The organism is Paenibacillus sp. GSMTC-2017 (assembly GCF_016019935.1).
Classification (GTDB): Bacteria; Bacillota; Bacilli; order Paenibacillales; family Paenibacillaceae; genus Pristimantibacillus.
In genome coordinates, this window is sequence record NZ_JAECMT010000002.1 from 288,358 (window position 1) to 346,028 (window position 57,671).

52 protein-coding genes (2 of these 52 only partly in view) are annotated in these 57,671 nt (G+C 40.8%); 20 read left to right on the top strand and 32 right to left on the bottom strand.

Going from position 1 to position 57,671, the window contains the following annotated elements; genetic code table 11:
• From I6N90_RS25245 to I6N90_RS08615, 3 genes are all read right to left on the bottom strand, one after another.
• Nucleotides 1-335, bottom strand: the beginning of a protein-coding gene (locus I6N90_RS25245) for a beta strand repeat-containing protein (protein WP_197935116.1). Its footprint begins 1,615 nt before the window's first position; only the first 335 of its 1,950 coding nucleotides appear in the window; its start codon is at nucleotides 333-335; its stop codon lies off the left edge, out of view.
• A 275-nt stretch (nucleotides 336-610) separates the two neighbouring features.
• Nucleotides 611-1,225, bottom strand: a complete 615-nt coding sequence (locus I6N90_RS08610; RefSeq protein WP_197935117.1) for a nitrite reductase — start codon at nucleotides 1,223-1,225, stop codon at nucleotides 611-613.
• 43 nt (nucleotides 1,226-1,268) lie between these two features.
• Nucleotides 1,269-3,698 (bottom strand): heavy metal translocating P-type ATPase, encoded by a 2,430-nt coding sequence (locus I6N90_RS08615; RefSeq protein WP_197935118.1) that lies wholly within the window; start codon nucleotides 3,696-3,698, stop codon nucleotides 1,269-1,271.
• Nucleotides 3,699-3,883: 185 nt separating this feature from the next.
• Between I6N90_RS08615 and I6N90_RS08620 the strand changes: the two genes are divergently transcribed.
• The gene (locus I6N90_RS08620; protein WP_197935119.1) at nucleotides 3,884-4,123 is read left to right on the top strand and encodes a glutaredoxin family protein; all 240 of its coding nucleotides are present in this window, start codon (nucleotides 3,884-3,886) and stop codon (nucleotides 4,121-4,123) included.
• 72 nt (nucleotides 4,124-4,195) lie between these two features.
• Here I6N90_RS08620 and I6N90_RS08625 read toward each other — a convergent pair whose 3' ends face one another.
• The 4 genes from I6N90_RS08625 to I6N90_RS08640 form a co-directional block, all read right to left on the bottom strand.
• Nucleotides 4,196-4,642 carry a hypothetical protein gene (locus I6N90_RS08625; protein WP_197935120.1) on the bottom strand — a complete coding sequence of 149 codons (447 nt, stop codon included), beginning with the start codon at nucleotides 4,640-4,642 and terminating at the stop codon, nucleotides 4,196-4,198.
• A 131-nt stretch (nucleotides 4,643-4,773) separates the two neighbouring features.
• Complete coding sequence (locus I6N90_RS08630; protein ID WP_197935121.1) at nucleotides 4,774-5,121, bottom strand: DMT family transporter; 348 nt, start codon at nucleotides 5,119-5,121, stop codon at nucleotides 4,774-4,776.
• 14 nt (nucleotides 5,122-5,135) lie between these two features.
• Nucleotides 5,136-5,465, bottom strand: a complete 330-nt coding sequence (locus I6N90_RS08635) for a DMT family transporter (RefSeq protein ID WP_197935122.1) — start codon at nucleotides 5,463-5,465, stop codon at nucleotides 5,136-5,138.
• A complete protein-coding gene (locus I6N90_RS08640) occupies nucleotides 5,462-6,019 on the bottom strand; it encodes a TetR/AcrR family transcriptional regulator (protein ID WP_197935123.1) in 558 nt (185 codons plus the stop codon). Before I6N90_RS08640 ends, I6N90_RS08635 begins: the two co-directional genes overlap by 4 nt.
• A 172-nt stretch (nucleotides 6,020-6,191) precedes the next feature.
• Between I6N90_RS08640 and I6N90_RS08645 the strand changes: the two genes are divergently transcribed.
• The 5 genes from I6N90_RS08645 (at nucleotide 6,192) to I6N90_RS08665 (ending at nucleotide 13,373) form a co-directional block, all read left to right on the top strand.
• Complete coding sequence (locus I6N90_RS08645) at nucleotides 6,192-7,445, top strand: serine hydrolase domain-containing protein (RefSeq protein WP_197935124.1); 1,254 nt, start codon at nucleotides 6,192-6,194, stop codon at nucleotides 7,443-7,445.
• A 93-nt stretch (nucleotides 7,446-7,538) separates the two neighbouring features.
• Nucleotides 7,539-8,639, top strand: coding sequence for a nitric oxide synthase oxygenase (locus tag I6N90_RS08650; protein ID WP_197935125.1), 1,101 nt, complete (start codon nucleotides 7,539-7,541; stop codon nucleotides 8,637-8,639).
• Nucleotides 8,640-8,836: 197 nt separating this feature from the next.
• Nucleotides 8,837-10,840 (top strand): serine hydrolase domain-containing protein, encoded by a 2,004-nt coding sequence (locus I6N90_RS08655; protein WP_197935126.1) that lies wholly within the window; start codon nucleotides 8,837-8,839, stop codon nucleotides 10,838-10,840.
• A 612-nt stretch (nucleotides 10,841-11,452) separates the two neighbouring features.
• Nucleotides 11,453-12,796, top strand: a complete 1,344-nt coding sequence (locus I6N90_RS08660; RefSeq protein ID WP_197935127.1) for a lytic polysaccharide monooxygenase — start codon at nucleotides 11,453-11,455, stop codon at nucleotides 12,794-12,796.
• Nucleotides 12,797-12,950: 154 nt separating this feature from the next.
• Entirely contained in the window at nucleotides 12,951-13,373 is a 423-nt protein-coding gene (locus tag I6N90_RS08665; protein WP_197935128.1) for a hypothetical protein, read from the top strand.
• A gap of 118 nt (nucleotides 13,374-13,491) precedes the next feature.
• Here I6N90_RS08665 and I6N90_RS08670 read toward each other — a convergent pair whose 3' ends face one another.
• A complete protein-coding gene (locus tag I6N90_RS08670) occupies nucleotides 13,492-13,821 on the bottom strand; it encodes an antibiotic biosynthesis monooxygenase family protein (RefSeq protein WP_197935129.1) in 330 nt (109 codons plus the stop codon).
• Nucleotides 13,822-13,934: 113 nt separating this feature from the next.
• On the bottom strand, nucleotides 13,935-14,123 hold the full coding sequence (locus tag I6N90_RS08675) for a hypothetical protein (protein WP_197935130.1): 189 nt from the start codon (nucleotides 14,121-14,123) through the stop codon (nucleotides 13,935-13,937).
• Between the two features lie 153 nt (nucleotides 14,124-14,276).
• On the opposite strand from I6N90_RS08675, the gene I6N90_RS08680 reads away from it, so the two are divergent.
• From I6N90_RS08680 to I6N90_RS08690, 3 genes are all read left to right on the top strand, one after another.
• Nucleotides 14,277-15,143: a class I SAM-dependent methyltransferase gene (locus I6N90_RS08680; RefSeq protein ID WP_197935805.1), complete on the top strand. Its 867-nt coding sequence runs from the start codon at nucleotides 14,277-14,279 to the stop codon at nucleotides 15,141-15,143.
• On the top strand, nucleotides 15,143-15,850 hold the full coding sequence (locus I6N90_RS08685) for an RluA family pseudouridine synthase (protein ID WP_197935131.1): 708 nt from the start codon (nucleotides 15,143-15,145) through the stop codon (nucleotides 15,848-15,850). The genes I6N90_RS08680 and I6N90_RS08685 overlap by 1 nt, the downstream gene beginning before the upstream one ends.
• 92 nt (nucleotides 15,851-15,942) lie before the next feature.
• Nucleotides 15,943-17,166 carry a CapA family protein gene (locus I6N90_RS08690; RefSeq protein ID WP_232242800.1) on the top strand — a complete coding sequence of 408 codons (1,224 nt, stop codon included), beginning with the start codon at nucleotides 15,943-15,945 and terminating at the stop codon, nucleotides 17,164-17,166.
• Nucleotides 17,167-17,218: 52 nt separating this feature from the next.
• Here I6N90_RS08690 and I6N90_RS08695 read toward each other — a convergent pair whose 3' ends face one another.
• Nucleotides 17,219-17,623: a MarR family winged helix-turn-helix transcriptional regulator gene (locus tag I6N90_RS08695; RefSeq protein ID WP_197935807.1), complete on the bottom strand. Its 405-nt coding sequence runs from the start codon at nucleotides 17,621-17,623 to the stop codon at nucleotides 17,219-17,221.
• A gap of 203 nt (nucleotides 17,624-17,826) precedes the next feature.
• On the opposite strand from I6N90_RS08695, the gene I6N90_RS08700 reads away from it, so the two are divergent.
• Complete coding sequence (locus I6N90_RS08700) at nucleotides 17,827-18,003, top strand: hypothetical protein (RefSeq protein ID WP_232242956.1); 177 nt, start codon at nucleotides 17,827-17,829, stop codon at nucleotides 18,001-18,003.
• Here I6N90_RS08700 and gyrA read toward each other — a convergent pair.
• The 17 genes from gyrA to leuC form a co-directional block, all read right to left on the bottom strand.
• A complete protein-coding gene (gyrA, locus tag I6N90_RS08705) occupies nucleotides 17,984-20,446 on the bottom strand; it encodes a DNA gyrase subunit A (RefSeq protein ID WP_197935133.1) in 2,463 nt (820 codons plus the stop codon). The genes I6N90_RS08700 and gyrA overlap by 20 nt on opposite strands.
• Nucleotides 20,447-20,458: 12 nt before the next feature.
• Entirely contained in the window at nucleotides 20,459-22,429 is a 1,971-nt protein-coding gene (gene parE, locus I6N90_RS08710) for a DNA topoisomerase IV subunit B (RefSeq protein WP_197935134.1), read from the bottom strand.
• Nucleotides 22,430-22,482: 53 nt separating this feature from the next.
• On the bottom strand, nucleotides 22,483-23,469 hold the full coding sequence (locus I6N90_RS08715; protein ID WP_197935135.1) for an ABC transporter permease: 987 nt from the start codon (nucleotides 23,467-23,469) through the stop codon (nucleotides 22,483-22,485).
• Complete coding sequence (locus I6N90_RS08720) at nucleotides 23,462-24,421, bottom strand: ABC transporter ATP-binding protein (protein ID WP_232242801.1); 960 nt, start codon at nucleotides 24,419-24,421, stop codon at nucleotides 23,462-23,464. The genes I6N90_RS08715 and I6N90_RS08720 overlap by 8 nt, the downstream gene beginning before the upstream one ends.
• Nucleotides 24,422-24,442: 21 nt before the next feature.
• Nucleotides 24,443-25,258, bottom strand: coding sequence for a GDSL-type esterase/lipase family protein (locus I6N90_RS08725; RefSeq protein ID WP_197935137.1), 816 nt, complete (start codon nucleotides 25,256-25,258; stop codon nucleotides 24,443-24,445).
• A gap of 189 nt (nucleotides 25,259-25,447) precedes the next feature.
• Nucleotides 25,448-25,720, bottom strand: coding sequence for a YqkE family protein (locus I6N90_RS08730; protein WP_197935138.1), 273 nt, complete (start codon nucleotides 25,718-25,720; stop codon nucleotides 25,448-25,450).
• Between the two features lie 10 nt (nucleotides 25,721-25,730).
• Nucleotides 25,731-26,915: a formate-dependent phosphoribosylglycinamide formyltransferase gene (gene purT, locus I6N90_RS08735; protein ID WP_197935139.1), complete on the bottom strand. Its 1,185-nt coding sequence runs from the start codon at nucleotides 26,913-26,915 to the stop codon at nucleotides 25,731-25,733.
• Nucleotides 26,916-27,022: 107 nt separating this feature from the next.
• Nucleotides 27,023-28,846 (bottom strand): ABC transporter ATP-binding protein, encoded by a 1,824-nt coding sequence (locus I6N90_RS08740; RefSeq protein ID WP_197935140.1) that lies wholly within the window; start codon nucleotides 28,844-28,846, stop codon nucleotides 27,023-27,025.
• A complete protein-coding gene (locus I6N90_RS08745; RefSeq protein WP_197935141.1) occupies nucleotides 28,836-30,638 on the bottom strand; it encodes an ABC transporter ATP-binding protein in 1,803 nt (600 codons plus the stop codon). The genes I6N90_RS08740 and I6N90_RS08745 overlap by 11 nt, the downstream gene beginning before the upstream one ends.
• A gap of 291 nt (nucleotides 30,639-30,929) precedes the next feature.
• Nucleotides 30,930-34,622, bottom strand: coding sequence for a dynamin family protein (locus I6N90_RS08750; protein WP_197935142.1), 3,693 nt, complete (start codon nucleotides 34,620-34,622; stop codon nucleotides 30,930-30,932).
• 13 nt (nucleotides 34,623-34,635) lie between these two features.
• A complete protein-coding gene (locus I6N90_RS08755) occupies nucleotides 34,636-34,908 on the bottom strand; it encodes an NAD/NADP transhydrogenase alpha subunit (RefSeq protein WP_197935143.1) in 273 nt (90 codons plus the stop codon).
• Between the two features lie 5 nt (nucleotides 34,909-34,913).
• A complete protein-coding gene (gene nth / locus I6N90_RS08760; RefSeq protein ID WP_197935144.1) occupies nucleotides 34,914-35,609 on the bottom strand; it encodes an endonuclease III in 696 nt (231 codons plus the stop codon).
• Between the two features lie 164 nt (nucleotides 35,610-35,773).
• Nucleotides 35,774-37,861, bottom strand: coding sequence for an S-layer homology domain-containing protein (locus I6N90_RS08765; RefSeq protein WP_197935145.1), 2,088 nt, complete (start codon nucleotides 37,859-37,861; stop codon nucleotides 35,774-35,776).
• A gap of 28 nt (nucleotides 37,862-37,889) precedes the next feature.
• Nucleotides 37,890-38,498, bottom strand: coding sequence for a GerMN domain-containing protein (locus I6N90_RS08770; RefSeq protein WP_197935146.1), 609 nt, complete (start codon nucleotides 38,496-38,498; stop codon nucleotides 37,890-37,892).
• Nucleotides 38,499-38,517: 19 nt separating this feature from the next.
• The gene (locus I6N90_RS08775; RefSeq protein WP_197935147.1) at nucleotides 38,518-40,101 is read right to left on the bottom strand and encodes an N-acetylmuramoyl-L-alanine amidase; all 1,584 of its coding nucleotides are present in this window, start codon (nucleotides 40,099-40,101) and stop codon (nucleotides 38,518-38,520) included.
• Between the two features lie 154 nt (nucleotides 40,102-40,255).
• Entirely contained in the window at nucleotides 40,256-40,855 is a 600-nt protein-coding gene (leuD, locus tag I6N90_RS08780; protein ID WP_197935148.1) for a 3-isopropylmalate dehydratase small subunit, read from the bottom strand.
• Between the two features lie 32 nt (nucleotides 40,856-40,887).
• On the bottom strand, nucleotides 40,888-42,303 hold the full coding sequence (gene leuC / locus I6N90_RS08785; protein ID WP_197935149.1) for a 3-isopropylmalate dehydratase large subunit: 1,416 nt from the start codon (nucleotides 42,301-42,303) through the stop codon (nucleotides 40,888-40,890).
• A 179-nt stretch (nucleotides 42,304-42,482) separates the two neighbouring features.
• Between leuC and I6N90_RS08790 the strand changes: the two genes are divergently transcribed.
• Nucleotides 42,483-43,376 (top strand): LysR family transcriptional regulator, encoded by an 894-nt coding sequence (locus I6N90_RS08790; protein WP_197935150.1) that lies wholly within the window; start codon nucleotides 42,483-42,485, stop codon nucleotides 43,374-43,376.
• 15 nt (nucleotides 43,377-43,391) lie between these two features.
• Here I6N90_RS08790 and I6N90_RS08795 read toward each other — a convergent pair whose 3' ends face one another.
• Nucleotides 43,392-44,195 carry a carbon-nitrogen family hydrolase gene (locus I6N90_RS08795; RefSeq protein WP_197935151.1) on the bottom strand — a complete coding sequence of 268 codons (804 nt, stop codon included), beginning with the start codon at nucleotides 44,193-44,195 and terminating at the stop codon, nucleotides 43,392-43,394.
• A 117-nt stretch (nucleotides 44,196-44,312) separates the two neighbouring features.
• On the opposite strand from I6N90_RS08795, the gene I6N90_RS08800 reads away from it, so the two are divergent.
• The 9 genes from I6N90_RS08800 (at nucleotide 44,313) to I6N90_RS08840 (ending at nucleotide 53,452) form a co-directional block, all read left to right on the top strand.
• The gene (locus I6N90_RS08800) at nucleotides 44,313-44,801 is read left to right on the top strand and encodes a hypothetical protein (RefSeq protein ID WP_232242804.1); all 489 of its coding nucleotides are present in this window, start codon (nucleotides 44,313-44,315) and stop codon (nucleotides 44,799-44,801) included.
• 111 nt (nucleotides 44,802-44,912) lie between these two features.
• Nucleotides 44,913-46,118 (top strand): pyridoxal phosphate-dependent aminotransferase, encoded by a 1,206-nt coding sequence (locus tag I6N90_RS08805; RefSeq protein WP_197935152.1) that lies wholly within the window; start codon nucleotides 44,913-44,915, stop codon nucleotides 46,116-46,118.
• 339 nt (nucleotides 46,119-46,457) lie between these two features.
• Complete coding sequence (gene proB, locus I6N90_RS08810) at nucleotides 46,458-47,564, top strand: glutamate 5-kinase (protein WP_197935153.1); 1,107 nt, start codon at nucleotides 46,458-46,460, stop codon at nucleotides 47,562-47,564.
• A 38-nt stretch (nucleotides 47,565-47,602) separates the two neighbouring features.
• Nucleotides 47,603-48,853, top strand: coding sequence for a glutamate-5-semialdehyde dehydrogenase (locus tag I6N90_RS08815; RefSeq protein WP_197935154.1), 1,251 nt, complete (start codon nucleotides 47,603-47,605; stop codon nucleotides 48,851-48,853).
• Between the two features lie 23 nt (nucleotides 48,854-48,876).
• Nucleotides 48,877-49,746 carry a pyrroline-5-carboxylate reductase gene (gene proC, locus I6N90_RS08820; RefSeq protein ID WP_197935155.1) on the top strand — a complete coding sequence of 290 codons (870 nt, stop codon included), beginning with the start codon at nucleotides 48,877-48,879 and terminating at the stop codon, nucleotides 49,744-49,746.
• Nucleotides 49,743-50,975, top strand: coding sequence for a 2,3-diketo-5-methylthiopentyl-1-phosphate enolase (locus I6N90_RS08825; protein WP_197935156.1), 1,233 nt, complete (start codon nucleotides 49,743-49,745; stop codon nucleotides 50,973-50,975). Before proC ends, I6N90_RS08825 begins: the two co-directional genes overlap by 4 nt.
• Entirely contained in the window at nucleotides 50,972-51,652 is a 681-nt protein-coding gene (locus tag I6N90_RS08830; RefSeq protein WP_197935157.1) for a 2-hydroxy-3-keto-5-methylthiopentenyl-1-phosphate phosphatase, read from the top strand. Before I6N90_RS08825 ends, I6N90_RS08830 begins: the two co-directional genes overlap by 4 nt.
• A complete protein-coding gene (mtnB, locus tag I6N90_RS08835) occupies nucleotides 51,652-52,305 on the top strand; it encodes a methylthioribulose 1-phosphate dehydratase (protein WP_197935158.1) in 654 nt (217 codons plus the stop codon). The genes I6N90_RS08830 and mtnB overlap by 1 nt, the downstream gene beginning before the upstream one ends.
• Before the next feature lie 145 nt (nucleotides 52,306-52,450).
• The gene (locus I6N90_RS08840) at nucleotides 52,451-53,452 is read left to right on the top strand and encodes a MerR family transcriptional regulator (RefSeq protein ID WP_197935159.1); all 1,002 of its coding nucleotides are present in this window, start codon (nucleotides 52,451-52,453) and stop codon (nucleotides 53,450-53,452) included.
• A 38-nt stretch (nucleotides 53,453-53,490) separates the two neighbouring features.
• Here the strand turns inward: I6N90_RS08840 and I6N90_RS08845 are convergent, their stop codons facing one another.
• From I6N90_RS08845 to I6N90_RS08860, 4 genes are all read right to left on the bottom strand, one after another.
• Nucleotides 53,491-54,171 carry a DnaD domain protein gene (locus I6N90_RS08845; protein ID WP_197935160.1) on the bottom strand — a complete coding sequence of 227 codons (681 nt, stop codon included), beginning with the start codon at nucleotides 54,169-54,171 and terminating at the stop codon, nucleotides 53,491-53,493.
• Nucleotides 54,172-54,259: 88 nt separating this feature from the next.
• Nucleotides 54,260-55,459 (bottom strand): acetate/propionate family kinase, encoded by a 1,200-nt coding sequence (locus I6N90_RS08850; protein ID WP_197935161.1) that lies wholly within the window; start codon nucleotides 55,457-55,459, stop codon nucleotides 54,260-54,262.
• Nucleotides 55,459-56,328 carry a 3-hydroxyacyl-CoA dehydrogenase family protein gene (locus I6N90_RS08855; protein ID WP_197935162.1) on the bottom strand — a complete coding sequence of 290 codons (870 nt, stop codon included), beginning with the start codon at nucleotides 56,326-56,328 and terminating at the stop codon, nucleotides 55,459-55,461. The genes I6N90_RS08850 and I6N90_RS08855 overlap by 1 nt, the downstream gene beginning before the upstream one ends.
• Nucleotides 56,329-56,439: 111 nt before the next feature.
• On the bottom strand, nucleotides 56,440-57,671 hold the 3' portion of the coding sequence (locus I6N90_RS08860; protein WP_197935163.1) for an AAA family ATPase. Its footprint extends 262 nt past the window's final position; 1,232 of the gene's 1,494 nt are visible here — the last part of the coding sequence; the start codon falls outside the window, past its right edge — the gene reads right to left on this strand; it ends in the stop codon at nucleotides 56,440-56,442.

Here is a 57,671-nt window from a genome sequence, read left to right on the forward strand (position 1 = left end):
GCTCCCGTCACACCCGTCGCTCCAGTCGCTCCCGTCACACCCGTCACTCCAGTCGCTCCCGTCACACCCGTCGCTCCAGTCACACCCGTCGCTCCAGTCGCACTCGTAACTCCCGTTGCTCCCGTCACTCCCGTTGCTCCAGTCGCACCAGTAGCTCCCGTCACACCCGTCGCTCCAGTCACACCCGTCGCTCCAGTCGCTCCCGTAACTCCCGTCGCTCCCGTAGCTCCAGTTGGACCAGTAACTCCCTTGTCACAACCGTTACAACTCAAACTATTAACGCAATAACACTTTTTATATGAGCCGGAGCCTGTTATACCTTCTAAAAAAGCCATCAAAGTAACCCCTTCCCAAAAAATCAGTACAACGTCGAGTTACTAATCTACTAAAAATTAATCCTGCTCAAAAATGCGATTATAACTATTACATGTTCAGAACTCAAAAATCGCTTGTACTTATGCCGCTCTTATGTAATACATTTTTAGAAAACAAAATAGAGTATCCGTCTCCTTCTACAATAACTAGTAGAATGACAACGAATACTCTATCAATAAAGAGATAATTGCAATCCATAATATAAAAACATTAACTAGTCTACAATTTTAACAACTCACACACTCGCTCTTAACTCCTCAAGCGTCATCCGATCAACAAATTTTGAAAACTTCTCTTTTTTCTTCCCATTCGTTTGAAAAATATTGATTAACTTCATAGTGATAGGAATCAGTTGTTCCTTTTGTAAATTTGACACTAGCAACTTCGCAAAACTTGGTTTCAATCCCTTTGCTTCTCCGCCAACATAGAGATCGAACGAATCTCTCATTTTGACGACAGCTATATCTTTTAATAAAGGTTCACTCGTTCCAAGTGCACAACCTGCATATCCGATTTTCAAGGGACTTGGCACTTCATGATTAGCTATTGCTAAATCCAAAGCTTTTGCAACATCTAACCCTGCTTCCACCGCCCCCTTGCAAAAGTTGCACGTGATTAAACTTTTTGAAACAAATCCGGCTTGATGAATTTCTAAATCTACTTCTTCCAATTGTAATTGCACATCAGGAATACGATCTTCTTCTATGGTCACATATAATTGTTTAAATGTAGTCATCTCTACTTTAGCTTCATCTCCAATAACTGACCCAATAAGGGCTAATTGTTTCGAAGTAAAAATCGCTCCTCCAACACTAAATCCTGGAGTAACAGCAAATGTTTTTACTGCCATTTCATTCACTCTCCTGTACTAAAAGTATGTTACTTCTCCACAATTACACTTTCATACGTTGTAAACGAAGAGCATTCAGTACAACGGATACTGAGCTTAAAGCCATTGCTGCTCCAGCTACCCATGGCGCAAGTAGTCCAATCGCTGCTATTGGAATTCCAATCGAGTTATAGGCAAGCGCCCAAAATAAGTTTTGTCTAATGTTGCTCATCGTCTTACGACTCATATAAATTGCATCAGGAATACTATTTAAATCACCGCGCATAAGTGTCACATCAGCTGCTTCCATCGCTACATCTGTACCAGTACCAACTGCCATTCCGATATCGGCCATAGCAAGTGCAGGTGCGTCATTTATACCATCGCCAACCATCGCCACTTTTTTCCCTTGTGCTTGCAGCTTTTTCACTTCTGCTGCTTTTCCTTCCGGTAGAACTTCAGCAAGCACATGTTCAATACCAACTTGCTTCGCTATTGCTGCTGCAGTCCGTTCATTGTCTCCTGTAATCATAATAACTTGGATGCCCATGCCTTTTAGACGTGCTACCGCATCTTTCGATGTTTCTTTAATCGTATCAGCAACCGCTACAAGACCAGCATATTTCCCATCAATTGCGAACAACATAGCCGTTTTACCTGCGAGTTCCAATTGAGACATTTGATCGAATGCATGATCAGCTTTTACATTATATTTATTCATAAGTTTACGAGTTCCGGCCAGTACTTCCTTGCCATTAACGACTGCCCGTATACCGTAACCGGGTATAGCTTCAAACTGTTCCGTATTCGGTAAATGAATACCTTTAGCTTCAATACCAGCTACAATTGCTTCTGCTAGAGGATGCTCAGAGTTTTTTTCAGCTGCTCCAATAAGAGTTAGGAACATCTCTTCATCCATGGATTCAATAACGACATCCGTTAGTTCAGGTTTTCCTTTCGTTACTGTGCCTGTTTTATCCAAAATAATCGCATCAATTTTGTGCGTCGATTCCAAATGTTCCCCGCCTTTGAACAAAACACCAAGCTCTGCAGCGCGGCCAGAACCAGCCATAATCGATGTTGGTGTAGCAAGACCAAGCGCACATGGGCATGCAATAACGAGAATTGCAATTGCAATTTCTAATGCTGTCGCAAAGTTGCCTGGAGATACCCAGAAGTACCAAACGATAAATGCAACTATGGCAAGCCCTACAACGATCGGTACAAAAATACCAGAAATAACATCAGCAACACGTTGGATCGGTGCTTTAGAGCCCTGTGCTTCTTCTACGACCTTAATAATTTGCGCTAAAGCCGTATCTCTACCAACCTTAGTCGCTTTTACTTTCAACAAACCGTTTTTGTTAATTGTAGCGCCAATAACGCTGTCTCCAACTTTTTTCTCAACCGGAATACTTTCTCCAGTCAACATCGATTCATCAATTGCAGAAGTACCTTCAATAACTTCGCCGTCTACTGGAACTTTACCACCAGGTTTTACGACAACAATATCGCCTAAAAGAACTTGTTCTATTGGAATCGTTAACTCTTGACCATTACGAATTACAAAGGCCGTTTTCGCTTGTAGCCCCATTAATGTTTTAATGGCTTCGGACGTACGACCTTTAGCCAATGATTCAAACAATTTACCAAGAATAACAAGTGTAATGAGTACTGCACTGGTTTCATAATACATTGCTGGTCCATGATGAACACTTCCCGAATTAATCGCCCATTCGATGGTCAAATACAAACTGTAGAAGTAAGCTGCTGACGTTCCAAGAGCTACTAAAACGTCCATATTCGCACTTTTATTACGAAGTGCTTTGTAAGCTCCCACATAAAAGTGTTTACCTACGTAAAACTGGACAGGTGTCGCAAGCGCTAGCTGGAACCATGGATTCATAAATAGATCCGGCATCCAGATCCATGATGTAAATGAAAAATGTGTAACCATCGCCCATAACAATGGGAATGATAGTATAGCTGATAGTAGCAATTTGCGTTTTTGCTGCTTTAATTCTTTTTGACGAAGTTCGGCTGGATTACCTGCCTCTTCCTTCAATACTGCATTGTATCCGAGCTTTTCAATTCTCTGAATCATCTCGGCAGGTGATACTTCCGATCCTAAGTATTCAACATGTGCTGATTCCATAGCGAAGTTTACTGTAGCTGTCGTAACACCTGCCATTTTGTTTAACGTCTTTTCAATTTTGAGTGCACATGCCGCACATGTCATTCCAACTAGCTGAAGATCAACTGACTCTTTGGCAGTGCTGAATCCAAGCTTTTCAATACTCATTTCTATATTCGAAATGTTCGTTACATTAGGGTCAAAAGTAACCGCAGCACGTTCCATTGCAAAATTTACAGTTGCTTCTGTAACCCCGTCAAGTTTATTTAACCCTTTTTCAATTCGGGCTGCACAAGCTGCACAGGTCATTCCTACAAGTTGCAGATTAGCTTGCTTCAAAGCATTGCTATTCGTTTCCATTGTCATTACCCCTTCCTTGAATATAATATACCCCCGTACCGTATATTTGTCAAACCTATTTTTACCTTTTGTAATTTAAAGCTCAATTATTTTGCACTTGTATATAATGTGCTCCAGTACTATTATGATTACACGCTACCATTAGTGGGTACATTGAATTACACAATAACAAGGAGGAATTCCATATGAAGAAGATAGAAGTATACACAACTCCAACATGCGAGGATTGCAAAAATTTCAAAAAATTTTTAAATGACCATAATATCTCGTATACGGATTACGACATCGCTGATCATCCTCAGCATGCAGACACTCTACGCAAACGATCGGGCAAAAATTTAGTTCCAACCATCTTTATCGACGACAAAATCTATTTCGGCTTTGTTTTCAATCGCCAAGAAATCGAAGGACTTTTATTAACTTAACAAAATAATAAAAACAAGAAGATCCCTATTTGTGTATTAGGGTTCTTCTTGCTTATATTTTTATAATGACTTTTATTTATCAGTTTGCTCCCATTCTAAACTATTGATCGTATCTAAAAATCCATCTCCACTTAATACTTTGTAACTATTACTAATTGATTGAGTAGAAAGCGATATATATTTTCCTTCCTGATCAACACTAAAGCCAAGGTAAGTTCCCATCGTGTTATTTTTGTAATAAATATGTATGACGTAATCTCCGATTGTTGGAGTACCGCTCACTTTTTTAAGTTTTGTTCCTTTGAAATCTTCAAAAATTTTATTTATCGTCTCTTTATCTTCTATCGATATACGCGCGCTGTCGGAATGTCTACTCAATTCAATTCTGACCGTATGAGTTTCATTTATTACACTAAGTATTTGTTTATCTAATGAAGTATACCTCATTATTCCTACTACAATTACGAGTACAAAACAAACAACTAATGTAGCAATCAATGCTATTTTCGTCTTCTTCAAGTTATACCTCCATAATCATATTCATTATCGTGCAGAGTGTTTCTCATCTTCTTTATTTTAACACGCTACGAAAAGATTATGGAGGTTTTTTCCTTTTTAAATCGTTGTTTACACAAGTTTGGAAAGTTGCTTTACGATGATGGAGCTGTTTCAACTGACTTATTTGAAGCATTAAGTAACGCTACTCCACCTATAATTAGGGCAAAACCCGAAAGTGTAATCAAGTTAAACGGATCATCCCATAATAGTACTCCTATTACTGCAGTAAGCGCTGTACCTACACCTGACCATATGGCGTATGCCAAACTTAGCGGAATCGTTCTAAGACAAATCGATAAACTATAAAATGCTGTACCCATCCCTATTATAAAAGCGATCGAAGGCAATACGTTTGAAAATCCATCTGACAATTTAAGCATCGTAGTCCCGAATACTTCAAATGCAATCGAGCAAGTTAACGCGATATATCCTTTTTTCATCATAAACTTCCCCTCTATGTTGAACTACCCGTTGATAGCTTCATCACAATTACTCCCCCGATAATAAGCGCCAGCCCCAGTGCTTTTTTTACATTAAAGTTTTCCTTCCAAACTAAAACGCCTATCATCGCTGTTAAAGCTGTTCCCACTCCCGACCAAATGGCATAAGCAACACCAAGCGGCAATTCCTTTAGTGACAGAGATAAGAAATAAAAGGCTGTGCCCATACCAACAACTACACCTAATGACGGCAACCATTTCGAAAATCCTTTTGATACTTTCAACATGGAGCTACCAAACACTTCACTTACGATTGCAAAAGCTAACAAAAGATATGCATTCAATTTTCGTTCATCCCCTTGCGCGTCATATTCATTAATCGTGTCATTACTTCATCAAGCAACTCTTTTTGAAGAGGTTCAATTTTATACAAAACGGAATAATACATGCCATCAATCGTCAGTCTTATAATGCTTACAATTGATGGATCGATCCCATCCTCCTCCATCTTTCTCAGCATATAGGAGTAACTATATGACATGCTTTGGATATAAACGGGTTGTAACAAAGTAGCAGACATGACTCCAACATTCAAAGCAGCATTGTGCTCCAAATCCTCTCTCGATGCTTGTATATATGCTCGACACCACTTCCCATACTCGTCATCATCCTTAGCTGCATAAGAATCAAACAATTCGATAAATTGCTCAAATATATGCAGGGCAAGCCCCTTCAAAAGCTCTTCTTTATTCGGAAAATGATACAATAAACCGCCTTTACTCACACCAGCCTCTTTAGCTACAGCATCTAAAGTAAGCGATTGGAAATCGACTGTTAAAATAAACGTTGTTGCAGATTGTAAAATGTGTTTTCGTTTCAATTTTGCTTTTGAATCCAACAATGCTCGCTCCTTTTATGTACCGTCTGGACGGTTTTTTTGTTTATTGTACTACTTGGACGGTTTTGATGTCAAACTACCTACTCAAACAAAAGTCTACAAATTGATGACTATCGATACGATCCATTTTGAAACTATGTTAAAATAGCCTTTTGAAGGAGGCGTGTCAAAAATGGCAGCAGTATTTGAAAAAATTCAATCGTATATGGAGCAATATATGAAGAGCTGGCCTTTCAGCGGGACTATCTTAATTGCTCAAAATAATAACATAGTGTTCAAATCAGCATATGGTTTTGCGAATCACGAACATCAGATACGTAACCAGTTACATACGAAATTCGGCATATGGTCCATCACCAAATCATTTACTGCAATGGCAATTATGCAATTAGTTGAACAAAAGATGCTTCGCCTTGATGATTCGTTAGATGATTATTTGCCACAATTTAAAAAGTTCGAAAAGATAACAATCAAGCATCTGCTTCAACACGAATCAGGACTTGCAAACTTTACGAATCTACCTGAATTTAATGCCAATCTAAACAAATGGCCAATTAACCGTGAAAAGTGGATTCCGATGATAATAGACCTTCCACTTGATTTCTCACCAGGCACTTCGTTTTCCTATAACAACACTGGTTACTTTTTACTCGGGATCATAATCGAAAAAGTTTCTGGCATTACCTACGAACAATATGTAACTACCCATTTCTTAGAGCCACTTGACATGTTAAATACTGGACTAAATGACGGACGGCGAGTTATTTCAGGACTTGCTTCCTCCTATGATGGAACTGAACAATCACTTTCTCCATCGGAATTTATTGATATGAGTACTTGCTTCTCTGCTGGCTCCATGTACTCTACAGTCGAAGACTTGTACAAATGGGATCAAGCACTTTATACAGGAAAGTTCATATCGCAGGAAACGATTCAAAACGTATTCTATAAAGATGATGCAAAGTATGGTTTAGGCTGGTTTCTGGATAACCTCTATGATCGAAAAAGAGTCTTTCATGGGGGAGCCTACCGAGGATACCGGAGCGAACTACACAGATACCCAGAAGATAAGACAACGGTTATTCTTCTTACGAATTTTGATTTTGTACCTGCAACCTCGCTTGCGGATTCGCTTGCTGGTCTAGTTTTTGATAAAGAAATTACTGTACCTGAAATTCCACTAGCTATTTCATTAGATGAGGAAAAGTATAACAACTATATGGGAACGTATGAAGGATTTGGATGTAAAGCTGTCGTTCAACGTGATGGGGACCAATTATTTTTCGTTTGGAATGATCGCGAGCTAGTTCCATTCTACCCTATTTCGGAATCGACTTTTCATCACAAAACGAATAATAAAACCTATATGTTTAAACAAAGAGCTGATGGAACACTTTCTTTTTTGGGAATGAAAAAAGTGAAGTAACGATATTTTAATTTTGTTCACAAGTAATAGGATAGAACGTGGGTTAGAGTTGATATAATAAAGCCATCGACTTACGAAACCAGGTGACATCCTATGCAAAGTATAGTTCAACAATCAACGTTATTCAGCGCTGCATCCGATTTTATCACGAGATGTTATACCGAAATGGGAAAAACACAGCTCGATATCGATGAACGTTTATTACAAATAAACAACGATATTCATTTATTTGGTCATTATGTCCATACTTATGATGAGTTAAGTTATGGTGCCAAGATGGCTTGGCGGAATAGTAATCGCTGTATCGGCAGACTATTTTGGGATAGCTTAACTGTCATAGACGCTAGGCATATTAACAAAGTGGATGAGATGGCTAAAGTTCTATTTGAACATATTGAACATGCAACTAATGATGGCAAAATACGTCCATGTATTACTGTATTTTCACCAGTTAACGGCGACGACATTTCATCCGGTCCACGTATTTGGAATCATCAATTAATCCGTTATGCAGGTTATACTTTGGAAGACGGAACAATTATCGGAGATTCTGCTTCTTTAGCTTTTACGGAACAATGTACAACGTTAGGTTGGAAGAGTGCCGGAACAGCCTTTGATATTTTACCACTAGTTCTTAGTATGAACGACGATGAACCTACTTATTTTGATATCCCAAAAGAAATCATCATGGAAGTGCCGATCACACATCCTGAAATAGCGGAATTTCAATCTCTTAATTTGAAATGGTACGCTGTCCCTCTTGTCTCTGATATGTTGCTTGAGATAGGAGGCATTCAATATTCGGCCGCACCATTTAATGGCTGGTATATGGGTACAGAAATCGGTGCTCGCAATCTTGCGGACGACAATCGGTACAATCAACTTCCTGCTGTAGCACAACTTATGGGGTTAGATACAACCAAAGCTTCGACACTTTGGAAGGATAAAGCACTTGTTGAACTTAACATTGCAGTGTTACATTCTTTCAAATCCCAAGGAGTTACGATTGTTGATCACCATACGGCTGCCCAGCAGTTTATGAGATTCGAGAAAAATGAGGCTATGAGTAACCGAGAAGTTACGGGGAGATGGTCTTGGCTTGTTCCTCCACTTTCACCTGCAACAACTTCTATTTTCCACAATAGCTATAGTGATCACATTATTTCACCTAAATTTTATTATCGTTCAAAATAGAGGTTCAATAGAGCCTCTCTAATCAACCTGAAACCCACGTCTTTTTTTGAGACGGAGGGTTCTTTTTTTGTTTTCCACCTCTCAGGTCATGAAAATATTTACATATTCATCGTCGTAAGGGGCTTGTAGGTGACGTAACGTAACGTTTTATACTTGGATTCATCTTCTAACAAATATTAAAGGAGTGTGTCTCAATCATGCTTTTACCGAATTTCAAATCATTTTGTTCAAAGCTTATTAGTCTAACGGTACTATGTGCATTAGTTGGCTTAACTGTCATTATTCCGATATTCGCACAGTCACAGTCATCCACAACGTCCTCAGTAAAAACTGACCCCATACCTAGCGAAGTCTTCAGATTGGAACATACGAACGATTTAGAGCCTTTTCTCGATCAATTCATGGAAAAGAAAATGGCTGAGAAACATATTCCTGGGGCGGTATTATCGATCGTGAAAGACGGAAAATTATTATTTGCTAAGGGGTATGGCTATTCTGATCTAGAGCATCAGATTCCAGTGCAAGCGGATCGCACCTTGTTTCGCGTCGCCTCGGTATCTAAGTTATTCGCTTCAACCGCTGCCATGCAGCTCGTCGAGCGTGGAATGTTGGACCTGAACGCCGATATCCGTCAGGTACTTGATCTGTTCCCTGTGCCAAGTGACTTCACAGAACCTATCACCCTTCATCATCTTCTCACGCATACGGCAGGATACGATGAGACGGCGTTCCGTGCTCGGGCAAATAACGCAGAAGAAGTTACCACTCTGCGAACAGCCAAAAATCCTTTCGTACAATCGCCTGTTCGTGCCCCCGGTGAACGATTAAGCTACTCCAATTATGGGATGGAATTGGTCGGGTTCATGGTGGAGAAGCAAACCGGACAGACATTCGAACAATATGTCCGCCAAAATATATTCGAGCCGCTTGGCATGGAGAGTAGTACATTCTCACAATCTTTGCCGAAGGATATGACCGATCGGTTAGCGATTGGTTATCGGTGGAAGCAAGGGACAAATCTCCCGCAAAGCTTTAATTATTTCCACGGTGGATCGTCAGGATCGTTAATAACAAATGCCATCGATGTATCGAAATTTATGATTGCCCATTTGCAGAACGAAGTCGGGGATAAGTCTCGCATTTTGCAACCGAAGACAGTCGAGCTAATGCACCGTCAGCATTATACCATTCATCCGCAAGCGGAGGGTATGGCGTATGGCTTTTTCGAAGATTTCAACAATGGACGACGGGCTCTATCCCATCATGGCAGACTTTCCGAAGCTCAAAGTATCCTATACCTGTTGCCTGAAGAAGAGATTGGATTGTTTGTAAGCTACAATCTTCATTTTTTAGATGAGAGAGGAAATAGTTTGGGACAACAAATAATAGATGCTTTTATGGACCGATATTTCCCTGCTTCCGCCCCAGATCAACCACACCCTACATTCACTTTGTCGAAACAAGAGCAAACACGATTGGCGGGAACGTATCGCTGGGTGTTTCATTCATACAACACAGCTGAAAAAATATTGTCACTCTTATGGGATATGAATATCCGCTTCGACAAGAATGGGAAAATGATTAGTGATAGCTTCCTTCAGGGTCATTCTGTCTTAGAAGCAACAGGCAAAGACGTGTTCGTATCGGCGGACGGAAAGAAGAAACTATCATTTCTTTTGATAGATAATCAAGGCAAGGCGGATTATGTTCATATAGATGGCGATATTGCCGCTTACGAGCGAGTATCCTGGTTCGAAACCAGTAACGTACAGTTTGTTTTGTTCGGGTGGTTTCTGTTCCTATTCGCAACTGTTGCTATCGCAGGCTTTGTTACATGGCTCAAGAACCTTTTCGGCGGTAAGCGTAGCAAGAACATATCGATTCTATATGGATATGCTGTGATTGGTGCAGGCAATCTCATTTATGCAGGTCTTATTGTGTTACTAGTCCTCATTCCACTATCCGATAATTATTGGGGTCCTCTCGGATTCGGCGTTTCTTGGAAGCTGCAAGCGACTGGATTCATCCCTTGGATTACCGCAGCCAGTACTTTCGTTATCCTGTATCGAACTTGGAAAATGTTCAAGCAACATTCGATCGGCATACCGACATTAGTCTATAGCCTGCTGATCGCCACACATACTTGCAGCTTTGCCGCACTTGTCTGGTACTGGAACTTAGTTGCCGGCTTGCTGTCCTAAAGATAACTTTGTTCTTATAGATAAACTTTATATGGCGGATGGTTTCGTGATGTTGCGTTCTAATCAAAATGTATTTTTACTCTCTCCCGTTATGTTACCGAGGAAATTGCAACTCGAATGTTTGCTGAATTTGTAGAAATATAAGATATTTTATTGTTTTAGGTAAGGGAGGGGATAAATTTCGATTATTTTTATAAAAACTCTCCCCTTTTCTATCAATTTCCTCTATAATAAGCTCATATTTGATTTACTAGACTACTTTCCTTAGATTACTCGTATTCTGCTCCCAAATCATACTCAAATTTTACTTCTTAGACATACTCAATACTACATCCTAGAAATTCATAATATTCACTCCTAGTTTTTACCCGAACTTACACCTATCACATCTTAGATGCAACTTAATTTCACCTTCATTTTTTCTTACACTTCTACTAGTGTATAAGCTCAATAGAGTTTATATAAAACCTTTTACGAAAGGAGTCCTTTCATCCAACTTATTCTCGCCTAGACTCTTTCATTATCAAAAGAAGGGAGATTATGCTGCAACTGTATTTGACGTCTTTATTATGAAAGCGTAAACATTAAACCACTATTAGGAGGTTATTATTTATGACAGTCGTATCATCTCGTCAATTTATTGTTAAAGCATTAATTGCAAGCGGTTTCTTTATAGCATTGTTAGCATGTATGACCGTTCTAGCTGATCGTGTTTCTGCTCACGGTTATGTAGACTCTCCAGGAAGCCGTTCCATTCTATGTAAGCAAGGACTCAATACAGATTGTGGAAACATCATATATGAGCCACAAAGTCTAGAAACACTTAAAGGCTTCCCTGCAGCTGGACCTGCCGATGGTCAAATAGCAAGTGCGGGTGGACTATACCCTAAACTTGATGAGCAATCCAGCACTCGTTGGAGCAAAGTTGCTATGACTGGTGGCCAACAAACATTTACTTGGAAGTTTACAGCAAACCATGCTACGTCTAAATTCCATTATTATATTACGAAAACTAATTGGGATCCAAATGCTCCACTAACTCGTAATCAGTTTGATTTGACACCATTTTGTACAGTAAATTATGGCGGTGTACAACCTCCAATGACTTATTCCCACAATTGTAATGTTCCTACCGATCGTACTGGATATCATGTTATTTTAGCAGTATGGGACGTTTCCAACACAGTTAACGCGTTCTACAACGCTATTGATGTTAACTTCCCAAGCGGGCCTGCTGATACACAAGCTCCAACTGCTCCAACTAGTTTAAGCGCTTCCAATGTTGGATCAACTACAGCTACGTTGGCATGGTCAGCTGCCACTGATAATAATGCTGTAGCTAGCTACAAAATATATAACGGTACTACTCTTTTAGCAACAGTGCCAGCATCACCAACTAATCGAGCATTAACTGGACTTACCTCAAGCACCAGCTATTCATTTAGAGTAACCGCTGTTGATGCCGCAGGTAACGAGTCAGCTGCTAGTAATATCGTAAATGTAACAACAACAGCTGTTGCAGTAGATACGGCAGCTCCTTCTGCACCTCCTGGATTGCATATTATGAATACACCAACTTCAACAAGCGTTTGGTTAATGTGGAGTGCTTCTACAGATAATGTTGGCGTTACTGGCTACCGCATCTATCGCGGAACTACATTATTAGCTACTGTCTCTGGTTCAACTTTAGATTATGTCGTAAATGGACTTACTCCATCTACTGCATATGCGTTCTCTGTTAGAGCGATTGATGCTGCCGGCAACCAATCTGCTGCGAGCAATGTAAACGCTACAACAGCTGCTGCTCCGACACAACCAGCATGGGCAGCTGGTGTTGCTTATACAACTGGTACTAAAGTAACGTATAACGGTGTAGTGTATGAGTGCAGACAAAATCATACATCAATCGCAGGCTGGGAGCCAGCTAACGTAGCTTCACTTTGGAAGGTAGTATAATTAGGAAATTAATATCCAAAAGCCCTTGACACAGCAATGTGATTCAAGGGCTTTTTTCCTATACTTTTTATTTACAAGTATTTACTTATATTGTATAGTTCTTAATAAAGAACTTATCTGTTCTTTTAAAATGTCATATTGGGAGTGCATCCTGATGAAAATGTTGAAAAGAGTCATCAGTATAACGGTGTTAATCGCTATACTCGTTTTTCCAACATCAGCTTTTGCATCTAGTCAGACAAGCTATTCTAGTGAAAGCAAGAACAAGGGGTTTTTCTCTTCACTATTTACCTTTTTCGGTGGATCATCTAAATCCGATGATCGTATTGACTACGGTAAATACAACAAAGATCGAGACGATGAGAAAGAAGACAAAAAAGGTAAAGACCAGAAAGACAACTTCTGGGACTGGTTTGACAAAAAGGATCGTTGGGATGATGATGACGACGATGATGACCGGTGGGACGATGAAGATGACCGGTGGGACGATGAAGATGACGATGATGACGATGATGACTGCTGGGATGACGATCCAACTGATTCCTTCAAGCTCTGGAAAAATTACTACGGCTATTAATAGAGCAGTCTAGTAAACCAGTACTAGTGGAATCCACCATGTCATACTAACAGGAAAAAGGCTGTCTCTGGTCAAATTGACCTAGGAGACAGCCTTTCGTTTTCCATTTAACTTCGTCTTAAGCGAGGTTTAATTGACTTGTATCTACTTTCGTTGCATCATACATTTTTACCGATGAGCTTATAATATAACTTGGAGATTCTTCATTACGCTTTTCACGATGACCAGCCAAATGAACAGGATCCTTCTCCCAATTTTTCCATGCATCTTCTGATTCCCAACGTATCATCGCAATAACTTCTTCAGATTCTTTATTTTTTCTACTGACTAGTACAGTCCGATCTATTAAACCTGGCATCGTATCAATATGACCAGCTTGTACGAACCATCCGGCCACTTGTTCAGCATTTCCGGGTTCTACTACTATCGTTCTTAATTGAATAAACATATTTATTCCCCCGATATCAAAAAATTCACACTACAATATCATATCGATAACGATTATCAATGTCAAATAATTTATTGGGAAATATAGGTGGGTACTGCTCGAGGAAATGTTGATTATTCGTACTTTTTCAAGCGATATCGATAACCACAGAACGAACATTTAAATACGATGCTATCTTCCCCTATCATAAAGGTAAATCGATCATCGTCTTCCATTTCAATGTATTCTCTTCCATGTTCATCACGATCACCCGTTCCAAAGATCCCTGTTTTATTACCGCATTCACATTCCAAGTGCATCATCGGTTTATCCACCTTTTTCCTTAATATTCTTATCGTTACGAAATAATACCCGATCATTCGGCATGTTTCGTTGATTACTTACCCTTGCTTCGTTATAATAAGCGATGACATTATTACATGACAAGACTTACGTCGAGGAAGGATTTTTTGAATATGTACTTAGCAGATAAATGGAACGACTACGAGGTTATTGATACTGGTGAAGGCGATAAGCTGGAGCGTTGGGGAAAATATATTTTACGCAGACCAGATCCACAAATTATTTGGCCAATTGCTAATGAAGCAGAACATTGGAACAAAGTAGATGGACATTACCATCGTAGCAATTCTGGTGGTGGGCAATGGAATATGTCTTCAAATCTTCCTGAGAGATGGACAATTGGTTATGGCGATTTAAGATTCCACATTAAACCGACAAACTTCAAACATACTGGACTATTTCCTGAGCAAGCGGTTAACTGGAGCTGGATGATGGACAAAATTCGCAATGCGGGTCGTCCAATACGTGTACTAAATCTATTTGCTTATTCCGGCGGAGCTACTGTCGCAGCTGCTTCTGCTGGTGCAGATGTTTGCCATGTGGACGCTGCTAAAGGTATGGTGCAATGGGCTAAAGATAATGCTCAACTATCTGGCCTTGAATCCGCCCCTATTCGTTATATAACAGACGATGTATTTAAGTTTGTACAACGTGAGCAACGCCGTGGCCGTCAGTATGACGCTATTATTATGGACCCTCCTTCCTATGGACGTGGACCTAATGGAGAAACGTGGAAGCTTGAAGAAAACTTGTATCCTTTCCTTCAATCTTGCACATCCATACTTTCTGATAATCCTTTATTCCTACTTATTAACTCGTATACGACAGGATTATCACCTTCCGTTCTCCATAATCTACTTCATATGACAATGAAGTCGAAATATGGCGGACAAATTAATTGTGGAGAAATTGGTTTGCCAATTACGAAATCCGGCCTTAATTTGCCGTGCGGCATCCTTGGACGCTGGGAGTCAAATTAATGCGAATCAAAGTCTTATTTGAGGATAATCATCTGCTTGCTGTCGTTAAACCTCCAGGCATACCTTCTCAAGAGGATGAAACCGGCGATCCTGACATGCTAACTCTGCTCAAAGCAGATTTGAAAGAACGACATCAAAAACCAGGCAACGTTTTTTTGGGACTGGTGCATCGATTAGATCGTCCTGTCGGAGGCGTTATGATTTTTGCCAAAACTTCTAAGGCGGCCTCCAGGCTGTCTGAGGCGGTTCGAAGCCGTAACTTCGGTAAAACGTACATGTGTGTCGTTCAAGGGGCTCCTGCGAAGCAGGAAGCCCGTCTGACGCACTATATACGTAAAGACCAGAAGAAGAATCAAGTTACTGTTTTTGAGAAACCTACTGAAGAAGCTAAAGAAGCGATACTAACGTACTCTGTCATCGCAAGCTCAGATCGCTTCAGCTTAATAGCTGTAAAACTGCATACTGGCAGGTCACATCAAATTAGAGCTCAAATGGCATACATCGGTTGCCCATTACTTGGTGATCTTAAGTACGGAGCAACGAAACGAAACGATGTAACCGATGTTGCTTTATGGTCTACTTCTGTTTCTGTGCCACATCCTGTAACGAAAGAAGCTTCAACTTTTTGCTCAACTCCAGAGAATGAATATCCATGGAGCATATGGCAACAGGATCAAATCCAGGATGCAGCCAAACATTTTACTTAAATCTTACAGGGCAATTTTAATTGCCTACTGTTCGATTAGGAGAGGACGATCGTGTTGAGATGCGACATAATAAAACATTAGTATTCTTGACTATGGGATTAGGTTTAGCTTCTATTGCTTTAGTTTTATTGCTGGTTTTGTCCAACTTTAGTGAAGACTTCTCGCCATGGAGCTCAAAAGCAACAGATAAGAATAATATTATATCTGAAACTTCTGATTCTAATGAAAAACAAGAAATTGCTAAACCAGCAACACCACAACCGACCCCTGCTCCTCCTCAATTTGTAGATGCAGTATGGTTAGGTGTAGGCGATATTATGAGTCATTCTCCGCAATTACCAGGATCTTATAATGCCACCGAAAAAAAGTATAACTTTGATCCTTTTTTTGAAGAGGTAAAACCAATTTTAAAACAAGGCGATTGGGTTATGGCAAATCTAGAAACACCAATTGCAGGGAAAGAGTATGGCTATACTGGCTACCCTTCCTTTAATGCTCCGCTTGAGCTAGCAGAAGCTCTCAAAAACGCTGGTTTTAATCTTTTTTCTACGGCAAACAACCATTCCCTCGACAAAGGTGAAAAAGGTTTGCTACGTACATTAGAGCATTTAAAAGGGCTGGAGCTTCAAGCAGTCGGTACCGCTTCGTCACAAGAAGAAGCAGATGCACTAATCATTTCTGAGAAAAACGGCATTAAGATGGGATTGTTATCCTACACCTATGGAACGAATGGTATTCCGATTCCAGAGGGTAAACCTTATCTTGTTAATTTAATTGATGAAGAAAAAATTAAAAAGGATATTACGCGGCTAAAAGAAGGCGGTGCTGATCTTGTTACAGTAGCGTTGCACTTTGGAGCAGAATATCAGACGACTCCTAATGAAGAGCAAAAGCAGTTAGCGCGAGCATTAGTAGCTGCTGGTGCAGATATTATTGCTGGATCTCATCCGCATGTTTTGCAACCATACGAAGTCATTGAAACACTCGATGCTAAAGGAAATAAAAAATCGGCACTAATTATTTATTCTATGGGTAACTTTATTTCTAACCAACGTGGTGGATCTAAAGACTACGGGGTTATATTCAAAGTTAATATTCGCAAAAATGTTACCGAAGGTACGATCAACCTTACCGAAGTAGAAGCAATTCCTACTTGGGTTCACCGGTATAAACCCGATAAGTCTTATCGTTATCGCATTCTTCCAATTGAAGAAACATTAGCTGAAGCAAATGACAAGCTGCTCCGTGCTAGTGATTATGAAACGATGAAAAAGGATTTTGAAATGCTTAAAACAAGATTAGATTCAATGAAATAATTGCAGAGCACATCAACGGCCGCTACCCAATTGGGTAGCGGCCGTTATCGTTTTATGTATTTGCTACTTTACCTAACAGATAAACCAAAAGCTGTTGATTATGCGAGGAAATACGATCGAGCGAATGCTCGATCAAATTACCCCGAATAGCTCTGCCCCGCTCCGTCTCAGCTCTACCTTTTGCTGATACTGATATCCACACGATTCTACGATCATTCACATCTCTCGTTCGTTCTATTAATTCATTTCTTTCCATCCGGTCTAACAACGTCGTTATGGCTGCGGGTGTCGTAGATAAATATTGGATCAAATCAGATGGTTTCTTAGGTTCAGAGTCAAGTAACAGTTCAAGAACATTTAGTTGTCCTTCAGTAAGTGGGGCAAGCGATTGCTCCAAACTTATCTTCCAATCGCGTGTTAGTTTTGTCCACAACCTAGTAAAATCTTCAGAAATCAAACTCTCCACCCGCTTCCTGTCAATTTTGGATTCTATAAGTCTATTATAGCAATTCATAATGTCGAATAAAAGATTAATGCAATTAATAGTTTGCGCTATTAATCGCTATTATCTCGAACAGTTTGACAGCTTTAGACATATACTGAGGCGACTGCCCATATTGGCAGGCAGTGCGGATTAACAAAGTGACATGCCCAAGGAGCGTGATTCCTCTGGACGACAGAAAAGAAGAAATGATCAAACGTATTCGATCGTACGGAATAATAAAAGACCCACAATGGCTTGAACGCCCAGACGGGCTTGTTCCATTGTGGGTCATGCTTGAACTTTTAGTCGAGATTATAGATCGTTTCGATCCGCCTAATCAACCTTTTGATTAAGATCTGGAACAACCCGTACGAACGAAGACGTTATTACATCGTTTTTATCGACTGGGAATAACAGTTTTCCAATCGATTTACGCTCTTCAATTGGTGATTTCTCTGAACTCGCGATTAATTTGCCGCCTGTAGATGTAAGCGCAACAACTTCTATCTCTTTTCTGCAATAATAGCCAGCAACTAGCTTGTCGCCATTAGAGCGTACACGTTTGCCTTCTTTAAACTCAAACGTCTGAACACCTCTACCGCCTCTGCCTTGTATCGGATAATCCAGTAGTAACGAACGTTTTGCATAGCCAATATCGGAAATGACTAGCACTTCACCTTCATCATCCGATACCCAAATTGCAGATACGATCTCGTCATCTTCACGAAGTTGCATACCACGAACACCCGCAGCAACTCTGCCCATCGGATTAACTTCCGCTTCAGCGAAACGAATACTCATCCCGTTTGATGAAATAAGAACAATATGTTTCGTGCCATCACTAGGAGTAACGCTGATGATCTCGTCCCCGTCAGCTACTTTACAAGCTGTGACTGCTGTTGAACGAGTCGTCGCATATTCTTTAAGCTCTGTACGTTTCACTTGTCCTCGCTTCGTTATAAATACGAGTGACAAGTTAGGCGTATTCATATCTTTTATCGGTAATACACTTATAATGGAATCGTCTTTAGGCAGCGGTACAATATTAACAATTGCTGTTCCTGTATCTTTCCATTTAAAATCTGGTATTTGATGCACAGGCAACAAATAATATTGACCTTTTCGAGTAAAGAGCAGCAAGTTGTCTATCGTATTGACCTGTAGCAGATCTCGAATGACATCACCTTCTTTCACTCCAGCAGTGTCAAGTTCTCCACCAGATCGAGTGAAAGATAACATACTTGTACGCTTTACATAGCCATCTTGGCTAAGTGTAACAAGAACATCTTCTGGCGTGACAAGCACTTCCAGATTAACTTTCAACTCCTCAACTTCACCTTGAATACCAGAACGGCGATCGATGCCGAACTTATCACGAATTTCAGTAAGTTCGTCCTTAATGACACCGATTAACTTCTTTTCACTATCTAAAATCGAACGTAAGTAAGCAATTTTTTTCAGTGCTTCTTTCAGTTCTTTTTCTAGTGCTGTAATTTCTAAGTTCGTCAATCTATATAGTTGTAAAGTTAAAATGGCATCAGCTTGACGTTCCGAAAATCCAAATTTCGATACTAAATTATTTTGAGCATCCGATCTGTTTTTGGAAGCTTTAATCGTTGCGATAACTTCATCCAAAATGTTAAGTGCTTTAGCAAGTCCTTCTACGACATGTGCACGATCTTCTGCTTTCTCAAGCTCGTACTTCGTACGCTCCGTTACAACTTCCTTTTGATGCGCAATATAGGCTTCAAGCATCGGTTTAATACCAAGTTGCTGAGGTGCTTTATTGACGATAGCGACCATATTGAAGTTATAAGTTACTTGTAGATCAGTCTTCTTGAGTAAATAAGCTAATATTCCACTCGCGTCTGCATCCTTTTTCAGCTCAACAACGATGCGCAAACCGTTACGTCCACTCTCGTCTCTTACTTCTGCGATTCCTTCAACCTTTTTCTCTAGACGAATCGTTTCCATTGCAGTTACTAGTCGTGACTTTACGACCTGATATGGGATTTCTGTTATAACAAGCTGCTGTTTGCCGCCCCTCATATCTTCAATTGCTGTTTTGGAACGAATGTATATACGACCTTTGCCAGTTGTATAAGCGTCTCGAATACCATCTTCACCCATTATAAGTCCGCCAGTTGGGAAATCGGGACCTTTAACAATGCTCATAATATCGTCAAGTGGTAATTCAGGCTTCAACATCAATGCAATACAAGCATCAATGACTTCACGCAAATTATGTGGCGGTATTTCAGTTGCGAATCCAGAAGAAATACCACTTACTCCGTTCACAAGCAAGTTCGGATAACGTGAAGGTAATACAACTGGCTCTTTCGTTGTATTATCGAAGTTATCTTTAAACAATACTGTACGTTTATCAATATCACGTAGCAATTCAAGCGCAATCTTGGACAAGCGAGCTTCCGTATAACGCATTGCTGCAGCTGGATCATCATCTTGCGAACCCCAGTTGCCATGTCCATCAACAAGTGGATGCCCCATCTTCCAAGGTTGTGCCATCCTTACCATACCTTCATAAATGGATGAGTCTCCGTGTGGATGGTAATTACCCATTACGTCCCCAACCGTTTTAGCGGATTTCCGGTATGGCTTGTCCGGTGTATTGCCAGCGTCATACATCGCATATAAAATACGGCGCTGTACGGGCTTTAAGCCATCACGTACATCGGGGATCGCACGATCCTGTATGATGTATTTCGAATAACGTCCGAATCGATCACCAACGACCTCTTCCAGAAACGCCGGTAAAAATTGTTCTAGAATACTCATGTTTGCTCACCCCTATTCCACATATTCCGTAAAGTCCACGTTTTCAATAATCCAACGTTTACGTGGATCTACTTTATCTCCCATTAACGTAGAAACGCGGCGTTCTGCTTTTGCAGCATCTTCGATCTGAACTTGAAGAAGCGTTCGGGATTCTGGATTCATTGTCGTTTCCCAAAGTTGATCCGGATTCATCTCACCTAATCCCTTATAACGCTGTAGCTCATAGCCTTTACCGTATTCCTTTAAATAATTTTGTAGTTGTTCATCCGTCCATGCATATCGAATCGTTTCCAGCTTGCCTGATTTTCTAGTGATCTTATATAGAGGCGGCTGTGCAATATAGATTCGCCCAGTATCAATTAGCGGTTTCATGTACCTGTAGAAGAAAGTTAAAAGAAGTACTTGAATATGAGCGCCATCCGTATCTGCATCTGTCATTATAATAATTTTGTTGTAATTGCTTTCATCAGCTTCGAACTCTGATCCTACACCTGCACCAATCGCAGCTATGATGGCTTTATACTCGTCGTTTTTCAATATATCAACAAGCTTAGCCTTCTCCGGATTCATCGGTTTACCTTTAAGTGGGAGAATGGCTTGATGTTTTGAATCTCTACCTTGCTTTGCAGAACCACCAGCAGAATCTCCTTCAACGATAAACAATTCGTTTCGAGTGTGATCCTTCGATTGAGCGGGCGTTAACTTACCGCCGAGATTAGAACTTTCACTCTTTTTCTTACCGCTTCGAATTTCTTCACGAGCTTTTCTTGCTGCTTCACGTGCCTTTGAAGCTTGTACAGCTTTTTTAAGCAACGATTGTGCTACTTGCGGGTTCTCTTCTAGGAATACCTGCATTTTTTCTGTCACAACAGCATCAACAGCACTTCTTGCTGAAGCGCTTCCGAGTTGATCTTTTGTTTGTCCGACAAATTCTACTTCAGACATCTTAATGTTGATGACAGCCATCATGCCTTCACGAAGATCATTACCTTCAAGGTTTTTGTCTTTTTCTTTCAAAAGTGCTGCTTTCCTCGCATAATCGTTCATCACACGTGTATAAGCCGTTTTAAAGCCCGTCTCATGCGTACCCCCGCCACGTGTAGGTATCGAGTTTACGAAAGATGCAATCGTCTCTGTATACCCATCGTTGTATTGCATAGCGACTTCTACTTCAATATCGTCACGTTCACCTGCAAAATGAATGACTTCATGAAGTACGGATTTGCTTTCATTCAAATATTCAACAAACTGACTTGCTCCGCCCTCATAGTGAAATTGATCATTTTTGCCGTTGCGATCATCTTTAATGACGACTCTTAATCCTGAGTTTAAAAAGGCTATTTCTTGAAGACGTTCCGCAAGTGTATCGTAATTAAACGAAGTTCCGTTTTGGAACACACGAACATCCGGCTTAAAGGTTACCCTAGTTCCCGTACGATTTGTATTTCCTATTATCTCCAAACCAGCAACAGGCTCTCCGACATGTTCCTTGCCTTTGTCATCAACCCAATATTCAAACCGCATCTTATGTATTTTGCCGTCGCGGAATATTTCTACTTCCAACCATTCTGACAAAGCATTCGTCACCGATGCGCCTACACCGTGCAATCCTCCAGATTTCTTATATCCTCCACCACCAAATTTGCCACCAGCATGAAGAATCGTAAACACAACTTGAGGTGTTGGAATTCCGGTCTTGTGCATACCAGTCGGTATTCCCCGACCATTATCATGTATCGTAATTGAACCGTTCTTATGCAACGTAACTTCAATAGCAGAGCAATATTTTGCTAGATGCTCATCCACTGCATTATCGACGATTTCCCATACTAAGTGATGAAGTCCTGATGTGCTAGTGCTACCGATGTACATACCCGGACGTTTACGTACAGCAGTCAAACCTTCTAGTACTTGTATATCATCGGCATCATAGTTCCGGTCTGTGGCCGCTGGACTTGTAAAAAGATCTATTTGCTCAGTCATGAGCTTCCCCCAATCCATCTCCATAAATCTCATTGTCATATCTTCAAGCTATTTTAATTCAAGATGTCCCCTTTCGTAAAGACACGAAACGAAACGATTAATGCGGCTACCGCCCAAACGGCTAACAAAATAAGGGAAAAATGAAGCGACATCCCTTCAATTGGTGGTGGTGATCCGTCTAAATACCCAGTCAACTTCAAGTTGACGGAAAATAAATATTTGGCACTTGTCCACGATGAACTCATTGATGATAAAATGGTTCCTGCAATAATTCCTGCCATCATCGTTACCATACTTGCAGCGGTGCTTCTAATTAAAATGCTAACCATCAATCCTAACATAGCAACAGTCATCGCTGAAAACCAGCATAGCCCCGCTTGCATAAGCAAGTATCGCCATTGCGGTATAATGTATACAGCATCCAGGCTCACCTTAGATCCTTGGACTTCGAAACCAGTAAATACTGGAGCTGTCCAACCTCCATAACCAAAAACAAAGCCGGATATAAGGTAACATAATAATACGGTTATCGCAATGGTAAGTGAAACGTATAGCATCAATGCCAGTAATTTACTTAGCAGTATTTTCCAGCGTCTGACCGGTCTAGTTAGTAGCATCTTGATTGTTCCACTTGTTCGCTCACCAGAAACGATATCTGAGCCCAGTGACAATATAAGCATCGGGATAAAAAGAGTGATTGAGTTGTCCAAAAATTCTCTCGTGAACGTTACCCCACTAGGTACACTTGGATTAACATCATGATCCAAATAATATTGGAGCTGCTGGACAGCAATACGTCTGCTCCGCTTCCATTCTTCTGGAATACGATCACTGGAAAGCGTATTTTCAATATCAGCTATTTGTTGCAATACGCGATTACGCCAATCGGAAAAGTGATCAGCATGATTTTCGACTACTTTATATTCGGCATAAGTAAATATAGGTATAAGAACAAGCAAAATGAGAATAACGACGAAAAATCGTTTTTTCAGCCATAACTTTAACGTTTCATTTTGAACTAAAGCAACAAGTCTATTCAATGGACTCACCCTCCGTCAAATGAAGAAATAAATCCTCTAATGTTGGCTCTTTACGATAGACTGCTTTAATACCAATTCCTTGTCCAACCAAGCGCTCAACTGTTCCCGGAATGTGGTCATCGTGCATGATTGTCATAATTGTCTCCCCTGATACCATCGAGTCAGATGCCAGTTCGCGCTCAACAGCATCATTTTTACCATATTCAACGACATTTGAATCTTGCAACAGGATTCTTTTCCCTTCTACCCAAGGTGTTAGCTCCCAGTTAACATGCCCTTTAGCTTGCTCAATTAGCTCTTCAACTTTTCCTGTTGCTATTATTTTCCCTTTGTCAATAATAACGACGCGACTACACAGCATTTGAATTTCGCTTAATAAATGGCTGGAAATTACTAAACTAAGACCTTCACTAGCTAATTGATGTACGAACGCTCTTAGCTCTTTTATCCCTTTTGGATCTAGTCCATTCGTAGGTTCGTCGAGTATGAGTAACTTCGGACGACCGAGTAGCGCTTGAGCAATCCCCAGTCGTTGACGCATTCCCAGAGAATATGTTTTTACTTTGTCATGAATTCGATCCTTCAACTTAACGATATCAGTCACCTCATGAATACGATCAGCATCTACATTTTCGAGCATACGAGCAAATTGCTCTAAGTTTTGCCATCCTGTGAGGTAACTGTATACTTCAGGATTTTCGACGATACAACCAACATATTGGAGCGCTTGTTCTGGCTGTCGCTGTACATCATACCCACAAATTCGGATTTGCCCCGCAGTTGGTTTAATGAGATCCACCAACATTCGAATCGTTGTTGTCTTCCCAGCACCATTCGGTCCAAGAAATCCAAATATTTCACCTTCGCCAATGTCAAAGTTGATATCTTCTACTATTGTCTTTCCTCGAATCTTTTTTTGTAATCCATTTACTGAAAGAATTGGTTCTTTCATAAGCAACGTAACCCCCATTACTCATTTCAATGATTCCAACATACGTGATGCTATTACTTCATAACCACGATCGTTTGGATGAAAGTGATCGGAAGACAAATAATCCATTATTCGTCCCTCGAAAAGATCAAAAGTAGGGACCATTAGCATGTTTGGATACTCATAAATCGTTTCGTAAACATCATTGTTCCACCCCTGCATTTTTAAGCTAGCATCCCTTAGCCCTGGTATATCATAAAAAGGATTATACAGTCCCATATATACGATTGTTGCTGTAGGATTTAGATCATGCAGCTTTTTTGCAACTTCACGATAATGGCCAATCGCCTTATCAAAGTCTTCTGTCAATTCGTCTACATTTACATCAGATAATTTACGATTTGCAAACTTAGTTCTAGCTGATAAAAACAAGTCGTTACCACCGATGCTAAAAACGATCAAATTTGCTTGTCTAATCGCATATTGGTAGCCTGAATCAGATGTAAGCCGTTCGCTTAACTCACTCGCCTTCATTCCGTTTACAGCTAAATTATTTATTAATTTAACTGGTTTATCTGATTTAGTTTTAAGACCATCGACTAAACGAAGTACATACCCTTTACCCGAAGGATCACCTGTCCCTTTTGTTAAGGAATCACCTAATGCAACAATATTGATCTCAGATGCTTTTTCTAAAATAGTTTCATTCGTAACTTCCTTAGGAACTTTATTTACCTCTGCATGAGTAGACGCTGGCATCATCATATCTTTGACAACCCATCCAAATCCAACGATTAAAATAACGGTAACGCACAAAGAAGTAATGGCGATAATAGGCCACAAATACTGATTTTTCATACCTTTCCCCCGCTTCAAATATGTAAAAAGAACTATGTTATGAGAAAAAAACTGTATTGGCGAAGGTATCCTTTCTTGTTCAGTTGTTACCATGGTGTACATTTCTGTCCAAGCTTATGCCATCTAAACAAAAAAAAGAGACGCCATAACGGCATCTCTGTATTGCAATTATTTATAATAACCTACTTGTTACTTGTATTTGTTCCATCCAGCATTACTATTTTCGAGCAAATAAGCAAAATCATTTTCTTTCAATTTTTGCTCCTTTTTCTTCACTTCTTCTTCTTGTTTAAGCACTAATTCCTTTTGATCTTGCTCTGCTTTTTTGAGCTCATCGGCTTGCGCCTTTAATTTGCTCAGTACGTCAGCTCCAAGCAGCTCTTTTAAAGTAACTCCCTTTTCTTGATCAGAGCCTGAATCTGATTTTTTAGGGGGCTTTGCAACTTTCCGTTTTTTAGCCAAAAAATCTCACCTACTTGTTAAAATATTCGATATGCAAAGCTTCCGCCGCAGTTCGAGCGGTTGCTCTAGCTGATTCAGTATCTGCAGCTGTACTAAGCGCTACAGCCATCCTTCTGCCAACCTTCGTTTCTGGTTTTCCAAATAGACGAACTTGTGTATTTGGCACTGACATAGCTTCTTCTAAGCCGCCGATTCGGAAATCAGTTGACTCTCTATCTGCTTTAAGCGTATGCGATGCGCCAGGAGAAAGCAAACGAATGGTTGGTATAGGATAGCCAAGAATAGCTCTTACATGTAGTGCGAACTCAGATAGATCCTGTGTTGCCATCGTCACCATACCTGTATCATGCGGACGTGGTGATACTTCACTGAATAAGACGCCATCTTCTGTAATAAACAATTCTACGCCATACAATCCGTACCCGCCAAGTTCATCTGTAATTTTTAAAGCAATTGCTTCAGCTTCATTAATGTGTTCCTCCGTCATTTCGTGCGGCTGCCAAGATTCAATATAATCGCCGTCCTTCTGAACATGACCAATTGGTGCACAGTAACTAGTACCTGATACAGAACGAATTGTAAGTAGCGTAATTTCTGATTGGAACGTGACGAATCCTTCCACAATAATCCGTTGCTTCTTCGCACGTCCACCTTCCATCGCATAGTTCCAACAACTTTCAAGTTCTGCTTCGGAACGACATACACTTTGACCCTTACCCGAAGAACTCATAATAGGTTTAATCACACATGGATATCCTAGCGTTTCTGCCCCTGCTCTAAGCTCTTCTAGTGATTCAGCAAACTGATATGGCGCTGTTGGAAGCCCAAGTGTTTCGGCAGCAAGTCGACGAATCCCTTCACGATCCATCGTAAGTCTAGCGGCACGTGCTGTAGGAATGACTCTATGACCTTCGCTTTCAAGTTCAACTAACGTTTCAGTTGCGATAGCTTCTATCTCTGGCACGATAAGATCAGGACGTTCTTGTTCAATAATGCGGCGAATCGCTTTACCATCAAGCATGTCTGTCACATAGCTGCGATGAGCTACTTGCATAGCAGGAGCATTAGCATAACGATCTACAGCTATCGTTTCAACACCGAGACGTTGTGCCTCAAGAACAACTTCCTTACCTAGCTCACCTGAGCCAAGCATTAATATTTTACGCGATTGTGTCGTTAATGGTGATCCATACATAGTAGAAAGAACCTCCTGGACATTTGAACTTTTCTTCCATTGTGGAGGTTCATTCTGTAAAAATCAATACTTTAACCGTGATGATTGCGTGACTATTTCAATAATTGCTACAAATAACGAAATTGTGCTTCAATTAATCCGTTATATACACCTTTATTTGCGATGAGAGCTTCATGACTGCCTTGTTCAACAATTTTTCCGTGATCAAGCACAATAATTTCATCTGCATGTCGGATCGTCGACAATCGATGTGCGATCATAAAGGATGTTCTACCTGCTAACAACGTTTTTAAAGCTTCTTGGATTTTTAACTCCGTTTCGGTATCAATGCTAGCTGTAGCCTCATCCAAAATAAGAATATGTGGATCAGCAAGTAAAGCTCGTGCAAAGGACAAAAGTTGACGTTGCCCCATAGAAAGCACATTTCCTCGTTCCTCTACTTGTGTATCGTAACCATCAGGTAATTCCATTATAAAATCATGTGCATGTACAGCTTGAGCAGCTTTCACAATGTCATCGTCACTTGCATTTAGTCGCCCGTATCTAATATTATCTCGAATCGAACCGGCGAAAATAAAGGTGTCTTGCATGACTAAACCGACTTGAGTACGTAAACTTTCGATCGTAATCTCTTTTATATCGTAGCCATCGATTAAAATTCGTCCTTTAGTTGGATCATAGAAACGACATAACAAATTAATAATCGTACTTTTACCAGATCCAGTATGACCTACTAATGCGATGGATTGACCTGCTTTAACGTTCAAACTAATTCCCTTTAAAGCTGGTCTATTCGTCTCATATTCAAACACAATATTATCAAATGATACATCACCACGAATGATAGGCAGATCTTTTGCTTGTTTGGACTCAGCTACTGTCGGTTTTTCATCAATAAACTCAAATATTCGTTCCGATGAAGCCATTGCGATTAGAAGCTGAGAATACATTTGTCCAAGACGATTAATTGGTTCCCAAAAATTGCCGATGTAATTAGCAAAAGCAACGAGCAATCCAACCGTTATGATTTTATCCTCAATTAAAGTAGATCCATACCAGAATAAGATACATGTCCCAACAGCTGCTGTTATTTCGATGACTGGCCCAAAAGACTGGTTAAGCGCCGATGCTTTGTTCCACGACTTAATGTTATCCATATTCATATGATTAAAGAATGACATATTGTCCTTCTCCTGTGCATAAGCTTGCGTTACTTTCATACCTTGTATACTTTCGTTCAAATGGGCATTAATGCGAGACTGTTTCATACGTACATCTTGCCAAGCGAATCGAATCCGCTTACGAAGTGAAGTAGATACGATAATCATAATCGGAACAGTAATCATTACTGCAAGGCCAAGTTTCACATTTAACGCTAATAAGATAATTACGATTCCGACTAGTTGAATACAATCCATAAGTAGATTGACTACACCATTCGTAAACAAGTCTTGAAGCGCATTGACGTCATTTGTCACACGAACGAGAACCGATCCAGCAGGACGTTTGTCATAAAATCGGAAAGATAACTTTTGAATATGCTGGAACAAATCATTTCTAAGATCGTATATGACTTTCTGACCGATAATATTTGTGTACTTGATTCGATATGTATTTGATGCCCACTGGATGATATACAGCACTAACATAATTCCGCCAACGAATAGTAACGTTGTAACGTCTCCTGAGCCACTAGTAGGGTCCAATATTTGGTCAATTACGTATATCATAAGAAATGGAGTAGTAAGACGTGTTAATGTACCTATGATCATCATGATTAGAACAGGTAGTAGTTGACGTTGATATGGTTTCATATATGTGTATAAGCGATGTAGTTGTGACCAATTAAATGGTTTTTCTATTGCATCATCATCTTGATATACAAAGCGCTCATTTCGACTTCGATCTTTACCTACTGTTTTAGTACTCATCAGATGCTCCCCTTCCACGATCATGAGCCCCAATTACTGAAGCACCCTTCTCAACATTTGATTTAAAATCTGCATATTGAATGTTGTACGTATCTCGATATGGACCTCGTATTGTACTAAGTTCCGCATGACTGCCTCGCTGAACGATATGACCTTTTTCCATTACAACAATTTCGTCTGCATGCCTTAGCGAAGATATTCTATGAGCAATGATAAACGTAGTTCTGCCAGCCATTAGCTCCTTAAAACCAGCTTGAATTTCATGTTCAGTTTCCATATCAACAGCACTTGTTGCATCGTCCAGAATAAGTATTTTCGGATTTTTAATAAGCGCTCGTGCAATGGCTATTCGCTGCTTCTGCCCGCCTGACAACCCCATTCCACGTTCTCCAACGACAGTTTCATAACCAAGTGGCAGCTCCATAATAAAATCATGAGCTTTTGACAACTTGGCTGCTGCTTCTATCTCCTCTTGCGTTACATCTCTGACTCCATAAGCGATATTGTCACGAATCGACGCAGAGAACAAAAACGTTTCCTGAAAAACCGGTGCGATCTGACGACGTAACGATTCAACGTTAATATGCCGGATATCGATGCCATCAATCGAAATATTGCCCTGTTTCACGTTATAAGCGCGCATAAGTAATTGAATAATCGTTGATTTGCCCGATCCTGTTGCACCTAATAATCCGATTACAGAACCTGTAGGTGCATTAATAGATATATCCGTTAATGCTGCTGATTTATCTGGATAACTAAATGTAACTCCTTCAAAACGAACATGTCCCTTGACGTTGTCAGAGGTGAGGTTTATAGCATTATGTTCACTTTTCACATGAACATGTTCGTTCAATAAGCCAATAACACGTTCTCCAGATGCTTTAAATTGTGTGTAGTTGTTTATATGGAAACCTAAACCCCACATCGGCCCGATAATGTACCAAATTAAACTGAAAAATGCGACAAATTCACCTAGCAATAAAGTATCATTAATAACTAAAATACCTCCTGCAAGAAGTAAAATAACGGCACTTGCATTAGCAACAAGCTCCATAACGGGGAAGTACTTCGCCCAAATTGTCGCTGCATGTATTTGATTTGATCGATATGCTTCATTGCGAGATGAGAATTTCGTAACTTCATGAGGTTCTCGAGCAAATGATTTAACGGTACGTACACCAGTTATGTTTTCTTGAACAGCTGTCGTTAAGTTGCTCATCGCTTGACGCATTTCTCGGAAAGCGGGATGGATCAACTTTTCAAAGCGGAGTGCCAAAAAAACTAATATCGGCATTGTGACTAGTGTAATCAGTGTGAGCTGCCAGTTGATGTACATCATCATTGCACCACCGAATAAAACCATAAGAACCATATTTAAAATTTGTGCAAACCCAAATCCGATAAAGTTACGAATAGCTTCGAGGTCAGCAGTTAACCTAGACATTAAATCTCCAGTCTTAGCCTTGTCATAATATTGATAGGATAATGTTTGAAGTTTGTCATACAATGCATTTCGCATTCGAAATGCAACTCGATTGCCTAATCTCCCTCCGAAGAAGCCGTGTAAAAATTGATTTAACGCTTTTAAAGAAATAACAGCTACCGCGATTAATGCGAGCTTTGGAACGAGATCAAATTGCTCTAGCCTTATGACATCATCGATCAAATAACGAAGTAAGTTTGGATATACCAGTCCAAGTGCAGTTGCGATCATTAAAAACAAAATGGAAGTTATAAGAAACTTCTTCTCTGGCAAATAAAAGGCTTTCAATTGCCTAAGGATGTCCACTGAAATCCATCTCCCTATCACTGTTTTTATGTATGAGAGAATATTATCAGCATAGGAATAGTCGAGCAAACTCGATAATAATACGAATTTTTTAATAGTAGCGCTTATTATGGCGGTTGAACAATTGACGATGGGTAATGCTCCCATATCGTCTTAAATCGTTGCTACAATGTACCTTTTACTCCGTTTTTGCATATTTTCACACAAAAATAAAAAATGCTTTTACAAGATAGAATCCATCCTGTAAAAGCATTTAGCTATAATTGCGATGAGTGTTCTCGCTATTCAAATCTATCCGAGATGAGTTAGTTCATAATGAAGTTTCTTCAGTTCGCCCAGATCGGCTCCATCAGTTAACGAGTTTTGCTTACCTTCTGTAAAGGAACGTATATCTTCATATAACCGATTAGAAGCAGCATCTGCAGCAATCGTCCACGCTTGCTCATAATGCGCATTCCAATTTCGTAACACTTCATTCATCCAACCTTGCAGTGATGGCGCTAAGAGTGACTCTAGATCTTTGCGAAGAACGGTCTTCCCTTCGCCTTCAAAGAACTGCCTAGGAGACTTAAAACGACTCCATAGCCACTTCGCTTCGATTCCTTCTTCTACCCAATCCGCAGACTCATTTGGAACAGAGATGTTACCAGCTTCATAAGGAAGTGTAGAATACTCTTCGATTGTCTTCTGAACTCGATCACAGCTTTGATTGTATACCTTCTTTATTGATTCATGCATCGCACGTTCCATTCGAAGTGTCGTTGCGAGAAGCTCTTGTGACAACTCACGTTGCATTAATCTTTGAAGCTCTAACCACGCCGTCCAAATGACACGTTTCAGATCGCGTCCATCGTCTTGCAGTGTTGCTGGATTAAACGCTAAATGATAAAACTCACCAAAACGATATTGCAGACGCTGGATGACATAATAAAGCAGCTCCTTAATCTCTTGCTTAAGTCCTTCCGTGAGCACGCTTCTGCGAAGCTCCTCTATCGGCTGCTTCGCGCCCTCAGCCGCTATTAAAAGCTTCTTAAGCTCTGCTTCCTTCGCAGTAGCATCACCTTCGCTACTTCGCAACCAGCCGGCTACAATATCTATCGTTCGTTTCAATTCGATTTCAGCGGACTCTATTGCCATTCGCCCTAAATCATTTTGAATAAAGGAAAGGAACGAATGTTCGAAATCTTCCATCCGTGACTGTTCAAGCAGACTGGTGTTGCCGTCTAACTTCCCATCTAACGCTTGTATACTGGAAACAGGGAATAAACGTGGTGAGCGAATGGAATGCTGTAGCAAATTCGTTTCAACGTGCTTTAAAACACCTTGTAGCTCTGCTTCGTCAGCAGCTAGATCTGCAGCATTTACGATAAAGAACATTTTGTCGAGCTCGAACTGATCTTTCACACGACCTAACTGATCAAGAAATTGCCTATCGGCTTGAGAAAATGCATGATTATAATAAGTGACAAACAGTACCGCGTCAGCGTTTTTAATGTAGTTAAAGGCAACTCCCGTATGCCTTGCATTAACAGAATCCGCTCCAGGCGTATCAACAAGGACGATTCCTTCGGCTGTTAATTCGCAATCATAGTGGAAATCAATTTCGCTTACGAAACAAGAACGCGACTCTTCCGCCACATACTTCGCATATTCATCTCGTTCTACTTTAAGCTCTTTGCCAAGTAAAGCTTCATGTTGTGCCCAGCCTGCTCTTGCCGCTCGCAAAAAGCTATAATGCGGTCTTCCACCAGACCCAATTGATTCTGGTTTTAGTTTATCAATTGACCGCAAAATAGATGCTGCATCTGGCAATTTCGATTCAGACGCATTTTCACCTAGAAGAGAAAGCGAATAACGCAAATCAGATATGACCGCTTCGCTTGTTTTCATAATGACACGTGCTGTACCGTGCCCATACTCCTCAGAAGGAGGCATAAGTCGGTTAATAGCAGCAGTCGTTGGGTTAGGTGATACTGGCAACACCGCATCGCCTATCAAAGCATTCGCTAATGATGACTTACCCGCACTGAATGCACCGAATAAAGCAATAGTAAATTGACTGCTCTGAAGTCGATTACCTTTATCTCTAACGGTAGTAGCTGCTGAACGTAAAGAAGAAATAGGTGCAAGTAGCTCCGCAGCTTTTAGTAGCTTAAAAGCCGCCTCTCGTTGGTTTGAGAGGGCAGACTTTTTACTACTACCAACAATCTGTTTACTCATTCCTAACTGTCCTTCATTTACATCAGTCTGACGTCTCACATTTCTACTGTCGCTTAGTAATTGCTCTACTTCACTTTCCTTAAGTCCAGTAAAAGGATGTGTGACTTCGCTATCCGTTACTGTTGCTTCACTTATTTTTGGAACTGGCAGTGACGGCTTGCTAATTTGTTCAGGCAAAATCTTATTCAGAGCTAATTCATGTGTTCTATTGTTTGCTTCAATAGCAGATATAGCTTGAATCGCATCTGCTTGTTGCTGCAATGCTGCTAGCTGTTCCTCTGCTTCTTTAGATGCAGCCAAACTTGATACTGAATAATGTTGGGTAAATTCATCAATCAATTCCAGTGCCCTAGTACGGTAAATACCTTTAACGTCTGCTGCAAGTTCCTTACTATAGGTCATCGTATATTCATTGCCCATTACAGCGCCTGTTTTTATTCGAGAAATAAGCCACTTAGCATCAGGTTGCCAAGATAATCCTTCGGACAACTTCTTCTCTAAACTTTCATTGTCAAAATGAATTCGTTCTGCCGCGTTGCGAAGGAACTGTTTCACATGCCAATCAATTGCTGCATTAATAAGACTTATTAGTTCTGTGCGGAAAGCTTCTAATCTTCGCTCTTGTTCGGCTGCTGTCTTCGCTCCAGCGAAAAGAAGGCCAGTTTTGAATCCAGGCATACGGCTCTCGATAAACGAATGTGCTAAGTCACGCAGAGCTGCCGGAGTAATATTAGCATTATCCAGCAAAGATTGAAGATCTTTTCGATGTTCGGTACGATATAGCTCTCTCACATTGGCAAGGGATTTTATCGATTGAGTTAGTCGTTCGATCTCACTTGTAACGATTGCAGCCGCTTCTTCTCCTCCAGCTTGCACAAGTAAACGATCACGCTCTGGCTCAGTCTGATCATCATACCATTTCAGATGAGTGCTAATTAAATGGCGATGAGATGCGTCCACACTATACGAACAAAGTTCCTCTCTCTGCTCTCCAAGCTCCCCAATCAACCCAATTAATTTCTCCCATTCGTGGTGGGGGTGAGTTGGCTCGCGTAACGACAAATAAACGATCCCCGCTGGCTCTAAATGCCAAGCTTGGAACGCTTCTTCTACACTTGTACGATAAGATGTGAAACTTAACTCACGGTCACGATGTTTATCGATTTGATTAACGATGAAGTATAAGGGCTTACCCCAATCTTTTAATTCCTTTGCAAACGCAAAATTAATTTCAGATTGGACGTGATTATAATCCATTACATAAAAAACAACATCAGCTAAATGCAGGGCAGATTCTGTAGCCATACGATGTGCATCATCAGTAGAATCGATTCCAGGAGTATCTAATAACACAGTATGGTCGCCGAGCAATTCACTTGGGTAAACAATTGCAACTGAAGCAAATTGCTCACCATCAACACAATATTTATCCAGTTCCTCTATAGGAACTTCAGCCTGCTCGCTAACTCCGTCTTTGACGATCTCAACTGACGCATACGCACGCTCTCCTCCACGAATAGCAACGACGTTTGCGCTTGTAGGAATTGGACTTGATGGTAATAGCTTAGCACCGCAAAGCTTATTAACCAATGTTGATTTACCCGCTGAAAAATGTCCGCATAAAGCGACAGTAAGCCGACCTTCGGTCAGCTTACTGTTCAGCTCAAGCGCTTGCTTTGCTCGAGTATGGTCGCCTGCTTCGGCCATCGCAGCGGCTGTTGATTGTAATGATTCCGCTATGCTTTGTACCGTTATTTGTGTCATCGTAAGTTAGCTCCTAAACAGCTTCCTCTTCGTCAGATGGCAAGCAGATTTCAAATACATTGCCATGCTGCAAGATCATAATGTTACGTTCTCTTTCTTTCATTACTACAACTTCTGGTTTAACGCGCATACGTTCAATATATTGATCTGGTACATCGCCGGAACCACTTACCGTAATTCCATCAATGACAATATCCTCATTTTCTTCAGGTGGAGATTCTAGTACTTGCTCATAAATATCAGAGAAATGTTCAAAATTGTTTGTATACACGGAAATGCACTTCATTTTCATCATCCTTCGTTCGCTAATTTAAGTTTCTTTACTTTATTTTTTGTCTTAATCGCTGGCTTCATACGCCCTTTTCCTTCTTTACAAATATCTTGCAATGGACATATGGGACACTGCGGATTTTGCGCTTTACAATGGTAACGTCCGAAAAATATAAGTCGGTGATGGGTAATTGTCCATTCATCTCGTGGTACTAGCTTCATGAGCTTCTGTTCCACAACGAGCACAGAATCATCTGGTTTCGCAATAGCTAGACGCTTAGATACACGATCCACATGGGTATCCACTGCAATTGCTGGTACTCCGAAAGCATTAGACATAACTACATTAGCCGTTTTGCGGCCTACACCTGGCAGTTCCACTAACCCTTCATAGCTAGCTGGTACGTCACCCTCATATTTATCAATGACGATCCGGCAGAGCTTTTGGATATTGGACGCTTTGCTCCGGAATAAACCGATTCTCCGAATGTCCTGCTCAAGCTCTTCCAGCGGAACACTTAAATAATCCTCTGGACTACGATACTTCTGAAATAGCCCTGCTGTAACTTTATTTACGGTCTCATCCGTACATTGCGCCGACAATAAAACGGCAATGGTTAACTCAAAAGGATTCGTATGATTGAGCTCACAGTGCGCGTCTGGAAAGAGATCGGCTATAGTATCCAATATATGACGCATTTTCTGCTTTGCATTCATAGTAAGCCTCCACATAAACACTATCGTTCAAAGTGTAGCGAAAATTGACACGCTTCGCAACCTCAAACCGTTAATTTCATAAAAAAAACTGCCCCGAAGGGCAGTTTTTCACAAAACGTTCCTGTTTTCATCTTACTATGGAATGAAAACGCCTATTTAACCGTTTAAGCTTTTTTTGTTTCTTGTAATTTAACTACTGCAGTTCCTACATATGAAAGATTTACTAAAGTACCTGCTGTCAATTGGCCGATCGTTGTTTTTGTCCCATCCACTTTCAGCAATTGAACATCTTGCATCGAATATTCAAACGTATCATTAACAGCAGTTTTCACTGTTACTTTGTTTGCTAATACGTTAACAGATACAACTTCATACTGAATAGTTTGATTAACTGAAATTATAATAGCTTCAATTTTGTCTGGTTTCATTCTAAGAGTTACAGAGTCACCAGTCTTCAAATCAGTGTGAGTAGCTAGTGGGCGACCAAAATAATCGACTACATAATTCGCATAAGGAATTTTTGCACTTACACCGTGTTCCGTTTGAATCGTTAAGATTTTATTTTTAGTATCAACTGAATTAACAGTTCCTGTATAACTCATAACAAAATGCATCGAAATAAGATTTTTATGTGTATAACGAATGATTACGTTAACGTTAGTAGAGATAAGCCCCAAAGCAGTTTTCATATCAACATTGTTGCCCATATAATCAAATTTGGTTTTATCCGTTAACGTTAAGGCAATTGGCTCTCCGTTAGAATCCATTACTGTAATTACTTTTTTAGCTTCGTTAATATTAAAAATTTCAGCCGCTGCAACAACTTTTACCTCTCGACTCGTAACTTTTACTTTTGTAATTTGATCAGCTGCATTTAAGCTAACTTCAACTTGATCACCAGCTTCTTCGCTTGCAACTAAATCTGTGATCGTAGCATTGGATAAGCCTGATATTTCAACAGTAGCACCAGGGGCAACATATTTTGTTACCAAACCTTCTGTTGTTTTTATTACTACTAGTTTTTGAGTTGACTCTATAAGTTTTCCTGTAGCTACTGTTACTGTTGGAGTTGCGGCAGCTATAATTTTTAGAGCTACAGGTTTAGTACGGAAACTATCTTGTACGATCGTAATTTGACTATTTGCCTTCAAATCAGTAATCGCAAGCTGCTTGCCAGTAGTATCTTCAATAACTATTCCTGCGGCATAATTAATTGGAACCGGCTTGTCTTTAATCCATAAATAAATGACGCCCTCATCGGCATTGTATCTAGCGAACGTTCCATCGATTGTAACAGTATGTTGTGTATCGCCTTTTGCTTCCACATATAAAGCTTTGCCTTCTTTAGCAATAACGGTTACGTCACTATACTTTAACAATGTTTCTTTTGTTACTGGTTTCTCTGATTTGTAATGATAATAGACTGTATTGTTGTCTATCGTATAATTTGTATCCGTTTCTTTGCTATAAACGGTAATCTTATCATCCTTAATTTCAGAAATGATACCATCGACTTGTCCTTCGTACTCAACCGCGTAACTTGATTGTGCTCTGCTGAAAAGAGTTGCAAGGGCAGCACGTTTAACTGCTACATCCGGCCCAAATGTAGTTTCTGTTAATCCTTTTACAAGTCCAAGTTGTACTGCAGCATTTACATATCCTTTATAACGAGCATCAACACTTGCAGCATCGCTGAAATGTGATTCCGCGTGTTGTAATTTTGTTGCTGCTGCTTGCTGTCCGATTGCTTTTACGATCAACTTCGTAACCCATTCACGGCTCGCAGGTTTAAGTCCCCACTCCGATGTCTTATCTGCTGCTGCAAGTGCATATTCTTCATCACGATCGAGCAACCCTTTATTGAATGCTAGTTCAATATAGGCTTTAAAAAATCCACTTACAACAAATGATTCACCAAATACAATCATCGAACTATTATCAACTAGATGATCTAACCCAGCAAAACGCAGCGCCATTAATACAGCTTCTTGTTGTGAAACACCTTTTTCTGGTTTAAAAGTTGATGTTTGATCGACGTTATTTTTGTAACCATCAATAATACCTTGATAATATAGTTTTGCGATATGCTTCTCAGCATAATATCCTGCACTAACATCCGTAAATGGAGTGGCTGCAACAGTTGCTGCACTAATCGTGCTTGGCACGGACAACACGGTTGCCCCACTTCCAGTCACTAGTGTAAACACTAACGCTCCTGTTACAACTTTCTTCCAAGTTTCATGCAATGGCATTTTTATGACTCCTTCTACAATATGTAATTTATTGTTCTGATTTTTTAATTGGATGTTCAATATCCACATGACCCATTAAGCTTTCAACTGGTTCTCCAACAACTAACACGTCTAGTGATTCAACAAATGAAAACTGAAACATCGTTTTCTTAAGTGTGTCTACTAATTGTTGCTCACCAGGAGCACCTAGTCTTTCTTCATCAGGAATATGAATGTCTAACGTAAGTACTGCATCTTTAAGTTCTACGGAAAGGAAATGGATTCCCTTCCATAATGATATAGCACCACTAGCATCATCTTTTTGGAACTCAGCCAATGTTTTATTAATTAATTCCACTTCGTCTTTAGCAATAATTTTCACATTATGCTCGACCATTTTTTGCAACTCACCATCAGAGCGGTAAATGATGACTTCCGTTCCTTGCTCCCCTGTTGGCTTAGGTGTTGCTGATGTTTGTGGTGCAACACTTGTTATGGGTACTTCAGCAATACTAGAAGTAATTGGTACTGACGAAGGTCCGTTACCGGAAACCTCCGTCTCTACCTTTACAGTTCCTTGATCGCCGCAAGCTGTAAGAAAAGCTGCTAATAGGGTTGAAGCAAGTAGTACTCGAAAGCTGCGATTGGCTGTATTCATATCGTTGAACACCTGCTTCCTATTTCAGATTCAAATACTCCTTAATCCCTTTAGTCACTTCGTTAGCAAACCTATTTTGAACTGCATCATCGAACAAGGCCTTCGAATCGACATTATTAGATAAATAACCTGCTTCGATTAATATTGCCGGCATAGTCGTTTGCTTAATTACTCTGTAACCAGCTTTTTTAACACCACGATCGTTTAGTCCCATACCTTTTAAGACATACTTATGAATAATGTCAGCCAGCGCTTTACTCTCTGGTCTCTCATAATAGGTTTCAGATCCGTTAACACTAGTTTTTTCAAAGCTGTTAGCATGAAGTGATATAAACAAGTCTGCTTTAACGTTTTCTGCGAATTTCACACGATCGTTTAACTCAAGGAACGTATCGTCTGAGCGTGTTAGATGCACTTTAATTCGTTTGTCTTTTTCTAGAGCAGCTTTTAACTTCAGCGCAACACTTAAATTAAATTCTTTTTCCCAACGCTTCACTGATTTACTGTATGCACCTGGATCTTTTGCACCATGACCAGGATCGAGAACGATATGATAGATTCCATCATCACCTTCTGGTAATGTAGGATCAACTGGCGGTTTTGGATCTACCGGCGGTTTCGGATCTACTGGTGGAATCGGATCGATTGGTGGAACTGGCTCAATCGGTACTTCACTGCTAGGCATAAATGCGAGATGAATCGCATTTTCTGTTTCGGTCATCACATAGCCCGTATCTTTACCTATCAATACAACAAGTCTAGCGGTAAGTGGCTTGTTTGAAAATTGAGAATAACGATACCCATTTAGTAAAGGATTATCGAGCAGAGAAACTTCTGATTGACCGTTTACAAATGCGGACATTACTTCAGGTAAATAAGTTGTGTTCTGAAAATCAAAGACCATACGTCTAGGATTTTCTAGCAGGAGCGGCTTATTAGGTTTCTGTGTTCCTACATGATTAATCGTAATGATGTTTGATTCATTCAGCGTAATTCCCGAAATGACACCCGCTGGAAGAGTTGGTTTCTCCGGATCTATCGGATTAATAGGATCCACAGGTGCAATAGGGTCTACTGGATCGACAGGATCCACCGGAACGATTGGATCGACAGGATCCACCGGAACGATTGGATCGACAGGATCCACCGGAACGATTGGATCGACTGGCTCTGTAACTTTTTCGAACATATGTACTTCTCGTTCTTTGTCCTTCCACTCAAAGCCTAGTCCCAGTAGCTCACCAACAAATCGGACGGGAACCATTGTCCGCCAATTAATTAGTTGCGGCTTCGAATCTGTCTCCATTATTACGCCGTTAACCCTTACCAAGGACTCTCCGATAATGAGCTCAATAACGGTGCTGTCATTTTTGACGGTTACTCTTTTCGTTACCGGCTCCCACTCTACTCCATAACCTAAGCCATCTGACAAAATTGCAAGTGGCACTAGCGTTGATCCGCCTTGAATTTTCGGATCAACATCGGACATTAACTGCTTCCCATTCAAAAAAAGCTTAGGAGGAACAGCAGCAGCTTGTCCAACAGAAGCAAACATGGTGAACAACAATGACATTAACAATACAATGGATACAGACTTTTTCATTTCCCACCTCGATGACTGAATTGCCCGCATTGCATGTGCTCATTCGACATGCTTGGACATAATTATAGACGCACAGTGTCAGAAAAAGTTGCGAATAGAGGAAAAAAGAGGACAACCTCAACTTTAGCTGGGTTATCCTCTGTGTGATTACATTTTAAACAAGTGTAGCAATATGCTTTTGCTCATACGCTGTAATTTTTTCTTCGTGTTGCAACGTTAAACCGATATCATCCAATCCTTGAAGCAAAAATTGCCTACGGTGCTCATCCAGATCAAATGAAATGCTTAGTCCATGTTCATCGGTTAACACCTTGTTCTCCAAATCGACAGAAAGTTTATATCCGTCATGTTTGGCTGTCCGCTTAAACAAGTCTTCCACTTGCTCTTCGCTTAGTTTGATTGGCAAGATACTATTTTTAAAGCAGTTGTTATAAAATATATCGGCGTATGATGGCGCAATAATTACTTTAAAACCATAGTCGAGAATCGCCCAAGGTGCATGCTCACGAGATGAGCCGCAGCCAAAGTTCGCTCTGGATACAAGAACAGATGCACCTTCGTAACGAGCTTTATTAGGTTCAAATTCTGTATTGATATCACCATTTTCGTGGAAACGCCATTCGAAGAAAAGAAATTGGCCGAAGCCACTGCGCTCAATACGTTTTAGAAACTGTTTTGGAATGATAGCATCCGTATCTACATTGACCCGATCAACCGGGGCTACGATTCCTGTTAGCTGTTTAAATGGTTCCATGTCGGTATTTCCCCTCTCTTGCTTTATGTTAATTAATTCAAAACTTCTGTTTTAACTTCCCAATCACGAACATCAGTAAAACGTCCGTTAATAGCTGCTGCAACCGCCATAGCTGGCGATACAAGATGTGTTCTTCCGCCGCGTCCTTGGCGACCTTCGAAGTTACGGTTGGACGTTGAAGCGCAACGTTCGCCTGGCTTCAGTACGTCAGGGTTCATCGCAAGACACATAGAACAACCTGCATCACGCCATTCAAATCCCGCTTCTGTGAAGATTTTGTCTAAACCTTCCTTCTCCGCTTGGATTTTTACACGACCCGAACCTGGTACTACGATTGCTGTAACTCTGTCGCTAACTTTGTATCCTCTAGCGATTTCTGCTGCAGCACGAAGATCCTCGATCCGTCCATTTGTACACGAACCAATGAACACATAATCAATTTCAATTTCTGACATTGGTGTTCCTGGTTTAAGATCCATATATTCAAGTGCCTTTTCGGCTGCTTTACGTTCATTTTCTGTAGGAAGATCAGCTGGGAAAGGTACACAAGACGTAATGTCTGTACCCATACCTGGGCTCGTTCCCCACGTTACTTGTGGAATCAATGCATCGACATCGAAATGAAGCACTGTGTCGTATTCTGCACCTTCATCCGTCGTTAACTTAGACCAAGCTTCAACAGCTTCATCGAAATTAGCTGGAGCATATTCACGGCCACGTAAGTAATTAAAAGTAGTAGCATCTGGTGCGATCAATCCAGCGCGAGCTCCGCCTTCAATAGACATATTACATACAGTCATACGCTCTTCCATCGTCAAGCTTGTAATTGCATCACCTGTGTACTCGATAACATAACCAGTTGCAAAATCTGTTCCATACTGTGCAATAACACCAAGAATCAAATCTTTTGCAGTAACGCCTGGCTTACGTTTGCCGTTAAATCGAACTTCCATTGTTTTTGCTTTCGATTGTTGTAAACATTGCGTCGCAAGCACATGCTCAACTTCGCTTGTACCGATACCAAAAGCCAATGCACCGAATGCACCGTGCGTGGAAGTATGACTGTCTCCACAAACGATCGTTTTACCAGGGTGTGTAAGGCCAAGCTCAGGGCCCATAACGTGGACAACACCTTGGTCAATGCTATCAAGATCAAACAACGTTACGCCGAAGTCTTTGCAATTTTGTGTGAGTGTATCGATTTGTTGTTTAGAAATTGGATCTGTAATATTGAAACGATCTTTAGTTGGTACGTTATGATCCATCGTTGCAAATGTAAGATCAGGACGACGAACTTTGCGGCCTGTCATACGCAATCCTTCAAATGCTTGCGGTGATGTTACTTCATGTACAAGCTGTAGATCGATATAAATGACGCTTGGTTTACCCTCTTCTTGATGAATGACGTGATTATTCCAGATCTTTTCGAACATTGTCTTTTTCGCCATTATGCTCACCCCATCGTTTCATTATTGCTATTGGCAATAATCTACTTAATTAATTGAAGCTATCATACCATGTCTTTCTTCATTGATCTAAGATATAATATCTATAATGACTATAGGTAATAACTATAAACCACTACATTAATATGTTTATAACTTTACTTAAGAAAGAGGGAACTAGTGTGGAATTACGTCAACTTAATTATGTCATTCAAATAGCAAATGAAAAGAATTTTTCAAGAGCGGCAGATAAGCTGCACATTGCACAACCATCTTTAAGTCAGCAATTGTCCAAATTGGAGCAAGAGCTTGGTGTTCTACTATTCCGTCGTACAACAAATTCCGTTGAATTGACTCAAGCAGGACAAGTATTTGTTGAGAAGTCACAAGGGATTTTGGATGCCGTTGAGCAGTTAAAACAAGAGATGGACGACATGGCACAGATGCGGCGCGGTCGACTAGTTGTAGGTACTCTACCAATAACGGGTTCACATGTATTACCTCTAGTACTACCGGTATTTGGTGAAAAGTACCCTCAAATAGAAGTTGTACTAGTAGAAGAAACTACAGCGAAGCTGGAGCAATTGACAGCTAGCGGCGGAACGGATTTAAGTCTACTTTCTCTTCCTCTTATCGATAGCTCGCTTTCATGGGAACCTTATTTGGAAGAAGAAATATGTGTAGCTGTACCAGCACAACATCCATTAGCATCTCGAAAAGAGCCAATTGAAATTAGTGAGTTGAAGGATGAACCTTTTATCGGATTGAAGCGTGGACAAGGCTTTAGACAAATAACGGTGGAGCTTTGTGAAGCATCTGGCTTTACTCCTCAGATTGTGTTCGAAAGCAGTAATATAGAAACGGTACAATCGTTAGTAGCTGGTGGAATGGGTATCGCATTAGTTCCTCAAATGCTTACACGTTCTAAAGGAGCGGACTTCGCCCCGACCTATTTAACTCTTACGTCCAAACCGACTCGTACATTAGTTGTAGCAAGTCGGAAAGGACGATATTTATCAAAAGCTGCTCAAGCGTTTATTGAAACATTAAATCAGACCATTAGTCATTACCGTTAATAGTGTAACAACTACTTATTCCTTTGAGTACAGCTCAGGACGGCGATCCTCAAACACAGGTATTCTAGTGCGAACTTGGTCTACTAAATCTAGATCAATGTCTGCATAGAGGATCGTCTCTTCTTCACCAGCCTCTGCAACAATTTCTCCCCACGGATCGATAACCAGTGAATGACCAAAAAAGTTTGTTTCTCCGCTTTTTCCCATGCGATTGCAAGCTACAACATACATTTGGTTTTCAATCGCTCTTGCCATAAGAAGTGTACGCCAATGGTGTAATCTTGGATGAGGCCATTCTGCAGGAACAAACAATATTTTGGCTCCGCCTAATGCTAGCGTTCTCGTCAACTCAGGGAAACGAATATCGTAACAAATCATCATTCCTGCTTGTTCACCTTCGATTTCAAGCTTGCCATGTTTTGCTCCTGCTTTCAAAAACTTCTCTTCATCCATCAAGCGGAACAAATGAATTTTAGAATAATCAGCAATCGTATTTCCATCGCGATCAAATGCGTAGATTGTATTATAAACGCCATCCGTTTTCTTTTCGGCTATGGAGCCTCCAATGATGTAAACATTATGTTCCTTGCTAAAACTAGATAAAAACTTTTTCGTGCGCATACCATCAGAATCAGCAAGAACTTCTATCTCCGTTAACGCATAACCCGTGTTCCACATCTCTGGAAACATAATAACATCAGGCTTTTTCTCCGATTGTACAACCTCTTCAAGCAAATCCCTTAATTTACCGAAGTTTATTTCCGGATTACCTGCATCTATGTTCATTTGCAGCAATGCCAGCCGCAATTGCTTCTTCATTTTAGTCATCTCCTTAAACATATTATTTCCCTAATGATACCGTCTCATGGTTCTCTGTCAAGATGGGCATTGTAACAAGGAGACTTTCCAATAAACCTACAAACAAAGGAGTTTTTGATGATGACGTCCATACTAACGAAACGAATTTTCGCTTTTATCGCAGCGATGATTATGATACCGCTAATTAGTCATACTGTATTTGCTTCAACAGCACCTTCGAGTGAAGATTCTCAAAGCAATACGAATACGCCTGGTCCTGTGCAAGTGTTCGATATTTCTGCTGGTAAAGTGGTGAAGACAATCCCGAATGATAAGAAGTTTCAAAAAATGGCTACCAAATGGACCAAATCTGTCTCGGGATTATCTCCACAAGCAACTACAGATCATGGATGTACTTATGTCTATCGCATTCCACTATCTAAACCTGCCAAGATCAACACAGGTGAAATTTCTGTTACTACTAACAATTTGTTTTTATTTTATTGCAAGGACAAATCACCTTTTCTGCTCGTATTCGACGAGCTAAACAAACCGTTTTTATTTTTATTTAAAGAAAACATCGATCCATTTATTAAAAAAGTGGGACTACCTACAGCAACAAATTAGCATTTATGCGACCTTTTGCTTCAATTCTATATTCATTCATGCTACATTATTGCTAATGTCTATTCGTTAATATCAGTGAATAGAGTACGATGCGATGCGGAGAGTGATGAAATGGATGCAGAAGTTCAAAAAAGGCATATCCAGCCTGCAGATCGAATGGTCGGATTGCCAACACAATTTTTTGCGAAATTAGTAGCAAAAGCTAACGCACAAATAGCAAAAGGTAAAGATGTTATCAATTTGGGACAAGGTAATCCGGATCAACCGACTCCTTCTCATATTGTAGCTAAGTTGCAGGAATCTGCCCCTAATCCGCTATACCATAAGTACCCTCCTTTTAGCGGCTATGCTTTCTTGAAGGAGGCAGTCGCAAAACGTTATAAGGAAGATTATAATGTTGACCTTGATCCAACTACTGAGGTTGCTATTCTTTTCGGAGGCAAAACGGGTCTAGTTGAAATAAGCCAATGTTTGCTGAATCCTGGGGATGTGTGCCTCGTGCCTGATCCTGGTTACCCAGATTATTGGTCTGGAGTAGCGCTTGCTGGTGCTGAAATGTCCTTCATGCCGCTTACGAAGGAAAATCGCTATTTGCCAGATCTTAATGCTATCGATCAAGAAATGTCTCGTAGAGCTAAGCTTATGTTTATGAATTATCCCAACAACCCAACTGGTGCTGTTGCTGATTCTGAGTTTTATGCTGATGTAGTTGAATTTGCCGCAAAACATAATATTGTCGTTTCAAGTGACTTTGCCTACGGTGCAATTGGTTTTGATGGTGTAAAACCTGTTAGCTTCCTTCAAACACCAGGTGCCAAAGAAGTCGGAATCGAATTTTATACACTATCAAAAACATATAACATGGCTGGTTGGCGCGTAGGTTTTGCTCTTGGTAATCCTGAAATCGTGGCGATGATTAACCTCATTCAGGACCATTATTACTGCAGCCTTTTCGGTGGTATTCAAGAAGCTGCTGCACTTGCGCTAACTGGCCCTCAGCAATGTGTCGAGGAACTAGGCGCTTTGTATGAGAGTAGACGTGAAGCGCTGTTCGCAGCTCTCGATCGTATTGGATGGAAAGCGGAACGCCCAGGTGGTTCATTCTTCTGCTGGCTCCCTGTTCCAGAAGGATATACTTCTGAATCTTTTGCAGATAAATTATTGTTTGAAGCAGATGTCGTAGTAGCTCCTGGTGTAGGTTTCGGTACGCATGGTGAAGGTTATGTAAGGCTTGGATTACTGACGAGCGAAGCCCGTTTGGAAGAAGCGATTGAGCGTATTGGTAAGCTCGGCATTTTCTCTACTTCTAGCTTCTAGAATGGTGCGAGACCTTTCTTTACAGTGACTCTTGATCATGTTATCCTTAATTTAACTAAAATATGAAACGTGATGACGGGACCAGTAAGCAGTTTAGGCCTTGATCAGAGAGTAAATTCCATTGGCTGCAAGAATTTACCGTTGGCTCCCTGCTGAACCTACCTCCGAGCGGTCGGCGATAAGTCGAACAGTGCCTACTGTTACAAGGCTTTAAGATGGATGATTCGCAATATGTTGCGATTATCAACAAAGGTGGTACCGCGGAAGCCCAGACTTTCGTCCTTTATGGATGAAAGTCTTTTTTTGTTGTTATGAAACTAAAATAGGATGGTGCTCTACATGTCGGAACGTATCGTGGTGAAAATCGGAAGCAGTTCACTGACCTCCGAAGAAGGTGGATTAAATAAGGAAAACATTCATTTTTTTGCTTCGGAGCTGGCATCTAGGCATCGTCTAGGAGAACATGTCATGCTCGTAACTTCCGGTGCTGTTGCCGCAGGTTTTCGCAGAATTGGTTATGCTACAAAGCCAAAAGCTGTTCATGAGAAACAAGCTGCAGCCGCAGTAGGTCAGGCATTACTCATGCAAACGTATCAAGAAGCGTTCAGTCAATATAACATTGTTGCTGCTCAAATATTGCTAACGAGAGCAGATTTCTCTAATCGGCGACGTATTCAAAACGCTTTAATGACAATTGAAGAACTACTCAAGCAACGCATTATACCAATCATCAATGAAAATGACACAGTTGCTACTGATGAGTTAATGCTCAAATTTGGAGACAACGATAACTTATCTGCCCTTGTCGCTGCAATGACAAAAGCAGCAAAGTTAGTCATCATTACAGACATGGACGGATTGTATACAGAAGATCCGCGCAAAAATCCACTTGCAGTTAAGATCGAGCGTGTCGATCAAATATCTGAAGATATTTTAAAACTTGCTGGAGGTGCTGGCTCTTCCGTTGGCACTGGTGGCATGCGCTCAAAGATCGAAGCAGCTCGAATTGCAATGCGAGGCGGAGTTGGCGCTTATATCGGTAAAGTTCAACATAATGGCGATCTTTCTAACGCAATAGAAGGTACTGGCAGAGGCACATACTTCGATACGAAACTAAATAGTTTACCTATGAAAAAACAATGGCTCGGATTTCACTCTATGCCGCAGGGTCGTATAACAGTCGATGACGGTGCAGTAAAAGCTTTACTAATTGGCGGTAAAAGCCTGCTTCCTGCCGGTATTTCTGAGAGCATAGGTGACTTTCATCCCGGAGATGTTGTAGAAGTTGTCAATAAACAAGGTGAAACATTAGGCCGCGGCGTCGTCAATTATACGGCTTGGCAATTAAAAGCTGCTGCTGGACTCAGTACAGAAGAGGTTTCTCGAAGAGTTGAAGTGACAAGAATCGAAGTGATTCATCGTGACGAATGGATTACGCTTAAATAAATTCAAAAAAAAATTGAAGGTTTGGGAGGCGAAAAGTAATGATAAGTGAAGTAAAACAAAAGGCAATACTCGCTAAAGATGCTGCATCTATTATGAATCGTATGACAACAGAACATAAAAACAATGCTTTATTAGCAATGGCTGATGCACTTATTACTCGTCAAGATGAGCTCATTATAGCTAATGCAGAAGATTTAGAGAGAGGTGAACGATTAGGAACTAGCCCTTCTCTACTTGATCGACTTGCATTGAATAGTGATCGAATTTCCGCTATCGCTGATGGACTACGTCAAATTGTTGAGCTACCTGATCCCATCGGAACATTGCTTGAATCTTTTGATCGTCCAAACGGAATGAAAGTTGAGAAAATACGGGTTCCACTTGGCGTTATTGGCATGATCTATGAAGCACGCCCTAATGTAACAGTCGATGCCGTTGGCCTATGTCTAAAAACGAGCAACACCGTCGTGTTACGCGGGGGTTCTGCAGCGATCTCATCTAATCGTAAAATCGTCGAAATATTGAAAAATGCATTAGATTCAACACAATTGCCAAGCGATGCTATACAATTAATCGAAGACTCTGATCGTGCTTCTGTTAATGAAATGCTTCGATTAAATGGTCTTCTTGATGTCGTTATTCCAAGAGGCGGCGCTGCACTTATTCGTAATGTGATCGAAAATGCTACTGTGCCTGTCATAGAAACAGGAGCTGGCATATGCCATGTTTTCATAGACGAATCGGCACAACTAGAAATGGCTATTTCTATCGCAATTAACGGTAAAGTACAACGTCCTTCAGTATGTAATTCTATCGAAACACTACTTATCCATGAAAAAGTTGCTATGACATCTATTAAGCACATTGCTCAAGCTTTTATTGACTCAAATGTTGAGCTTCGTGGCTGTGAGCGCACAGTGTCTCTTCTATCAGGAATGAAGACAGCAACGGATGAAGACTTCAGCACCGAATATAACGACTACATTATGAATGTCAAAATTGTAACTGACTTAGATGAAGCGCTTGATCATATAAGCCAATTCGGCACAAAACATTCCGAGTGTATCGTTACAGAAACAGCTACTCATGCCGATCGTTTCTTGCAGGAAGTTGATGCAGCAGCCGTTTACCACAATGCATCCACTCGCTTCACTGATGGCTTTGAATTCGGATTTGGTGCAGAGATTGGTATTAGTACACAAAAGCTACATGCTCGTGGTCCAATGGGCTTGCCTGCATTAACATCAACAAAATACCGGATATACGGAAATGGACAAATTCGGAACTAATCGATATACAGGAGGAATTTTACATGTCTCAAACTACTCTAACCGACATTTCTTCTAAACGCATTTGTTTCTTCGGTGCTGGTTCAATGGCGGAAGCTATCGCTCGTGGCCTCATACATGAGAAACTTGTAGAACCAGCTATGATATCAATGCTTAATCGCAGCAACGAAACTCGTCTTACGGAACTTAATGAACGATATGGTGTACAAACCATCAAACAAGGTTCTACTAATGAAGAGTATCTACGCGAGGCTGACATCATATTTTTGGCGATGAAACCTAAAGATGCTGTCGAAGCAATTGCTGGACTTGCTCCGCTTCTTCATACAAAACAGCTAATTATATCCGTAATTGCTGGTCTATCAATTAGCTCAATGGAACGTTTGCTGAGTGTGGAGCAACCTATCGTTCGTTCGATGCCTAACACGTCCAGCACGATCGGCCTAGGGGCAACTGGCATTAGTTATTCGAGTTCAGTAGATGCTGAGCAGCGTCTAGTTACTGAAGTTATGTTCAAATCGATCGGTGTGAATGCCATTGTAGATGAATCTTTACAAACATCGATTACAGGCGTTTCCGGCAGCGGACCTGCATATGTGTATTTCGTGATGGAAGCGATGTTGAAAGCGGCTGACGAACTTGGTTTGGAACCTCATATGGCGAGAGAGCTAGTTGTACAAACGGTGCTTGGCGCTGCAGAAATGGTAAGAGTTACTGGCGAAGCTCCTGAAGAACTTCGACGAAAAGTCACTTCTCCTAACGGCACAACTCAAGCCGCACTAGAACTTATGGCACAAGGTGGTCTACCTGAAGCTATCATTAAAGGAATGCATCGTTCAGCAACACGTGCTGCAGAAATCGGTGCTGACATGGAAGGGAGCATTATGAAATGAGTCAAGTTTGTATCGCAACGTATCGGTCTTATGATGACCGGGCAGATTTTCATAAAAAGGCGCTTTCTATCGCAGTTGGCCTAACAGTAGGTAGTTGGACGGAATTGCCCGAGGCACAAAAGGCAGCTATGGAAAAACATCTTGGCAAAGTGTTGTCTGTCGAAGTATATGAACCAGCCACTGCTGCACCAGGTGAACGATATGCTGATATTCGCATTGCATATCCAGATATTAATTTCAGTAGAGACCTTCCTGCTCTGCTTGTAACTGTGTTCGGAAAGCTATCTATGGATGGTCGCATTAAGCTACTTGATTTAGATGTTTCGGATTCATTTGCTTCTGCCTTCCCAGGTCCAAAGTTTGGACTAGATGGCATCCGTACTCTACTAGGCGTCCAAGATCGCCCGCTACTCATGAGCATATTTAAGTCTGTCGTTGGACATGACCTTTCGAACTTGCAAGATCAATTTTATAAGCAAGCTCTTGGCGGTGTAGATTTAATCAAGGATGACGAAATCTTATTCGAAAATCCACTTACTCCACTAGAGAAACGTGTAGAGGTCTGTATGGAAGCTGCACGAAAAGCTGAAGAAGAAACTGGACAGAAGCTCCTGTATGCTGTTAATTTAACTGGACCTACATCACAACTTGCCATTAATGCACGTAAAGCAATTTCCGCTGGAGCGAATGCCATTTTGTTTAACGCTCTCGCATATGGGTATGATGTTCTTCATGAGCTTAGCAGCGACCCTTCAATCAACGTCCCGATTGCGGCGCATCCTGCACTTGCAGGAGCGATTTATCCATCTCCACATTATGGCATCAGTGCTTCCTTGCTTTTAGGTAAACTGATGAGGCTTGCTGGAGCGGATCTTGTTCTATTCCCTTCTCCTTACGGCTCAGTCGTCATGCCTAAAGAAGAAAATTTAGCAGTTAAGGATGCTTTATTAAACCCGCTTCACGGCTTGCGTTCAAGCTTCCCAGTCCCTTCTGCTGGTATACATCCTGGACTAGTTCCGTTAATATTAAAAGACTTCGGCAGCGATGTAGTCGTTAATGCTGGTGGCGGTATCCACGGTCATCCAATGGGAACAGCAGCAGGTGGACAAGCATTCCGTCTTGCTATTGAAGCTGCACGCAAAGGAACACCACTTCAAGAAGCTGCAACCGCACCTGGTCATGAGGCGCTTCAAGCTGCAATACAATTATGGGGGATCAAAGAGGGATGACAAATCCATTGACAACTAAGAAACGCATCGTGTTTTGCGACTTCGACGGTACCATTACGGTTAATGATAATATCATTGCGATCATTAAACATTTCAACCCGGCTGGCTGGGAAGAAATTGCTACACGAACGATCTCAACTGAACTTTCCATCAAGGATGGTGTTGGTCAACTTTTCCGACTAATTCCTGCATCTATGCAAAATGAGGTTGTCTCATTCGGCATCTCAAATGCGAAGATACGTGAAGGTTTCGCAGAGTTTCTTGCGTATTGCAAAAAAAATGACATCGACTTTTATGTTACGAGCGGCGGTATAGAATTTTTCGTCTATCCAATATTAGAGTCATTTGATATTCCTCGTGATCATATTTATTGCAACGCAAGTGACTTTACTGGAAAACAAATCGAAATACTATGGCCTCATCCATGTGATGGGCATTGTAGCAACAATTGTGGCATGTGCAAAACGACCATTATGCGCAACTTCCCTGCCGACCAATATGAACGTATTATTATTGGGGACAGCGTAACAGATTTTGAAGGTGCTAAACTTGCTGATGCCGTATACTCACGTTCTCATTTGACTACCAAATGTAAAGAGCTTGGAATAGATCATAAAGAATATGAAACCTTCTTTGATATAATTGATGCGATGAATGCTGAAAGGAAGACAACGTAATGAGCTTTGACCAAATTAAAACAGAACAAAAACAAAGTGCTTTAACTGAATTACGCCATGTAAAGGAACTATTCGCTTCTCGTGGATGGTTCCCAGGTACAAGCGGTAATTTATCCATTCGAGTTGGTGATTACACGCCTGATGAGTTCCACTTCGCAATTACAGCTAGTGGCAAAGACAAAACGGTACATACACCAGAAGATTATTTGTTCGTTGATCAAGATGGGAAAGCTTGTGAAGCTACTTCACTTAAACCATCTGCCGAAACGTTGATCCATTGCGAAATTTATAAACTTACTGGAGCGGGAGCAATCTTTCATGTGCATACCGTTTTCAATAATATTATTTCGGAATATTTTTGGGATCGTAAATCAGTACCCGTTGATGGCGTAGAACTTATCAAGGCGTTTAATATTTGGGATGAAGAAGCACATATCGACATTCCGATCGTTTCTAATTACACGCATATCCCTTCCATCGTGCCGGAAGTTACCGAGTCATTTAACCCTCAAATTCCTGGTATTATACTTAGGAAGCATGGTATCTACGCTTGGGGCGCTAATGCCTTCGAGGCGAAGCGTCATCTCGAAGCATTCGAGTTTATTTTCGAATATGTTTATCGCTTTGAGCTATTGAAAAATAGTAAAATGTAATTTTGCTATTTTCCTCCAAGACAAACCGTTAACCTACACACCTTAAAACTGAAGTTGCCTTCCGCAGCTTCAGTTTTTTTTGAAAAGATGTAGCTTGACCTTAACGTAACGTTAACGTTCATAATGAGCTAACGAGGTGAAAGCAATGAAAGTTCATGAAGCTGCGAAGGCACTTGGTGTTACACCTAGAACACTGCGTTTCTACGAGGAAAAAGGATTAATTGCACCTATAAAAGAAATCGAAAATGGATACCGTTTTTATCGACAAGAAGATATCGAAACGCTCCGTTGGATCGTTTCATTAAGAGAATTAGGTATGTCGCTTACCGATATTAAAGAAATCGTTGCTAACATCGACAATGCTAGCACCTTTATCCGAAAGCTTGATCTCGCTCGATCAGCTCTTTATGCAGAATTATCGGATACGATTGCTGCTCTCCGTGCTTTTGACGAAACGATGGACGTTTGGAGACGCAGTGGTGTACCTAAGCTAGATCAAGCAGAACAGTCGGCTAAACAACTTAGAGAACAACGTGAACTACGAACATCATGGAGTGACAGGTGGAAGTATGACGAAATTGCTTTGCAGTATGGTGAAAATGCTCCATTAGTTGCCCTATCACGTTTCATCGAACCAAAGCAATATGAACAAGCACTTATCCGAACGGCTGAGTGGATCGATCCTCGAAGTGAAGAAGAAGGTCTTGAACTTGGCGCTGGCAGTGGCAATCTGTCAGTCATGCTTGACTCGCCAAACGTTCATCTGACATTAATTGAACAATCGGCAGAGATGTTATCGATCTTACGTGAACGACTTCCCCATGCAGATACGAGGCAAGGCAATTTATTAGCTCTCCCTCTTAATGGAAGAGTTTTTCACTTTATAGCTTGCAGCTTCGCCTTACAGCATCTAGATCATAATGGCCAATTGCTGGCCTTAGCCGAAATGGATCGTGTTCTTCACACCAAAGGCAGAATTGTAATTACTGGGTTTATGTGTAATAAAAACAGCCCAGATAATGAGGATCAGGGGATAACCCCTTCTCTATTACCTGAGCTAATGAAATGGCTACAACTTCGTCATTATTCCGTAATTACAGAACAGTTAAACGAAGAAGTATTTATCTTATTTGCAGAGAAGCTATAGTTTAAGCACACAGTAGTCGTATATCGTCCTTCTACGAACTATGCTTTCCCCCCATAAAACTTTTGGGAATGGGCTCTAGCTTCTTCTGTATTCGTTACTCGGTTACGGCTCCATTCGAGCAATATCCGATCAATATATTTAAGGCTGACCTTGCCTGCAAACACAGCTTCTTTTAAAGCAAACAAAATAATTTCATCTGTATATCGATCTTGATCAATCCAACTGCTGATCGTTTCACATTCCATTGGAGACAATAATCTTCCAAATTCCTGTTCAAAAACAGAGAACATATCAGAGGCAGGTTTTGACTCCCTTACAACCGGTTGACGCTCTGCTTTTTTAGCTTCCCGTTTCACTGCCGCTGACCATTCCGCAGCTTGCATCAGCCATCCGCTCCAGTTGTAACGCTCCGCTTGCATACCCGATTCGCTGTCGACATAATCATCGATTGTTAGAAAACCATCCTTCATTAACCGTCCAAGCATCGTACCGATGTTGCGCACATTCGTGCCCATCCGCTGGGCTAGCTCCTCTAATGTAGGGAAGTCGTTCCTCTCTACATGGGTATACTGCATAATCTGAAGGAGCAACATCGCTTCTGATTCAGAAATACCAAGGCTACTATAGCTTCGAAATAACAAGCTAGGAATATACATTCCGCCCTCATTGATAGCTGCAGCAATGCCATGGGTATATGCTTTCCATATCTCGTCGCTCATGTACTAACTCTCCCTCTATCACTGGATCGTATGGACCGAACATCTTCAAAATTAGAACGACTCCATCAGAAGACTATACGATTGTATGTTAGCCTTTAACGATTTCGTAAGTATCACGAGCGATTAGCAATTCCTCATTAGTTGGAACTACCAACACTTTAACACGTGAGTTAGGAGTTGAAATTTCGCGAGCTTCTTTGCTGCGAATGGCATTAAGCTCTTCATCAATCTCAATGCCTAAGAAAGTGATTCCGTTGCATACCGCTTTACGAAGTTCTGAAGAGTTTTCTCCTACTCCAGCTGTAAACACCAACGTATCTATGCCGTTCATCGCAGCCGCATAGGCACCGATATACTTTTTAACACGATAAATATACATGTCAAAAGCAAGTGTAGCGTTTTTGTCACCTTCAAGCATCGCTTCAGTTACTTCACGCATATCACTGCTAATGCCAGAGATCGCAAGCATTCCGCTATGTTTGTTAAGCATGGAATTCACTTCATTTAACGTAAGTTCTTCCTTGTTCATAACGAATGGCACGATTGCAGGATCAATATCTCCACTTCTTGTACCCATCATCAAACCTTCAAGTGGAGTCATTCCCATACTTGTGTCAAACGATTTCCCGTCCAAAATTGCCGTACAGCTTGCACCATTACCAATATGACAAGTAATCATCTTTAACTCTTCAAGCGGTTTCTTTAAGAAACGAGCAGCTTTAGCACTTACATAGGCATGTGATGTACCATGGAAGCCATAACGACGAATTTTGTGTCTGCGGTAAAGCACTTTAGGTATTGGATACAAATAAGACGTTTTTGGCATCGATTGGTGGAACGCAGTATCGAACACAACAACTTGAGGAATGTTCGGCATATTCGTTTCTACCGCAGAAATACCCATCATGTGAGCAGGGTTGTGTAGCGGCGCAAGATCGAATAGACGACGAATTTCTAGTTTTACTTCTTGCGTCACTAATACTGATCCTTTAAACACTTCTCCGCCATGCACGATGCGATGTCCAACTGCATCTATTTCGCTCATTGAAGCCAATACGCCGTGCTCGGAATGCGTCAACATTTCGATTACACGTTTTACAGCAGTTACATGTTCTAAAATTTCGCTAACGACACGAACATCAGGCCTATTTGCTGGTTCGTGAGTAACGATTGAAGAATCCATACCGATTCTTTCTACACGTCCACTTGCTAGCACACTTTCGTCTCTCATATCGTACAACTGGTACTTAAGCGATGAGCTTCCAGCATTAATTACTAAAACTTTCATTAGATCCGATCCCCATCCTTATCATAGTGGAAGAAGCCTACTCCTGATTTGGCTCCCAAGTGTCCCGCGCGTACCATTTTCTTAAGTACAAACGACGGACGATATTTCAATTCTCCATATTCACGGAACATACGCTCAAGTGCTGCAAGCACGGAATCCAAGCCGAAACGGTCAGCCATTTCGAATGGACCATGGTGGAAGGAATAACCTACGCGCATCGCATTATCGATATCTTCAGCTGATGCAACACCTTCCTCTAGTACATGAAGCGCCTCATTGATTAACAAGCAAATTAATCGAGTTGTTACGAAACCAGGAGTTTCAAACACCATGACACCCTTTTTAAGGATGATTTCCTCTACAAAATGTTTCGTTTGAGCAAATGTTTCATCTGACGTTTTTAATCCACGAACAATTTCAACCAAATCAATCTTGGATACCGGATATATGAAATGCAGCCCGATTACACGAGCAGGTCTAGTCGTCACGCTTGCTAACTCAGTCAAACTTAATGTTGACGTATTGCTTGCTAGTATAGTGTTTTCACCACATATGCTGTCCAAACGCTGGAAAATTTCCCTTTTTGCTTCTAAATCCTCAGTAATCGTCTCTATAACAAGCTCGCAATCTGCAAACTCCTCATATCCTTGTGCTGTGTTGATCTTAGAGAGAATTAGCTTCTTCTCTGCACCAGTTAACGCCCACTTCTCAATTTGCTTATCAAGACTACTCTCAATCATTTGTAACCCATAGGAAAGACGTTCATCCGAAACCTCGATGACTACGACATCCAATCCTTTTGCAGCAAGCATTTCTGCTATACCTTGTCCCATCGTTCCTAAACCGATTACTCCAACCTTTTTTATCATCTGTTGAACTGCTCCCTCTAGATAGTATCTCAATCTGTATTATACCGAATTTTGAACAAATAAAGAAGGCGGATCATTGTCCGCCTTCATATTGTTGAAATTGTAAACGTTTTACGCAGCTTCATGCAATTTAATCATTGACCTAAACGATACTCCATCTATCGTTTCTTCCTTTAATAACGTTTGTAGCGATGCCTCAAACACATTTTTTCTCGCTTCAAGGAGAACTTTCGTTTTCCCCATAAGATCGTCCAGAATTGTGCCGGATATTTCCGCCCACTTCTCAGGTGTCATCATCGTCGCATCAACAATGCCCAAAGACGTTAAACCAGACTCCACTAATGTCTTCACGATATTAACAGCTTGTTCAAAGTCACCTCTAGAACCTGTACTGCGTTCTCCGTAAAATATTTCTTCGGCTGCTGCTCCGCCTAAAGCTATCATAATCTGGTTATGGAGGAACGCAGTTGTATATAAATATTGATCCTGCTGAGGTTGATGTCTAACATACCCTAATGCTCCGCCTCTCGGGGACAAAGCAACTTGAGATACACTCCCCGGACGTACATGTTCAGCCATAATCGCATGACCAAGCTCATGCAATGCGACACGTTCACGCTCTTCTTTTGTCGTTTCACGATCTGTTTTTTCACCGAGCAAAACTTTGTCGATCGCCATTAATAAGTGTGACTCCATAATGACTGGACTGCTTTCACGCATTGCATAAATTGCTGCTTCATTCATGACGGACTCTAGTTGAGCACCAGAAAAGCTATACGTTTGCTCTGCAATACGATCCATATTAACATTCTCATCCATTGGCTTATTATCCGCGTGGATGTTCAATATATGAAGACGTCCCTTCTTATCAGGAAGCTCAACTCCGATATGTCGATCAAAGCGACCAGGGCGCAATAAGGCACTATCAAGCATTTCTTTACGATTCGTCGCGGCAATGATTAGAATACGTGGCAATTCATTAGAATGAATGCCATCCATCTCTGTTAACAATTGATTTAATGTTTGATCATATTCTCGATGCTGACCGCCATCCCGCTTCCCGCCGATAACCTCGATCTCATCAATAAAGATAACTGCACTTTCTTTTCCCGCTTTTTTAGCTTTTGTTCGAGCATCTTTAAATAAATCACGTATGCGACCAGCACCAACGCCAACATACATTTCAACAAATTCACTGCCTGATGCAGCCAAATAAATGGAATCCGTATACTGTGCTGCCGCTTTAGCAAGCAACGTTTTTCCCGTCCCTGGAGGACCAGCTAGCAAAATACCTTTTAATGGTCGAATACCAAGCTTTTCAATTTGATCACGTTTAACGAGAA

Bases quoted from the DNA above. Each gene is read 5' to 3' on its own strand.
- I6N90_RS08660 (WP_197935127.1), top strand. From the start codon at position 11,453: ATGACAGTCGTATCATCTCGTCAATTTATTGTTAAAGCATTAATTGCA.
- nth (WP_197935144.1), bottom strand. From the start codon at position 35,609: ATGAATGCAAAGCAGAAAATGCGTCATATATTGGATACTATAGCCGAT.
- I6N90_RS08675 (WP_197935130.1), bottom strand. From the start codon at position 14,123: ATGATGCACTTGGAATGTGAATGCGGTAATAAAACAGGGATCTTTGGA.
- I6N90_RS08655 (WP_197935126.1), top strand. From the start codon at position 8,837: ATGCTTTTACCGAATTTCAAATCATTTTGTTCAAAGCTTATTAGTCTA.
- I6N90_RS08825 (WP_197935156.1), top strand. From the start codon at position 49,743: ATGAGTCAAGTTTGTATCGCAACGTATCGGTCTTATGATGACCGGGCA.
- I6N90_RS08795 (WP_197935151.1), bottom strand. From the start codon at position 44,195: ATGAAGAAGCAATTGCGGCTGGCATTGCTGCAAATGAACATAGATGCA.
- I6N90_RS08855 (WP_197935162.1), bottom strand. From the start codon at position 56,328: ATGATAAAAAAGGTTGGAGTAATCGGTTTAGGAACGATGGGACAAGGT.
- I6N90_RS08670 (WP_197935129.1), bottom strand. From the start codon at position 13,821: ATGTTTATTCAATTAAGAACGATAGTAGTAGAACCCGGAAATGCTGAA.
- I6N90_RS08740 (WP_197935140.1), bottom strand. From the start codon at position 28,846: ATGAGTACTAAAACAGTAGGTAAAGATCGAAGTCGAAATGAGCGCTTT.
- I6N90_RS08680 (WP_197935805.1), top strand. From the start codon at position 14,277: ATGTACTTAGCAGATAAATGGAACGACTACGAGGTTATTGATACTGGT.
- I6N90_RS08610 (WP_197935117.1), bottom strand. From the start codon at position 1,225: ATGGCAGTAAAAACATTTGCTGTTACTCCAGGATTTAGTGTTGGAGGA.
- I6N90_RS08720 (WP_232242801.1), bottom strand. From the start codon at position 24,421: ATGAAAGAACCAATTCTTTCAGTAAATGGATTACAAAAAAAGATTCGA.
- proB (WP_197935153.1), top strand. From the start codon at position 46,458: ATGTCGGAACGTATCGTGGTGAAAATCGGAAGCAGTTCACTGACCTCC.
- I6N90_RS08830 (WP_197935157.1), top strand. From the start codon at position 50,972: ATGACAAATCCATTGACAACTAAGAAACGCATCGTGTTTTGCGACTTC.
- I6N90_RS08800 (WP_232242804.1), top strand. From the start codon at position 44,313: ATGATGACGTCCATACTAACGAAACGAATTTTCGCTTTTATCGCAGCG.
- I6N90_RS08845 (WP_197935160.1), bottom strand. From the start codon at position 54,171: ATGAGCGACGAGATATGGAAAGCATATACCCATGGCATTGCTGCAGCT.
- I6N90_RS08725 (WP_197935137.1), bottom strand. From the start codon at position 25,258: ATGAAAAATCAGTATTTGTGGCCTATTATCGCCATTACTTCTTTGTGC.
- I6N90_RS08690 (WP_232242800.1), top strand. From the start codon at position 15,943: ATGGGATTAGGTTTAGCTTCTATTGCTTTAGTTTTATTGCTGGTTTTG.
- I6N90_RS08775 (WP_197935147.1), bottom strand. From the start codon at position 40,101: ATGAAAAAGTCTGTATCCATTGTATTGTTAATGTCATTGTTGTTCACC.
- I6N90_RS08665 (WP_197935128.1), top strand. From the start codon at position 12,951: ATGAAAATGTTGAAAAGAGTCATCAGTATAACGGTGTTAATCGCTATA.
- I6N90_RS08850 (WP_197935161.1), bottom strand. From the start codon at position 55,459: ATGAAAGTTTTAGTAATTAATGCTGGAAGCTCATCGCTTAAGTACCAG.
- leuD (WP_197935148.1), bottom strand. From the start codon at position 40,855: ATGGAACCATTTAAACAGCTAACAGGAATCGTAGCCCCGGTTGATCGG.
- I6N90_RS08645 (WP_197935124.1), top strand. From the start codon at position 6,192: ATGGCAGCAGTATTTGAAAAAATTCAATCGTATATGGAGCAATATATG.
- I6N90_RS08770 (WP_197935146.1), bottom strand. From the start codon at position 38,498: ATGAATACAGCCAATCGCAGCTTTCGAGTACTACTTGCTTCAACCCTA.
- I6N90_RS08765 (WP_197935145.1), bottom strand. From the start codon at position 37,861: ATGCCATTGCATGAAACTTGGAAGAAAGTTGTAACAGGAGCGTTAGTG.
- I6N90_RS08685 (WP_197935131.1), top strand. From the start codon at position 15,143: ATGCGAATCAAAGTCTTATTTGAGGATAATCATCTGCTTGCTGTCGTT.
- I6N90_RS08650 (WP_197935125.1), top strand. From the start codon at position 7,539: ATGCAAAGTATAGTTCAACAATCAACGTTATTCAGCGCTGCATCCGAT.
- purT (WP_197935139.1), bottom strand. From the start codon at position 26,915: ATGTATGGATCACCATTAACGACACAATCGCGTAAAATATTAATGCTT.
- leuC (WP_197935149.1), bottom strand. From the start codon at position 42,303: ATGGCGAAAAAGACAATGTTCGAAAAGATCTGGAATAATCACGTCATT.
- proC (WP_197935155.1), top strand. From the start codon at position 48,877: ATGTCTCAAACTACTCTAACCGACATTTCTTCTAAACGCATTTGTTTC.
- I6N90_RS08620 (WP_197935119.1), top strand. From the start codon at position 3,884: ATGAAGAAGATAGAAGTATACACAACTCCAACATGCGAGGATTGCAAA.
- gyrA (WP_197935133.1), bottom strand. From the start codon at position 20,446: ATGAGTATTCTAGAACAATTTTTACCGGCGTTTCTGGAAGAGGTCGTT.
- parE (WP_197935134.1), bottom strand. From the start codon at position 22,429: ATGACTGAGCAAATAGATCTTTTTACAAGTCCAGCGGCCACAGACCGG.
- I6N90_RS08840 (WP_197935159.1), top strand. From the start codon at position 52,451: ATGAAAGTTCATGAAGCTGCGAAGGCACTTGGTGTTACACCTAGAACA.
- I6N90_RS08755 (WP_197935143.1), bottom strand. From the start codon at position 34,908: ATGAAGTGCATTTCCGTGTATACAAACAATTTTGAACATTTCTCTGAT.
- I6N90_RS08815 (WP_197935154.1), top strand. From the start codon at position 47,603: ATGATAAGTGAAGTAAAACAAAAGGCAATACTCGCTAAAGATGCTGCA.
- I6N90_RS08615 (WP_197935118.1), bottom strand. From the start codon at position 3,698: ATGGAAACGAATAGCAATGCTTTGAAGCAAGCTAATCTGCAACTTGTA.
- I6N90_RS08750 (WP_197935142.1), bottom strand. From the start codon at position 34,622: ATGACACAAATAACGGTACAAAGCATAGCGGAATCATTACAATCAACA.
- I6N90_RS08630 (WP_197935121.1), bottom strand. From the start codon at position 5,121: ATGAAAAAAGGATATATCGCGTTAACTTGCTCGATTGCATTTGAAGTA.
- mtnB (WP_197935158.1), top strand. From the start codon at position 51,652: ATGAGCTTTGACCAAATTAAAACAGAACAAAAACAAAGTGCTTTAACT.
- I6N90_RS08805 (WP_197935152.1), top strand. From the start codon at position 44,913: ATGGATGCAGAAGTTCAAAAAAGGCATATCCAGCCTGCAGATCGAATG.